Source organism: Streptomyces sp. BHT-5-2, assembly GCF_019774615.1.
Lineage (GTDB): Bacteria > Actinomycetota > Actinomycetes > Streptomycetales > Streptomycetaceae > Streptomyces.
In genome coordinates this window covers 973,373-1,029,744 of sequence record NZ_CP081496.1, presented here as the reverse complement: position 1 = coordinate 1,029,744, position 56,372 = coordinate 973,373, and the positions used below count along the sequence as shown (strand labels likewise).

Annotated in this window: 48 protein-coding genes and 1 pseudogene (2 of these 49 running past the window's edge); 28 read left to right on the top strand and 21 right to left on the bottom strand. The window is 73.7% G+C overall.

Annotation, left to right across the window (positions count from 1 at the left end):
* The 4 genes from tsaB to K2224_RS04330 form a co-directional block, all read left to right on the top strand.
* Positions 1-241, top strand: the end of a protein-coding gene (gene tsaB / locus K2224_RS04345) for a tRNA (adenosine(37)-N6)-threonylcarbamoyltransferase complex dimerization subunit type 1 TsaB (RefSeq protein ID WP_221905342.1). It extends 419 nt beyond the left edge of the window; only the last 241 of its 660 coding nucleotides appear in the window; the start codon falls outside the window, past its left edge; the stop codon is at positions 239-241.
* 47 nt (positions 242-288) lie between these two features.
* The gene (rimI, locus tag K2224_RS04340; protein WP_221909427.1) at positions 289-765 is read left to right on the top strand and encodes a ribosomal protein S18-alanine N-acetyltransferase; all 477 of its coding nucleotides are present in this window, start codon (positions 289-291) and stop codon (positions 763-765) included.
* A 2-nt stretch (positions 766-767) separates the two neighbouring features.
* Entirely contained in the window at positions 768-1,907 is a 1,140-nt protein-coding gene (gene tsaD / locus K2224_RS04335; protein WP_221905341.1) for a tRNA (adenosine(37)-N6)-threonylcarbamoyltransferase complex transferase subunit TsaD, read from the top strand.
* Between the two features lie 114 nt (positions 1,908-2,021).
* Positions 2,022-2,393, top strand: coding sequence for a hypothetical protein (locus K2224_RS04330; RefSeq protein ID WP_221905340.1), 372 nt, complete (start codon positions 2,022-2,024; stop codon positions 2,391-2,393).
* 7 nt (positions 2,394-2,400) lie between these two features.
* Here the strand turns inward: K2224_RS04330 and K2224_RS04325 are convergent, their stop codons facing one another.
* Together K2224_RS04325 and K2224_RS04320 are read right to left on the bottom strand one after the other, a co-directional pair.
* Complete coding sequence (locus K2224_RS04325; protein WP_221905339.1) at positions 2,401-3,675, bottom strand: class I SAM-dependent methyltransferase; 1,275 nt, start codon at positions 3,673-3,675, stop codon at positions 2,401-2,403.
* Positions 3,676-3,726: 51 nt separating this feature from the next.
* Positions 3,727-5,160 (bottom strand): FtsW/RodA/SpoVE family cell cycle protein, encoded by a 1,434-nt coding sequence (locus K2224_RS04320; RefSeq protein ID WP_221909426.1) that lies wholly within the window; start codon positions 5,158-5,160, stop codon positions 3,727-3,729.
* Positions 5,161-5,635: 475 nt separating this feature from the next.
* Between K2224_RS04320 and groES the strand changes: the two genes are divergently transcribed.
* Both groES and groL read left to right on the top strand, forming a co-directional pair.
* Positions 5,636-5,944: a co-chaperone GroES gene (groES, locus tag K2224_RS04315; RefSeq protein ID WP_221905338.1), complete on the top strand. Its 309-nt coding sequence runs from the start codon at positions 5,636-5,638 to the stop codon at positions 5,942-5,944.
* 134 nt (positions 5,945-6,078) lie between these two features.
* On the top strand, positions 6,079-7,704 hold the full coding sequence (groL, locus tag K2224_RS04310) for a chaperonin GroEL (protein ID WP_221905337.1): 1,626 nt from the start codon (positions 6,079-6,081) through the stop codon (positions 7,702-7,704).
* Between the two features lie 418 nt (positions 7,705-8,122).
* On the opposite strand, the gene K2224_RS04305 is transcribed toward groL, so the two are convergent.
* Both K2224_RS04305 and K2224_RS04300 read right to left on the bottom strand, forming a co-directional pair.
* Positions 8,123-9,169, bottom strand: coding sequence for a hydroxyacid dehydrogenase (locus K2224_RS04305; RefSeq protein WP_221905336.1), 1,047 nt, complete (start codon positions 9,167-9,169; stop codon positions 8,123-8,125).
* Positions 9,170-9,595: 426 nt separating this feature from the next.
* Positions 9,596-9,997: pseudogene (locus K2224_RS04300) on the bottom strand (hydroxyacid dehydrogenase); the annotation flags it as partial.
* Positions 9,998-10,473: 476 nt separating this feature from the next.
* Between K2224_RS04300 and K2224_RS04295 the strand changes: the two are divergent.
* Positions 10,474-11,247, top strand: coding sequence for an SDR family oxidoreductase (locus K2224_RS04295; RefSeq protein ID WP_221905335.1), 774 nt, complete (start codon positions 10,474-10,476; stop codon positions 11,245-11,247).
* 187 nt (positions 11,248-11,434) lie between these two features.
* Here K2224_RS04295 and K2224_RS04290 read toward each other — a convergent pair whose 3' ends face one another.
* A complete protein-coding gene (locus K2224_RS04290; RefSeq protein ID WP_221905334.1) occupies positions 11,435-12,106 on the bottom strand; it encodes an MOSC domain-containing protein in 672 nt (223 codons plus the stop codon).
* A 78-nt stretch (positions 12,107-12,184) separates the two neighbouring features.
* Here K2224_RS04290 and K2224_RS04285 point away from each other — a divergent pair, with 78 nt between their 5' ends.
* Entirely contained in the window at positions 12,185-13,096 is a 912-nt protein-coding gene (locus K2224_RS04285) for a LysR family transcriptional regulator (RefSeq protein WP_221905333.1), read from the top strand.
* 160 nt (positions 13,097-13,256) lie between these two features.
* Here K2224_RS04285 and K2224_RS04280 read toward each other — a convergent pair whose 3' ends face one another.
* A complete protein-coding gene (locus tag K2224_RS04280) occupies positions 13,257-13,589 on the bottom strand; it encodes a WhiB family transcriptional regulator (RefSeq protein ID WP_221905332.1) in 333 nt (110 codons plus the stop codon).
* A gap of 382 nt (positions 13,590-13,971) precedes the next feature.
* On the opposite strand from K2224_RS04280, the gene K2224_RS04275 reads away from it, so the two are divergent.
* The 4 genes from K2224_RS04275 to K2224_RS04260 all read left to right on the top strand — a co-directional run bounded on the left by K2224_RS04275 (position 13,972) and on the right by K2224_RS04260 (position 18,347).
* A complete protein-coding gene (locus K2224_RS04275; RefSeq protein WP_003948568.1) occupies positions 13,972-14,583 on the top strand; it encodes a response regulator transcription factor in 612 nt (203 codons plus the stop codon).
* A 279-nt stretch (positions 14,584-14,862) separates the two neighbouring features.
* Positions 14,863-15,438: a sigma-70 family RNA polymerase sigma factor gene (locus K2224_RS04270; RefSeq protein WP_018538709.1), complete on the top strand. Its 576-nt coding sequence runs from the start codon at positions 14,863-14,865 to the stop codon at positions 15,436-15,438.
* Between the two features lie 191 nt (positions 15,439-15,629).
* A complete protein-coding gene (gene guaB, locus K2224_RS04265) occupies positions 15,630-17,132 on the top strand; it encodes an IMP dehydrogenase (RefSeq protein ID WP_221905331.1) in 1,503 nt (500 codons plus the stop codon).
* A 99-nt stretch (positions 17,133-17,231) separates the two neighbouring features.
* The gene (locus K2224_RS04260) at positions 17,232-18,347 is read left to right on the top strand and encodes a GuaB3 family IMP dehydrogenase-related protein (protein WP_221905330.1); all 1,116 of its coding nucleotides are present in this window, start codon (positions 17,232-17,234) and stop codon (positions 18,345-18,347) included.
* Positions 18,348-18,555: 208 nt separating this feature from the next.
* Here the strand turns inward: K2224_RS04260 and K2224_RS04255 are convergent, their stop codons facing one another.
* Positions 18,556-19,803 (bottom strand): nucleotide sugar dehydrogenase, encoded by a 1,248-nt coding sequence (locus tag K2224_RS04255; protein ID WP_221905329.1) that lies wholly within the window; start codon positions 19,801-19,803, stop codon positions 18,556-18,558.
* A 248-nt stretch (positions 19,804-20,051) separates the two neighbouring features.
* Between K2224_RS04255 and K2224_RS04250 the strand changes: the two genes are divergently transcribed.
* Positions 20,052-21,761, top strand: coding sequence for a glycerol-3-phosphate dehydrogenase/oxidase (locus K2224_RS04250; protein WP_221905328.1), 1,710 nt, complete (start codon positions 20,052-20,054; stop codon positions 21,759-21,761).
* 34 nt (positions 21,762-21,795) lie between these two features.
* Here K2224_RS04250 and K2224_RS04245 read toward each other — a convergent pair whose 3' ends face one another.
* Positions 21,796-22,995, bottom strand: coding sequence for a serine hydrolase (locus K2224_RS04245; RefSeq protein ID WP_221905327.1), 1,200 nt, complete (start codon positions 22,993-22,995; stop codon positions 21,796-21,798).
* 188 nt (positions 22,996-23,183) lie between these two features.
* Here K2224_RS04245 and K2224_RS04240 point away from each other — a divergent pair, with 188 nt between their 5' ends.
* Complete coding sequence (locus tag K2224_RS04240; RefSeq protein WP_221905326.1) at positions 23,184-25,286, top strand: serine/threonine-protein kinase; 2,103 nt, start codon at positions 23,184-23,186, stop codon at positions 25,284-25,286.
* Positions 25,287-25,522: 236 nt separating this feature from the next.
* Positions 25,523-27,676 carry a hypothetical protein gene (locus K2224_RS04235; RefSeq protein ID WP_221909425.1) on the top strand — a complete coding sequence of 718 codons (2,154 nt, stop codon included), beginning with the start codon at positions 25,523-25,525 and terminating at the stop codon, positions 27,674-27,676.
* On the opposite strand, the gene K2224_RS04230 is transcribed toward K2224_RS04235, so the two are convergent.
* Complete coding sequence (locus K2224_RS04230; protein WP_221905325.1) at positions 27,658-27,948, bottom strand: DUF397 domain-containing protein; 291 nt, start codon at positions 27,946-27,948, stop codon at positions 27,658-27,660. The genes K2224_RS04235 and K2224_RS04230 overlap by 19 nt on opposite strands.
* Positions 27,930-28,772 carry a helix-turn-helix transcriptional regulator gene (locus K2224_RS04225; RefSeq protein WP_221905324.1) on the bottom strand — a complete coding sequence of 281 codons (843 nt, stop codon included), beginning with the start codon at positions 28,770-28,772 and terminating at the stop codon, positions 27,930-27,932. The genes K2224_RS04230 and K2224_RS04225 overlap by 19 nt, the downstream gene beginning before the upstream one ends.
* A 157-nt stretch (positions 28,773-28,929) precedes the next feature.
* On the opposite strand from K2224_RS04225, the gene K2224_RS04220 reads away from it, so the two are divergent.
* From K2224_RS04220 to K2224_RS04210, 3 genes are all read left to right on the top strand, one after another.
* The gene (locus K2224_RS04220; RefSeq protein WP_221905323.1) at positions 28,930-30,159 is read left to right on the top strand and encodes an acyl-CoA dehydrogenase; all 1,230 of its coding nucleotides are present in this window, start codon (positions 28,930-28,932) and stop codon (positions 30,157-30,159) included.
* An 8-nt stretch (positions 30,160-30,167) separates the two neighbouring features.
* Positions 30,168-31,127 (top strand): acyl-CoA dehydrogenase family protein, encoded by a 960-nt coding sequence (locus K2224_RS04215; RefSeq protein ID WP_221909424.1) that lies wholly within the window; start codon positions 30,168-30,170, stop codon positions 31,125-31,127.
* Positions 31,128-31,608: 481 nt separating this feature from the next.
* A complete protein-coding gene (locus tag K2224_RS04210) occupies positions 31,609-32,094 on the top strand; it encodes an ATP-binding protein (protein ID WP_221905322.1) in 486 nt (161 codons plus the stop codon).
* Between the two features lie 264 nt (positions 32,095-32,358).
* Here the strand turns inward: K2224_RS04210 and K2224_RS04205 are convergent, their stop codons facing one another.
* A complete protein-coding gene (locus K2224_RS04205; protein ID WP_221905321.1) occupies positions 32,359-33,285 on the bottom strand; it encodes a cyclase family protein in 927 nt (308 codons plus the stop codon).
* A gap of 226 nt (positions 33,286-33,511) precedes the next feature.
* Here K2224_RS04205 and K2224_RS04200 point away from each other — a divergent pair, with 226 nt between their 5' ends.
* Both K2224_RS04200 and K2224_RS04195 read left to right on the top strand, forming a co-directional pair.
* Entirely contained in the window at positions 33,512-34,456 is a 945-nt protein-coding gene (locus K2224_RS04200) for an SDR family NAD(P)-dependent oxidoreductase (protein ID WP_221905320.1), read from the top strand.
* Between the two features lie 322 nt (positions 34,457-34,778).
* Positions 34,779-35,852, top strand: a complete 1,074-nt coding sequence (locus K2224_RS04195) for a Zn-dependent alcohol dehydrogenase (RefSeq protein WP_221905319.1) — start codon at positions 34,779-34,781, stop codon at positions 35,850-35,852.
* An 86-nt stretch (positions 35,853-35,938) separates the two neighbouring features.
* Here K2224_RS04195 and K2224_RS04190 read toward each other — a convergent pair whose 3' ends face one another.
* Positions 35,939-36,580, bottom strand: a complete 642-nt coding sequence (locus K2224_RS04190) for a flavin reductase family protein (RefSeq protein ID WP_260692332.1) — start codon at positions 36,578-36,580, stop codon at positions 35,939-35,941.
* Between the two features lie 188 nt (positions 36,581-36,768).
* On the opposite strand from K2224_RS04190, the gene K2224_RS04185 reads away from it, so the two are divergent.
* Both K2224_RS04185 and K2224_RS04180 read left to right on the top strand, forming a co-directional pair.
* Positions 36,769-37,440: an RNA polymerase sigma factor gene (locus tag K2224_RS04185; RefSeq protein ID WP_221905318.1), complete on the top strand. Its 672-nt coding sequence runs from the start codon at positions 36,769-36,771 to the stop codon at positions 37,438-37,440.
* Positions 37,437-38,072, top strand: coding sequence for a hypothetical protein (locus K2224_RS04180; RefSeq protein WP_221905317.1), 636 nt, complete (start codon positions 37,437-37,439; stop codon positions 38,070-38,072). The genes K2224_RS04185 and K2224_RS04180 overlap by 4 nt, the downstream gene beginning before the upstream one ends.
* A gap of 33 nt (positions 38,073-38,105) precedes the next feature.
* Here the strand turns inward: K2224_RS04180 and K2224_RS04175 are convergent, their stop codons facing one another.
* Together K2224_RS04175 and K2224_RS04170 are read right to left on the bottom strand one after the other, a co-directional pair.
* A complete protein-coding gene (locus K2224_RS04175) occupies positions 38,106-38,999 on the bottom strand; it encodes an enoyl-CoA hydratase/isomerase family protein (RefSeq protein ID WP_260692331.1) in 894 nt (297 codons plus the stop codon).
* Positions 39,000-39,072: 73 nt separating this feature from the next.
* Positions 39,073-41,352: an acetate--CoA ligase family protein gene (locus K2224_RS04170; RefSeq protein WP_221905315.1), complete on the bottom strand. Its 2,280-nt coding sequence runs from the start codon at positions 41,350-41,352 to the stop codon at positions 39,073-39,075.
* Between the two features lie 291 nt (positions 41,353-41,643).
* Here K2224_RS04170 and K2224_RS04165 point away from each other — a divergent pair, with 291 nt between their 5' ends.
* The gene (locus K2224_RS04165) at positions 41,644-42,174 is read left to right on the top strand and encodes a Zn-ribbon domain-containing OB-fold protein (RefSeq protein ID WP_221905314.1); all 531 of its coding nucleotides are present in this window, start codon (positions 41,644-41,646) and stop codon (positions 42,172-42,174) included.
* Positions 42,175-42,338: 164 nt separating this feature from the next.
* Here the strand turns inward: K2224_RS04165 and K2224_RS04160 are convergent, their stop codons facing one another.
* Complete coding sequence (locus K2224_RS04160; protein ID WP_221905313.1) at positions 42,339-43,118, bottom strand: pyridoxal 5'-phosphate synthase; 780 nt, start codon at positions 43,116-43,118, stop codon at positions 42,339-42,341.
* A gap of 170 nt (positions 43,119-43,288) precedes the next feature.
* Complete coding sequence (locus tag K2224_RS04155; RefSeq protein WP_221905312.1) at positions 43,289-44,479, bottom strand: thiolase C-terminal domain-containing protein; 1,191 nt, start codon at positions 44,477-44,479, stop codon at positions 43,289-43,291.
* Positions 44,480-44,700: 221 nt separating this feature from the next.
* Between K2224_RS04155 and K2224_RS04150 the strand changes: the two genes are divergently transcribed.
* Together K2224_RS04150 and K2224_RS04145 are read left to right on the top strand one after the other, a co-directional pair.
* Entirely contained in the window at positions 44,701-45,987 is a 1,287-nt protein-coding gene (locus K2224_RS04150) for an acyl-CoA dehydrogenase family protein (RefSeq protein WP_221905311.1), read from the top strand.
* Complete coding sequence (locus tag K2224_RS04145; protein ID WP_221905310.1) at positions 45,987-46,499, top strand: nitroreductase family deazaflavin-dependent oxidoreductase; 513 nt, start codon at positions 45,987-45,989, stop codon at positions 46,497-46,499. Before K2224_RS04150 ends, K2224_RS04145 begins: the two co-directional genes overlap by 1 nt.
* Before the next feature lie 410 nt (positions 46,500-46,909).
* On the opposite strand, the gene K2224_RS04140 is transcribed toward K2224_RS04145, so the two are convergent.
* A complete protein-coding gene (locus K2224_RS04140) occupies positions 46,910-47,557 on the bottom strand; it encodes a TetR family transcriptional regulator (RefSeq protein ID WP_221905309.1) in 648 nt (215 codons plus the stop codon).
* Between the two features lie 823 nt (positions 47,558-48,380).
* Here K2224_RS04140 and K2224_RS04135 point away from each other — a divergent pair.
* Positions 48,381-50,900 carry a serine/threonine-protein kinase gene (locus K2224_RS04135; protein ID WP_221905308.1) on the top strand — a complete coding sequence of 840 codons (2,520 nt, stop codon included), beginning with the start codon at positions 48,381-48,383 and terminating at the stop codon, positions 50,898-50,900.
* Positions 50,901-50,915: 15 nt separating this feature from the next.
* Here the strand turns inward: K2224_RS04135 and K2224_RS04130 are convergent, their stop codons facing one another.
* The gene (locus K2224_RS04130; RefSeq protein ID WP_221905307.1) at positions 50,916-51,791 is read right to left on the bottom strand and encodes a hypothetical protein; all 876 of its coding nucleotides are present in this window, start codon (positions 51,789-51,791) and stop codon (positions 50,916-50,918) included.
* Between the two features lie 212 nt (positions 51,792-52,003).
* Between K2224_RS04130 and K2224_RS04125 the strand changes: the two genes are divergently transcribed.
* Positions 52,004-52,591, top strand: coding sequence for a hypothetical protein (locus K2224_RS04125; RefSeq protein ID WP_221905306.1), 588 nt, complete (start codon positions 52,004-52,006; stop codon positions 52,589-52,591).
* A 39-nt stretch (positions 52,592-52,630) separates the two neighbouring features.
* Here K2224_RS04125 and K2224_RS04120 read toward each other — a convergent pair whose 3' ends face one another.
* The 3 genes from K2224_RS04120 to K2224_RS04110 all read right to left on the bottom strand — a co-directional run bounded on the left by K2224_RS04120 (position 52,631) and on the right by K2224_RS04110 (position 55,170).
* Positions 52,631-53,419 carry an enoyl-CoA hydratase/isomerase family protein gene (locus tag K2224_RS04120; protein WP_221905305.1) on the bottom strand — a complete coding sequence of 263 codons (789 nt, stop codon included), beginning with the start codon at positions 53,417-53,419 and terminating at the stop codon, positions 52,631-52,633.
* A complete protein-coding gene (locus tag K2224_RS04115; RefSeq protein ID WP_221909422.1) occupies positions 53,416-53,898 on the bottom strand; it encodes a Zn-ribbon domain-containing OB-fold protein in 483 nt (160 codons plus the stop codon). Before K2224_RS04115 ends, K2224_RS04120 begins: the two co-directional genes overlap by 4 nt.
* Before the next feature lie 120 nt (positions 53,899-54,018).
* Positions 54,019-55,170 (bottom strand): lipid-transfer protein, encoded by a 1,152-nt coding sequence (locus K2224_RS04110; RefSeq protein ID WP_221905304.1) that lies wholly within the window; start codon positions 55,168-55,170, stop codon positions 54,019-54,021.
* Positions 55,171-55,281: 111 nt separating this feature from the next.
* Here K2224_RS04110 and K2224_RS04105 point away from each other — a divergent pair, with 111 nt between their 5' ends.
* Positions 55,282-56,372: the 5' portion of a FadD3 family acyl-CoA ligase gene (locus K2224_RS04105; RefSeq protein WP_221905303.1), read on the top strand. It continues 559 nt past the right edge of the window; the window shows 1,091 of its 1,650 coding nt (coding positions 1-1,091); its start codon is at positions 55,282-55,284; its stop codon lies off the right edge, out of view.

Below are 56,372 nucleotides of genomic sequence, written 5' to 3'. Positions count from 1 at the left end.
CGCCGACATCGCCGACGAGGTCGCCGGCGTCCCGGCCGTGGGCGCCGGCGCACTGCTCTACGACACCGTCTTCACCGGCGTCCGCCGGGACGGGCCCGCGCACCAGTCGGCCGCCGCACTGGCCGGCCTGGCCGCCGCGAAGCTGGCCGCCGGCGAGGAGCTGCTGCCGCCGCGGCCGCTGTACCTGCGCCGTCCCGACGCCCAGGTGCCGGCCAACTACAAGGTGGTCACCCCGAAGTGAACGGGCCCGACGCGACCGGCCCCTCCCCGCTCGCCGAGCTGCGGGAGATGCGCTGGTGGGACGTGGACCCGGTGCTGGAGCTGGAGCGCGCCCTCTTCCCCGAGGACGCCTGGTCGCCGGGGATGTTCTGGTCCGAACTCGCGCACGCCCGCGGCCCGCTGGCCACCCGCCGCTACCTCGTCGCCGAGGCCCCGGGGGGCCGGATCGTCGGCTACGGCGGGCTCGCCGCGATCGACGGCACCGGCGACGTCCAGACCATCGCCACCGCCCAAGACCACTGGGGCACCGGCCTCGGCGCCCGGCTGCTGACCGCCCTGCTCGCCGCCGCCACCGACTTCGAATGCCACGAGGTGCTGCTGGAGGTGCGGGTCGACAACGCCCGCGCCCAGCGCCTCTACGAACGCTTCGGCTTCGAGCCGATCGGCTTCCGCCGCGGCTACTACCAGCCCGGAAACGTCGACGCGCTGGTGATGCGCCGCCCCTCCCAGACCACCTCCGAAGCACCCTCCGTACAAGGAACGTGAACATGGCTGACTCCCGCGGCGGACCGCTCGTCCTCGGCATCGAGACCTCCTGCGACGAGACCGGCGTCGGCATCGTGCGCGGCCACACCCTCCTCGCCGACGCGGTCGCCTCCAGCGTCGACGAGCACGCCCGCTTCGGCGGGGTGGTGCCCGAGGTGGCCTCCCGCGCCCACCTGGAGGCGATGGTCCCCACCATCCAGCGCGCCCTGAAGGACGCCGGGGTCGCCGCCTCCGACCTGGACGGCATCGCGGTCACCGCCGGCCCCGGCCTGGCCGGCGCCCTGCTGGTGGGCGTCTCGGCCGCCAAGGCGTACGCCTACGCCCTCGGCAAGCCCCTCTACGGTGTCAACCACCTCGCCTCGCACATCTGCGTCGACCAGCTGGAGCACGGCCCGCTGCCGGAGCCGACCATGGCGCTGCTGGTCTCCGGAGGCCATTCCTCCCTCCTGCTGGCCCCGGACATCACCTCCGACGTCCGGCCGCTGGGCTCGACGATCGACGACGCGGCCGGCGAGGCGTTCGACAAGGTGGCGCGGGTGCTGCACCTCGGCTTCCCCGGCGGCCCGGTCATCGACCGGATGGCCCGCGAGGGCGACCCGGAGGCGATCCGCTTCCCGCGCGGCCTGACCGGCCCCCGCGACGCCGCCTACGACTTCTCCTTCTCCGGCCTGAAGACCGCGGTGGCCCGCTGGATCGAGGCGAAGCGGGCGGCCGGCGAGGACGTCCCGGTCGCGGACGTCTCGGCGTCCTTCCAGGAGGCGGTCGTCGACGTCCTGACCCGCAAGGCCGTCCGGGCCTGCAAGGACAACGGCGTGGACCACCTGATGATCGGCGGCGGGGTGGCCGCCAACTCCCGGCTGCGGGCGATGGCCGAGCGCCGCTGCGAGGACGCCGGCATCCGGCTGCGGGTGCCGCGCCCCAAGCTGTGCACCGACAACGGCGCGATGGTCGCGGCCCTCGGCGCCGAGATGGTGGCCCGCAACCGCCCGGCGTCCGCCTGGGACCTCTCCGCCGACTCCTCGCTGCCGGTCACCGAGCCCCACGTCCCGGCCGCCGACGCGCACCTCCACGGGTCCGGCCACGGCCATGCGCACGACCACGACCACTTCCACGAGCTGAGCAAGGACAACCTCTACTCGTAGGCGTTCCGGCTGCCGGGGGCGTCCCGCCGCCGGTCGCCCCCGTCCTATCCTTGTGCTCCGAGCAGCGCAGACGCTCCTGCTCGCGTACAGGGGCCAACGGGGGAGTCAGCCGCAGTGGACTGGATCTGGTACGTCTTCATGCTCACCGGCCCGGCCGTCTACGCCGGGTCCACGGTGAGCAAAACCGTCCGCAGAGGACTGAAGACGCGTCACAAGCGCAAGCTGGCGCTCATCGAGGCCCGCCGCGACGAGCGGCTGGCCCTGGAGGCCGCCGACCGGCCGCCCGCCCCGGTGTGCGGCTGCGAGCACCACCTCGCCAAACACGACAGGCAGGGCGGTTGCCACGAGACGGTGGAGACGGCCGTGGCCTGGGACGCGGACAAGAAACCCGTCCGCTACGAGGCCCGGCAGTGCGCCTGCCAGCAGTACGTGGGCCCGCAACCGCTCTCCCAGGTCTACGCCGACGAACTCACCGACCTGGCCTGAGCCACCGTCAGGAGCGTTCCCCCGCGGGGTGCCCCAGCAGCATCGTGGGCGCCCCCGCGACCCGGGTGAGGAAGACCGTGCAGGAGTGCGGCCCGGCGAGCCGGAGCTTCTTCCGCAGCTCCTCGGGCTCCACCGCGGACCCCCGCTTCTTGATCACCGCGACGCCCACCCCGCGCTCCCGCAGCAGCGCCCGCAGCTTCTTGACGTTGAACGGCAGCACGTCGGTGAGCGCGTAGGCGGTGGCATACGGCGTCGGCACCAGCCGATCCGCCGTCACATAGGCGATCGTCGGGTCGATCAGCCGCCCGCCGACCTGCTCCGCGACGTCGGCGACCAGATGCGCGCGGATCACCGCGCCGTCCGGCTCGTAGAGCCAGTCGCCCACCGGACCCGGCTCGGGGTCGGGAAGGCCGGCGCCGAGCAGGGAGTCGCCGGCCGGCAGCAGGGTGGCCCGGCGGGCGCCGCCCCGGCCGGTGCCGAACCACAGCACGGCCTCCTTCACATCCCCGGCGTCGGAGATCCACTCCGTCTCGGCGTCCTCGGGCAGCGCCTCGTGCGGCACCCCCGGCGCGATCTTCAACGCCGCGTACCGCGCCGAACGGGCCGCCCCGACCGCCCAGGACAGCGGCGGCGCATACGCCTCCGGATCGAAGATCCGCCCACCCGTCGCCCGGCCACCGCCCCTGCCCGAGGCTCCCCCAGACTCCGTCCGGGGGGACCCCCCTCGCGCCGCCCCTCTCGTCGGGACCCCCTTGCGCCGCGCCGGATCCACGAACACCGCGTCGTGGCCGGCGGTGTCCACCTCCGTGACGTCCGCGCACCGCACCTCGATCAGCTCCGCCAGACCCAGCGCCTCGGCGTTCGCCCGGGCCGCCGCGCAGGCCAGCGGATCGCGGTCCACGGCCAGCACCCGGATCCCGGCCCGGGCCAGCGCCAGCGCGTCGCCCCCGATCCCGCAGCACAGGTCGGCCAGGGTCCGCACGCCGAGCGCCGCGAGCCGGGCGGCGCGGTGGGCGGCGACCGTGGCACGGGTGGACTGCTCGACGCCGTTGGGGGTGAAGTACATCCGCGCGGCGTCCGCGCCGAACTTCGCGGCCGCCCGCTGCCGCAGCCGGGCCTGCCCGAGCGCCGCGGAGACCAGCGGCGCGGGATGGTCGCGGCGCAGCCGGGTGGCGGCCGCCAGCTCGTCCGCCGGATCGTGGTCCCGCAGGACGGCCAGCAGTTCCTGCCCCTCGGGGGCGAGCAGCGCGGAGAAGGTGTCGAGGTCGGTCACCCGCACCATTGTGGGCCAGCGGGCGGACCGGCCCGCGGACGGTCCCGCGGCCGGTCGCCGTCAGGCCTCGGACGACGGCCCGGAGACCCGCGGCACCCGCTGCGTCGCGTCCGCGTCCGGCCGCGGCGGGGCCGGCCGGACCGGCTCCCGCCGCTGCTGGGCGCTGTCGCTGATCCGCAGCAGCACCGCCACCATCACCCAGTTCGCGACCATCGACGAGCCGCCCTTCGCGAGGAACGGCAGCGCCTTGCCGGTGAGCGGGATCAGGCCGGTGACGCCGCCGGTGACGACGAAGACCTGGAGCAGCAGCGCCCCGGAGAGCCCGACCGCCACCAGTTTGCCGAACGGGTCGCGGGCGGTCAGCCCCACCCGCAGCCCGCGCTGCCCCAGCAGCGCGTACACCACCAGGATGGCCATCACCCCGGCCAGTCCCAGCTCCTCGCCGACGGTGGTGAGGATGAAGTCGCTGTTGCCGGCGAAGCCGATCAGCTCGGGGTGGCCCTGGCCGAGCCCGGAGCCGCCTATCCCGCCGCTGCCGAAGCTGAACAGCGCCTGCGCCGCCTGGTCGGAGATCAGGCCCGGCGGCCGCTGGTTCGGCGGCAGGAAGATGTCCATCGGGTGCAGCCAGGCCATCACCCGGCCCTTGACGTGCGGCTCGATGGAGCCGACGACGCCGGCGCCGACCACCGCCATGAGCAGACCGCAGACCACCCAACTGGTCCGCTCGGTCGCCATGTAGAGCATGATCACGAAGACGCCGAAGAAGATCAGCGAGGTGCCCAGGTCGCGCTCGAAGACCAGCACCAGCAGGCTGATCACCCAGATCGTGAAGATCGGCCCGAGCTGCCGGCCCGGCGGCAGCTGCATGCCCATCACCCGGCGCCCGGACAGCGCCAGCGCATCGCGGTTGACCGTGAGATAGCCCGCGAAGAACACCACGATCATGATCTTCACGAACTCGCCGGGCTGCAGCGACAGCGGCCCGAGCAGGATCCAGCGCTTGGCGCCGAACTGGTCCGCGGGGGAGAACGCCGGCGCCATCAGCATCACCAGCGCGACCGCCATCGTCAGGTAGATGTACCGCTGTAGCAGCCGGTGGTTGCGCAGCACCATCAGGATCACGATGCAGACCGCGACCCCGATGACCGTCCACACCAGCTGCCCGGTCGCCGCCTGGGCCTGTTGGAGCCGGGGCTTCGCCGCGTAGGTGATGTCCAGCCGGTGCAGCAGCACCAGCCCGATCCCGGTGAGCAGCGTCGCCAACGGCAGGATCAGCGGATCGGCACGCGGTGCGAACCGCCGGACGACCAGGTGCGGCACCAGCGCGATGAAGAAGACGCTCAGTGCGAAGCCGGCCAGCCCGCCCGGGAGCCGCCCGTTCATCGACAGCTCGGTGTAGGCGTAGCCGAAGACGGTGATGAGCACGACGAAGCCGAGCAGCCATGCCTCGGTGCGCCGGCGGTTCGGGGCATGGGCCAGCGCGGTGAACGTCATGGTGCGCTCGGCATCGCTCTCCGGCCCCCCGGAGCCCAGGGGGGCGCTGGTCAGTCCACGCACGGTTCCTCCGCCATAGATGGTCAGGGCCGCGGGGCGGCCGGGTCGTGGCCCGGTGGTCAGCGGTCCCTGGGGGGAGACGGGGGTGGCCGCGGGCGCGGTTGCCGCCGGGCGGGAGGATGTGTCGGAATCCACGCCCGGCCACCGGCAGCAGACACGGTACGCGTCTCCGGCGCGTCAGGGCCTGCCGCCGGCGTCCCGCCCGCCCTCCGGGCGAACACCGGCCGCCCCGGACGACAGGCCCTAGCACTCCGCTTGACCGAGTGCTAACCGCGTCATAGTCTCAGCGTTGGCACTCTCCGTTGGGGAGTGCCAACACAGCGACGGGCAGGTCCGGCACCCGCGACGACGGATCCACCTGGTCGCCACCTCAGACAGTTAACCCCGTGAGATCTCCGAAGGGGGAGGTCGGATCGTGACGACCGCCAGCTCCAAGGTTGCCATCAAGCCGCTCGAGGACCGCATCGTGGTCCAGCCGCTCGACGCCGAGCAGACCACGGCCTCGGGCCTGGTCATCCCGGACACCGCGAAGGAGAAGCCCCAGGAGGGCGTCGTCCTGGCGACCGGTCCGGGCCGCTTCGAGGACGGCAAGCGCGTCGAGCTCGACGTCCAGGTCGGCGACGTCGTGCTCTACAGCAAGTACGGCGGCACCGAGGTGAAGTACAGCGGCGAGGAGTACCTCGTCCTCTCGGCTCGCGACGTGCTCGCGATCGTCGAGAAGTAAGTCACCCGGATTTGCCCTGATCTGCGCCCCTGGTTCCCGCGTTCTCACCGACCGGGGCAGGGGCGCAGTTCGTTTGAGCGAAAGCGGTCACGGCGGCGAGGCCGACGATCGCAACGAGAGGACTTGAAGCACCCATGGCGAAGATCCTGAAGTTCGACGAGGACGCCCGTCGCGCCCTTGAGCGCGGCGTCAACAAGCTGGCCGACACCGTCAAGGTCACCATCGGCCCCAAGGGCCGCAACGTGGTCATCGACAAGAAGTTCGGCGCCCCGACCATCACCAACGACGGTGTCACCATCGCCCGCGAGGTCGAGGTCGAGGACCCGTACGAGAACCTCGGCGCCCAGCTCGTCAAGGAGGTGGCGACCAAGACCAACGACATCGCGGGTGACGGCACCACCACCGCCACCGTGCTGGCCCAGGCGCTGGTCCGCGAGGGCCTGCGCAACGTCGCCGCGGGTGCTTCCCCGGCCGCCCTGAAGAAGGGCATCGACGCCGCCGTCAAGGCCGTCTCCGACGACCTGCTGGCGACCGCCCGTCCGATCGACGACAAGGCCGACATCGCCGCCGTCGCCGCGCTGTCCGCCCAGGACCCGCAGGTCGGCGAGCTCATCGCCGAGGCGATGGACAAGGTCGGCAAGGACGGTGTGATCACCGTCGAGGAGTCCAACACCTTCGGCCTGGAGCTGGACTTCACCGAGGGCATGGCCTTCGACAAGGGCTACCTCTCGCCCTACATGGTCACCGACCAGGAGCGCATGGAGGCCGTCCTCGACGACCCCTACATCCTGATCCACCAGGGCAAGATCTCCTCGATCCAGGACCTCCTGCCGCTGCTCGAGAAGATCATCCAGGCCAACGCCTCCAAGCCGCTGCTGATCATCGCCGAGGACGTCGAGGGCGAGGCCCTCTCCACCCTCGTCGTCAACAAGATCCGCGGCACCTTCAACGCGGTGGCCGTCAAGGCCCCCGGCTTCGGCGACCGCCGCAAGGCGATGCTCGGCGACATGGCCACCCTCACCGGCGGCACCGTCGTCGCCGAGGAGGTCGGCCTCAAGCTCGACCAGGTCGGCCTGGACGTGCTGGGCACCGCCCGCCGCGTGACCGTCACCAAGGACGACACCACCATCGTCGACGGCGGCGGCAACTCCGGGGACGTCCAGGGCCGCGTCGCCCAGATCAAGTCCGAGATCGAGACCACCGACTCCGACTGGGACCGCGAGAAGCTCCAGGAGCGCCTGGCCAAGCTCGCCGGCGGCGTCTGCGTGATCCGCGTCGGCGCGGCCACCGAGGTCGAGCTCAAGGAGAAGAAGCACCGCCTGGAGGACGCCATCTCCGCGACCCGCGCCGCGGTCGAGGAGGGCATCGTCTCCGGTGGTGGCTCCGCGCTGGTCCACGCCGTCAAGGTCCTGGACGGCAACCTCGGCAAGGACGGCGACGAGGCCACCGGTGTCGCCGTGGTCCGCCGCGCCGCCGTCGAGCCGCTGCGCTGGATCGCCGAGAACGCCGGCCTGGAGGGCTACGTGATCACCGCCAAGGTGGCCGAGCTCGACAAGGGCAACGGCTTCAACGCCGCCACCGGCGAGTACGGCGACCTGGTCAAGGCCGGCGTCATCGACCCGGTCAAGGTCACCCGCTCCGCCCTGGAGAACGCCGCCTCCATCGCCTCCCTCCTGCTCACGACCGAGACCCTGGTCGTCGAGAAGAAGGAAGAGGAGGAGCCCGCCGCGGCCGGCCACGGTCACGGCCACGCGCACTGACCCGCGCTTCCCGCCGGCCGCACCCCGCGCCGGCACCCGACGAGGCCCGGCCCGCTCCCCAGCGGCCCGGGCCTCGCCCGTTTCCTGAATCCCCGCCCGCCCACCGTTTCCGACGGCCCGCTTTCCGCCCCCCCCGCCGGCCGCCGTTCTCCTGGTTCTTCTGGTTCTTCCTGTCGGCGGGCCCGCGCCCAGGCGTCCCGCCCGGCACGGACGTCCCGTCAAGCGCAGGCGTCCTGCCGTCAAGCGCAGGCATCCTGCCCGTCGCAGCCGTCGCACCCAGCACAGACGTCCAGTCAGGCTCAGGAATACTGTCAGGCTCAGACACCCCGTCAGATACAGGTGTCCCGCCAAGCACAGGTGTCCCGCCAAGCACAGGTGACCTGCCAAGCGCAGACGTTCCCCAAGCGCAGACGTTCCCTCAGGCCGAGTGCCCCAGCCCCTCCCGCCGCACCGGATCCGCGAACGGCAGCCCGCGCGCGTACCGCTCCAGCTCGTCGAGCGCATGGTCGGCCATCCGGTGCAGCTCGGTCCCCAGCGACCCGGCGACATGCGGGGTGAGCAGCACGTTCGGCAGGTCGTACAGCGGCGAGTCCGCGGCCGGGAGCGCGGGCTCGGTGACGTCGAGCACCGCGGCGAGTCGCCCGCCGCGCAACTCGGCGACCAGCGCCGCCTCGTCCACCAGCGAGCCGCGGGAGGTGTTGACCAGCGTCGCCCCGTCCGGCATCAGTGCCAGCTCGCGCCGGCCGATCAGATGCCGGGTGGCCGGCACCTCCGGCGCGTGCACGCTCACGACGTCGCTCCCCGCGCACAGCTCCGCCAGCGGAACCCGCTCCACGCCCAGCCGCCCCGCCTCCTCCTCGTCCACATACGGGTCGTACAGCAACACCCGCAGCGCGAACGGGCGCAGCAGCTCGACGACCCGGCGGCCGATCCGGGAGGCGCCGACGATGCCGACGGTGCGGCCGTGGTTGCCGGCGCCGTCCAGCTCGCGCAGCCAGTCGTGCGGCGCGCGCAGGGCGCGGTAGCGGTGGGCGGCGTGCAGCACGCGCTTGTTGGCGAAGAGGATCGCGGCCAGGGTGTACTCCGCGACCGGCAGCGCGTTGGCCCCGGCGGCCGAGCTGACCGCGATGCCCCGCTCCCAGCAGGCGGCGGTGACATGCTGTTTGACGGACCCGGCCGCGTGCACGACGGCCCGCAGCCGCGGGGCCGCGGCCAGCACCTCCGCCGTCAGCGTCGGCGCGCCCCAGCAGGTGAACAGCACCTCAGCCTCGGCGAGCGCGGCGGCCACCCCGGGTCCCGGTGCGTCCCAGCGGTGGGCGACGACCTGCGGGTCCGTGCGGGCCAGCCGCTCCAGCCGGTCCCGCTGCGGCTGCCCGAGCAACCGCTCGGCGATCCCCGGGCCCATGGCCAGGAGCACCGCCGGGCGTGACCGCGCGGGGCGCGGCGGCGCCGCCGGTGGGTGCATCTCTCGACCCCCTCCTCCCGGCTGTACGGCCCGTATCTCGTCCCGTTCCGCCGGTTCCTCCCCCTGCTCCTTCCCCGGTCCCCCTGGTTCCTCTCGTGCTTGTTCCCGTTCCCGTTCCCCAGCGCTCCCAGTTGCGCCCGCCGTGCCTCTGTCCGTTCCTTTCATGCTCCCCACATGTTTCCCGCATGCTGCATGTCGCTCGCCTTCGCATGCTTCTGCTTCGGGTGGCTCGCATGCCTTGCGCCGCTCGTGTGCCCGCTGCCTGTGCGCCGCCGCCTCCTCTTGTTCCGGCAACGAATCACGGTGCGTGAGGAGTTCCCCAATCCGTTACTGAGTGTAGTTGGGTGTGTGCGTTGGCGGATGGCGCTGTGGACGGTCGAGCGGGCCCGGTGGGGGAAGGGGCCGGGGCGGGCGGAAGGGCCAACCCACCGCTCGCGGGGTGTACTCCGCGACCGGCAGCGCGTTGGCCCCGGCGGCCGAGCTGACCGCGATGCCCCGCTCCCAGCAGGCGGCGGTGACATGCTGTTTGACGGACCCGGCCGCGTGCACGACGGCCCGCAGCCGCGGGGCCGCGGCCAGCACCTCCGCCGTCAGCGTCGGCGCGCCCCAGCAGGTGAACAGCACCTCAGCCTCGGCGAGCGCGGCGGCCACCCCGGGTCCCGGTGCGTCCCAGCGGTGGGCGACGACCTGCGGGTCCGTGCGGGCCAGCCGCTCCAGCCGGTCCCGCTGCGGCTGCCCGAGCAACCGCTCGGCGATCCCCGGGCCCATGGCCAGGAGCACCGCCGGGCGTGACCGCGCGGGGCGCGGCGGCGCCGCCGGTGGGTGCATCTCTCGACCCCCTCCTCCCGGCTGTACGGCCCGTATCTCGTCCCGTTCCGCCGGTTCCTCCCCCTGCTCCTTCCCCGGTCCCCCTGGTTCCTCTCGTGCTTGTTCCCGTTCCCGTTCCCCAGCGCTCCCAGTTGCGCCCGCCGTGCCTCTGTCCGTTCCTTTCATGCTCCCCACATGTTTCCCGCATGCTGCATGTCGCTCGCCTTCGCATGCTTCTGCTTCGGGTGGCTCGCATGCCTTGCGCCGCTCGTGTGCCCGCTGCCTGTGCGCCGCCGCCTCCTCTTGTTCCGGCAACGAATCACGGTGCGTGAGGAGTTCCCCAATCCGTTACTGAGTGTAGTTGGGTGTGTGCGTTGGCGGATGGCGCTGTGGACGGTCGAGCGGGCCCGGTGGGGGAAGGGGCCGGGGCGGGCGGAAGGGCCAACCCACCGCCACCACAACGCGGCAAGTCCCAGGCCCCCCGCTACGGTTCCGGTATGACGACTGCACTGATCACAGGAGCAACCGCCGGCATCGGCGCCGCGTTCGCCCGTCGACTCGCGGGCAACGGCCACAGCGTGGTGCTGGTGGCCCGCGACGAGAAGCGTCTTCGGGCGCAGGCCACCGAACTGCACGACCGCCACGGGATCGAGGCGGAGGTGCTGAGTGCCGACCTGGCGACCGACGAGGGGATCGCCGCTGTCGAGGCGCGCCTGACGGACGCCAGGCACCCGGTGGACCTGCTGGTCAACAATGCCGGCTTCGGCAACAAGGGCGAGTACCTCGAGGTTCCGATGGCCGACGAGCTGGCGATGCTCAAGGTGCACTGCGAGGCGGTGTTGCGGCTGACCACGGCCGGGGTGCGCGGGATGCGCGAGCGCCGGCGCGGTGCGGTGGTCAACGTGGCGTCGGTCGCGGCGTTCGTCCCGCGCGGCACCTACGGCGCGAGCAAGGCGTGGGTCGTGCAGTTCACCCAGGGTGCCGCCCGCGACCTGGCGGGTAGTGGGGTGCGGCTGATGGCGCTGTGCCCCGGCTTCGTACGGACCGAGTTCCACCAGCGCGCCGGTATGGGCACCGACAACATCCCCGGCTGGATGTGGCTGGACGCGGACAACCTCGTGGACGCGGCGATGAAGGACCTGGCCCGCGGCAAGTCGCTGTCCATTCCGGACCCGCGCTACAAGGCCCTTATGGGCGCTGTGAAGTTGGCGCCGCGCGGGATGCTCGGCGGTCTCACCTCGCGCACGGGCCGGAAGTACGGCCCCAGGTAGCGTCTCCTGCGGTCGACGTGGTGTCCATGTGTCCATGGACACTGCGGCCGACCGCGGACGGCGGTCGGCCGCGGTCCGCTGAGGTCGGTTGTCGATTGCGGTCCGCTGCGATCAACTGGGGCTCAGGGGCGGCAAGTTGGGGTCGGAGTCCGGTGGCGCCCGCTACCGTCCCGCCCCCTCCGCCCCGTCAGCCCGCCGCCCGCTCCGTGTACTTCGCCACCATCGTGCGGGCCTCCTGGTGCAGCGCGTCGCCCGCCTCCAGCAGTCGTGGCAGCAGTTCGCGGCGGGTGGTCAGGGCGCGGAACATCAGCCCGACCGTGATGTCGTGGTCGGGCCGGTGCTCGACCCGTACGGTGTCGCCGGCCCGGATCTCGCCGGCCTCCAGTACGCGCAGATACGCGCCGGGCGCCCCCGCCGCGGTGAACCGCTTGATCCAGCCGCGCTCGTCCAGCCAGCCCTGGAACGTTCGGCAGGGGATCCGCGGCGAGGTGACCTCCAGCAGTACCTCCGGGCCGATCCGCCAGCGCTCGCCGACCCGGGCGTCGGTGACGTCCAGGCCGGCGGTGGTGAGGTTCTCGCCGAAGACGCCGTTGGCCAGTTCGCGGTCCAGCTCCTGCTGCCAGGCGTCGAGGTCCTCGCGCGCGTAGGCGTAGACGGCCTGGTCGTCGCCGCCGTGGTGGCGCAGGTCGACCACGGCGTCGCCCGCGAGGCCGCTGCCGGCGGTGCCCTTGGGGCCGGGGGCGGCCACCGTGACGGGGCCGTCCACGGGCCGCTTGTCGATGCCCGTTCCGCGCTCCGCGGAGGTGTGGGCGGAGGGGGTGGCCCGCCCGATGTTCACGGTCAGCAGCTTTGCGTCCATGAGCGCACGCTAGGACATAGATCAAAAGTCGGCGCACCATTTTTCACGATCTATCCAAGAATCGCTTATGCTCAGAGGGTGATCGAAGCTCGTCATCTCCGCGTGCTGCGCGCCGTCGCCCGGACCGGTTCCTTCTCCGCCGCGGCGCGGGAGCTGGGCTGCACCCAGCCCGCGGTCAGCCAGCAGATGAAGGCCCTGGAGCTGTCCGCCGGCACCCCGCTGCTGGTGCGCGCCGGCCGCGAGATGCGGCTGACGCAGGCCGGCGAGGCGCTGGTCCGGCACGCGGCCGGCATCCTGGCCGGGCTCACCGCCGCCGAGGACGAGGTCGCGGCCATCGCGGGGCTGCGCGCGGGGCGGGTGCGGCTGGTGTCGTTCCCGTCGGGCAGCTCGACGCTGGTGCCGACGGCGCTGGCCAGGATGCGGGCCGCCCACCCCGGCGTCCGGGTGTCGCTGGACGAGGCCGAGCCGCCGCGCTCCATCGACCTGCTGCGCAACGGCGAGTGCGAGATCGCGCTGGCCTTCCGTTATCCGGAGGTGCGCGGCGCGGACCCGTCGGCCGGGGCGGAGTGGGAGGACCTGGTGGTCCGGCCGGTGCTGGCGGACCGGCTGGTCGGCCTGGTGCCGGAGGGGCACCGGCTGGCGCGGGCCGGCACCGCGTGCTTCGCGGACCTGGCCGACGAGCCGTGGATCGCGGGCTGCCCGCGGTGCCGCACCCATCTCGTCGAGGTCTGCGAACGCGCCGGCTTCACTCCGCGGATCGACTTCGCGACCGACGACTATCCGGCGGTGATCGGTCTGGTCGGCGCGGGCATGGGGGTCGCGGCGCTGCCCCAGCTGACCCTGGAGTCGGTACGGCCCAAGGGCGCGGCGACGGTGCGGATGGAGCCCGCCGTGCACCGCGAGATCGTCGCGCTCACCCTGCCGGATCTGGCGCATGTGCCGGCGGTCGGCGCGATGCTCGACCAGCTCGCGGACGCCGCGGGTCGCTGACCCTGACCGCCCGCCGGCCCGGAGGGGCGGGCGCCGCGGCGGGGTACGGGCCGCGGGCGTGTGGGTCGTTTCGAGAGGGGCGGTTGGTTGCGCGCGTGTGGGCAGCCGCGCCCGCCCGAATTGCAGGAACGTTTCTGCGGACGGTGACCGGGGCGGTCGGTCAGGCGCCCGGCATGGCCGCGTGCCCGGGCAGGGAACTCGCCGGGACCATCCGGTGGCGGGCCCGTCCCATGAGTTCCTCGCGCTCGTCCTCGGTGAGGCCGCCCCATACGCCGTAGGGCTCGCGGACGGCCAGCGCGTGCGCCGCGCACTGGGCCCGCACCGGGCAGCGCATGCAGACCTCCTTCGCCGATGCCTCCCGCGCACTGCGGGCCGCCCCCCGCTCGCCCTCGGGGTGGAAGAAGAGCGAGCTGTCCACGCCGCGGCAGGCGGCGAGCAACTGCCAGTCCCAGAGGTCTGCGTTCGGGCCCGGGAGGCGGGAGAAATCTGCCATTGCTTGTCCCCTCGGAAGCGATGCGTTTCCGGCTCGGTCCTCACGACGTTACATCTACTGTCTAAGTAGATGTAAATATGACTCATTGCGAATCTAGCCGCAGTCCACGCGAAAATGGAAGAAACAGAGCCAAATAGGGCATAGGGTGCACGCGCGGATGCCGGCTGCTCAGCGAGACGTTTGCGTATCCGGCTCCTCACGGAGCGTGCTGAACTCGGTCGCCGAAGCCGTAACTCTTTCGAGTGACCGTCGTTGAGTGTGCGGAGGCGGTTGGCAGAGGTAGCCCTCGGGCAGGTGTCCGAGGCGTTCGTCAATCGCCCAGGTGACGATACGTACCAGCCTGGAGGCTCAAGGTGACGCGCATCAGCTGCGGAGGGCGGTCATGACTTCCGTCCTCGTCTGCGACGACTCCCCGCTTGCCCGAGAGGCGCTCCGACGGGCGGTAGCAACCGTGCCCGGCGTCGAGCGCGTGACCACCGCGGCCAATGGCGAGGAGGTCCTCCGCCGCTGGGGGGCCGACCGCTCGGACCTGATTCTGATGGACGTACGGATGCCCGGCCTCGGCGGTGTCGAGACCGTGCGCCGGCTGCTGTCCGCCGACCCCGGTGCCCGGATCATCATGCTGACGGTGGCCGAGGACCTGGACGGGGTGGCGCTGGCGGTGGCCGCCGGCGCCCGCGGTTATCTGCACAAGGACGCCTCGCGCGCCGAGCTGCGCGCGACGGTGACCCAGGCCCTGGCCGACCCGACGTGGCGGCTCGCCCCGCGCCGGCTGCGGTCCGCCGAGATGGGTGCCGCGCCGACCCTCACCGCCCGGGAGATCCAGGTGCTGGAGGGCATGAGTCACGGCCGCTCCAACGCCGAGATCGGACGTGAGCTGTTTCTCTCCGAGGACACGGTCAAGACGCACGCGCGCCGGCTGTTCAAGAAACTCGGCGCCTCCGACCGGGCGCACGCGGTGGCGCTCGGCTTCCGTTGGGGGCTGGTCCGCTGAACCGTCGTGACGTGCAGCGATGCGGGGGAATGAAGATCCCCGCCCGCCCTGTGGCGGGCGGGGCGGCATGAGGCCCCGCACGCCGCCCGGTGCCACGGCGACCCGATTCGCCGCGCGGTGCCGCATGCTTGAGGCATGGAGTTCCTCGGGGACGGGTCGGTCGGGCACGAGGGGAGGGCGCAGGAGATGACAGCCGGCGCACCTGCCGCGCACAACGCTTCAGCGCACAAGCGTGGACCTGATGCCGCGGATCGTTCGGCGTCAAGGCACCATGGACCGATGCGCGATGACGGGAAGCAGGAGATCGGCGCTCTCGTCGCACGCGCCGTCGAGGGCGACCGGCAGGCGACCCACGACCTGCTGGCGCACGTCCACCCGCTGGCCCTGCGCTACTGCCGCACCCGGCTCTCCCGGCTGCCCGGCGATGCCCGGCACTTCGTCGAGGACCTCGCGCAGGAGGTCTGTGTGGCGGTGCTGTGTGCGCTGCCCCGTTACCGCGACACCGGAAAGCCCTTCGAGGCGTTCGTGTTCGCCATCGCCGGTCACAAGGTCGCCGATCTCCAGCGGGCCGCGATGCGGCATCCGGGCAGTACGGCGGTGCCGTCGGACGAGATGCCCGAGCAGCCGGACGACTCGCTGGGGCCCGAGGAGCGGGCGCTGCTGAGCAGCGACGCCGAGTGGGCCAAGAAGCTGCTGGCCAATCTGCCGGAGAACCAGCGGGAGCTGGTCCTGCTGCGGGTGGCGGTGGGGCTGACGGCCGAGGAGACCGGGCAGATGCTGGGGATGTCGCCGGGTGCGGTGCGGGTCGCCCAGCACCGGGCCCTGAGCAGGCTGCGGGCGCTCGCCGAGCAGTAGGTCGCGGAGCGCGCGGAGTTCCGATGCGCCGCCGGTGTCGCCGTCCCGCCCGTCCCGAAGGTGTGTCCGCGGCGGGAAGTCGCCGTAGGAACGTACGAGTGATGAGGCCCTCATTGCTCGTGGATTGGGACACTCTACGAGGCCGTTAGCATGGGAGTCCGCGCTGAGGCAAGAGCATTGGGGAAGGTGTCATGAGTGACAACGTCGAGGGTATGCCCGCCAAATTCGCCATGCTCGGGCTGACGTACGACGACGTGCTGCTGCTGCCCGGCGCGTCCGAGGTGCTGCCCAACGCCGTGAACACCGCGTCCCGCGTCTCGCGGAATGTCCGGGTGAACATCCCGCTCCTCTCGGCCGCGATGGACAAGGTCACCGAGGCGCGGATGGCGATCGCCATGGCGCGTCAGGGCGGCGCGGGTGTGCTGCACCGCAACCTGTCGATCGAGGACCAGGCCAACCAGGTCGACCTGGTGAAGCGCTCCGAGTCCGGGATGGTCACCGACCCGATCACGGTCCGGCCGGACGCGCCGCTGACGGAGGCGGACGCGCTGTGCGCGAAGTTCCGGATCAGCGGGGTGCCGGTCACGGACGGCGCGGGCAAGCTGCTGGGCATCGTGACCAACCGCGACATGGCCTTCGAGATGGACCGCAGCCGTCAGGTGCGCGAGGTCATGACGCCGATGCCGCTGGTCACCGGCAAGGTCGGCATCTCCGGCGAGGACGCCATCGAGCTGCTGCGCCGCCACAAGATCGAGAAGCTGCCGCTGGTCGACGACGCGGGTGTGCTCAAGGGTCTGATCACGGTCAAGGACTTCGTCAAGGCGGAGAAGTACCCGAACGCCGCGAAGGACGCCGAGGGCCGGCTGATCGTCGGTGCCGCGGTGGGCGTCGGCGACGCCGCGTACGACCGGGCGCAGGCGTTGGTCGAGGCGGGCGCGGACTTCCTGGTCATCGACAGTGCGCACGGTCACAGCCGCGGCATCCTCGACATGATCGCCAAGGTCAAGTCCAACATCAGCGTCGATGTCGTCGGCGGCAACGTCGCCACCCGGGACGGCGCCCAGGCGCTGATCGACGCCGGTGTGGACGGTGTGAAGGTCGGCGTGGGCCCGGGCTCGATCTGCACCACGCGGGTGGTCGCCGGCATCGGCGTCCCGCAGGTCACCGCGATCTACGAGGCCGCGCAGGCGTGCCACGCGGCGGACGTGCCGCTGATCGGCGACGGTGGTCTGCAGTACTCCGGCGACATCGCCAAGGCGATCGCGGCCGGTGCGGACACCGTGATGCTGGGTTCGCTGCTGGCGGGTTGCGAGGAGTCGCCGGGCGAGATGGTCTTCGTCAACGGCAAGCAGTTCAAGTCGTACCGCGGCATGGGTTCGCTGGGTGCGATGCAGTCGCGCGGCCAGGCCCGGTCGTTCTCGAAGGACCGCTACTTCCAGGACAACGTCCTCTCCGAGGACAAGCTGGTGCCGGAGGGCATCGAGGGCCAGGTGCCCTACCGCGGCCCGCTGTCCTCGGTCGCGCACCAGCTCGTCGGCGGTCTGCGTGCCTCCATGGGCTACGTCGGCTCCGCCGACATCCCCGAGCTCAAGGAGAAGGGCCGGTTCGTGCGGATCACCGCGGCGGGCCTGAAGGAGAGCCACCCGCACGACGTCCAGATGGTCACCGAGGCGCCCAACTACGCGCGGAGCTGACGGCCTCGCCGAGGTCCGCTTCGCCGAGTGGCGGCCGGATGCGCCCCCAGTCTTCCCCGTCGGGGATACTGGGGGCGTATCCGTAGGAAGGCAGAACCAGTGACTGAGATCGAGATCGGGCGCGGCAAGCGCGGCCGCCGGGCATACGCGTTCGACGACATCGCCGTGGTACCCAGTCGGCGCACTCGCGACCCGAAGGAGGTCTCGATCGCCTGGCAGATCGATGCCTACCGCTTCGAGCTGCCGTTCCTGGCGGCCCCGATGGACTCGGTGGTCTCGCCGCGGACCGCGATCCGCATCGGCGAGCTGGGCGGCCTCGGGGTGCTGAACCTCGAAGGGCTGTGGACCCGCTACGAGGACCCGGAGCCGCTGCTGGCGGAGATCGCGGAGCTGGACGGCGCCGCGGCCACCAAGCGCCTCCAGGAGATCTACGCGGCGCCGATCAAGGAGGAGCTGATCGGGCAGCGGATCAAGGAGGTGCGGGACGCCGGTGTGGTCACCGCCGCCGCGCTCTCCCCGCAGCGCACCGCGCAGTTCTCCAAGGCGGTCGTGGACGCCGGCGTGGACATCTTCGTGATCCGCGGGACGACGGTGTCGGCGGAGCACGTCTCGTCCGCCGCCGAGCCGCTGAACCTCAAGCAGTTCATCTACGAGCTGGACGTGCCGGTGATCGTCGGCGGCTGCGCCACGTACACCGCGGCGCTGCACCTGATGCGGACGGGCGCGGCGGGTGTGCTCGTCGGGTTCGGTGGCGGTGCCGCCCACACGACGCGGAACGTCCTGGGCATCCAGGTGCCGATGGCGACCGCGGTGGCCGATGTGGCCGCCGCCCGCCGGGACTACATGGACGAGTCCGGTGGCCGGTATGTGCACGTCATCGCGGACGGCGGGGTCGGGTACTCCGGCGACCTGCCGAAGGCGGTGGCCTGCGGTGCGGACGCGGTGATGATGGGCTCGCCGCTGGCGCGGGCGACGGACGCGCCGGGCCGTGGTCACCACTGGGGCATGGAGGCGGTGCACGAGGACGTGCCGCGCGGCAAGCGGGTGGACCTCGGGGCGGTCGGCACGACGGAGGAGATCCTGTGCGGTCCGTCGACGACGCCGGACGGGACGATGAACTTCTTCGGGGCGCTGCGGCGGGCCATGGCCACGACGGGGTACTCGGAGTTGAAGGAGTTCCAGCGGGTCGAGGTGACGGTCGCTCCGCGGCGGTAAGTCGGCGGCGCCGGCTGTGGCCCTCCCACGTCGTCGGCTTTCCCGCCGTGTGTTGAATTCGCCTTCGGCGGAGGGGTGTTGTGGGGCGGGGCCCGCTGTCCGGAGGCCCCGCCCCCTCCCGTGCGTTGTGGGTCCCCGCCCCGGTGGGGGATGACGGGGGATGGCGAAAGCCCGGCCTGTGCTTTGGCGCGGCCGGGCTTTGGCGTTTTCACAGGCGGTGGGCGGCACCGGTGGGCGTCGCGCCGCGGGTGTCCAGGAGGAGTTGGGCTTTTACGGCCAGGCCCTGGAGGTCGTAGGTGCGGTGGGGTTGGAGGAGGACGGTCAGGTCGGCGGTGGCGGCGGACTCGTAGAGGGAGTCGGCGCGGGGGACGGGGTGGCCGTGGATCTCCCAGTGGGGGACGTAGGGGTCGTGGTAGGTGAGGTGGGCGCCCAGGTCGCGGAGGCGGGCGGCGACCTCGGCGGCGGGGGTGCCGGCGAGGTCGGCGAGGTCGGGCTTGTAGGTGATGCCGAGCAGCAGGATGCGGGCGCCGCGGGCGGACTTGCCGTGTTCGTTGAGGAGGGTGGTGCAGCGCTGGATGACGTAGGTCGGCATCCGGTCGTTGATCTCCCGGGCGAGTTCGACGAGGCGGAGCGGGGTGCCGGGTGAACTTCCGTGCGGGGTGCGGTGGTTGGGGTCGAGGGGGGCGGTGTGGCCGCCGACGCCGGGGCCGGGGCGGAAGGACTGGAAGCCGAACGGTTTGGTCTCGGCGCAGCGGATGACGTCCCACAGGTCGACGCCGATCTCGTGGCAGTAGACGGCCATCTCGTTCATCAGGGCGATGTTGATGTGCCGGTAGTTGGTCTCCAGGAGGTTGGCGGTCTCGGCCTCGCGGGGGCCGCGGGCGCGGACGACCTTGTCGGTGAGCCGGCCGTAGAAGGCGGCGGCGGCTTCGGTGCAGGCGGGGGTGAGGCCGCCGATGACCTTGGGGGTGTTGCGGTAGCGGTGGGTGCGGTTGCCGGGGTCGTGGCGGGTGGGGGAGCAGGCGAGGTGGAAGTCGCGGCCGGCGGTGAGTCCGGAGCCGGTTTCGAGGAGGGGGCGGAGGAAGTCCTCGGTGGTGCCCGGGCAGCCGGCGGATTCGAGGATGACGGTGGTGTGCGGGCGCAGGCGGGCGGCGAGGGTGCGGGCGGCGTCGGCGAGGGCGGACAGGTCCGGGGTGCGGTCGGTGCCGAGCGGGGTGGGGCTGCACAGGACGGCCGTACGGACCCGGCCCAGGGCGGCGGGGTCGGCGGTGGTGCGGAAGCCGGCGGCGAGCAGCCGGCGGACCTCGGTGGCGGACAGCGGGCCGCCGCTGCCGGGGAGCGCGGCCACCTGGGGATCGGGGTCGTAGCCGAGGGTGGTGAGGCCGGCGGCGGTGGCGGCCTGGGCGAGGGGGAGACCCAGGTGACCGAGTCCGATGACGGCGAGATCTGCGGGCATGCTGCGGCCGTCCTTCCCGAGCGAGTGTGTGGGCCCTGCGCGTGTCCTCGTGGGGGCCGGGCGCCGTGCGGGGGAGCCGGCCACCGAAAGGGCTTAAATAGACTAAGCGGATATTTGACCCAGAATGGGTATTGGTGGATCAAGGTGGCCGGGTGTTGCCGCCGCGGGCGGACAGTGGTTGCCGGCAGCGGCCGCGGACAAAATCGACGGACGGGGGGTCCGGTTCCGAATCACAGCGGGAGGCAGTGGTGAAGACAGCGACACTCGGACCGGCGCAGCGCGCCAAGGCGCTCACCCAGATGGCCGAGCGGGAACTGGACGTGCTGGTGGTCGGCGGCGGCGTGGTCGGTGCCGGTACGGCACTGGACGCCGTGACCCGCGGGCTGGACACCGGGCTGGTGGAGGCCCGTGACTGGGCGTCGGGCACCTCCAGCCGGTCGAGCAAGCTCATTCACGGCGGGCTGCGGTATCTGGAGATGCTGGACTTCGGGCTGGTGCGGGAGGCGTTGAAGGAGCGCGGGCTGCTGCTCCAGCGGCTGGCGCCCCATCTGGTCAAGCCGGTGCCGTTCCTCTATCCGCTGCAGCACCGGGGTTGGGAGCGCCTCTACGCGGGCTCCGGGGTGGCGCTCTACGACGGGATGTCGGTCTCCTCCGGGCACGGCCGGGGGCTGCCCGTCCACCGGCACCTCTCGCACCGGCGGGCGCTGCGGGTGGCGCCCTGTCTGCGGCGGGACGCGCTGGTCGGCGCGTTGCAGTACTACGACGCGCAGATGGATGACGCGCGGTACGTCATGACCCTGGTGCGCACCGCGGCCGCGTACGGCGCGCAGGTCGCCAACCGGGCGCGGGTGGTGGGTTTCCTGCGCGAGGGCGAGCGGGTGGTCGGGGCGCGGGTGCAGGACGTCGAGGGCGGTGTGGAGCACGAGATCCGGGCCCGGCAGATCGTCAACGCGACGGGGGTGTGGACGGACGACACCCAGGCGCTGATCGGGGAGCGCGGCCAGTTCCACGTCCGTGCGTCGAAGGGGATTCACCTGGTCGTCCCCAAGGACCGGATCCATTCGACGACCGGGCTGATCCTGCGGACCGAGAAGAGCGTGCTGTTCGTCATCCCGTGGGGGCGGCACTGGATCATCGGGACGACGGATACCGACTGGGACCTGGACAAGGCGCACCCGGCGGCCTCCAGCGCCGACATCGACTACCTGCTGGAGCATGTGAACTCGGTGCTGGCCACCCCGCTCACCCGGGACGACGTGGAGGGCGTCTACGCCGGTCTGCGGCCACTGCTGGCCGGCGAGTCGGACGCCACCAGCAAGCTGTCGCGGGAGCACACGGTGGCCCACCCGGTGCCGGGTCTGGTGGTCGTCGCGGGCGGCAAGTACACCACGTACCGGGTGATGGCCAAGGACGCGGTGGACGAGGCGGTGCACGCGCTGGACGCCCGGGTCGCCGAGTGCGTCACCGAGGACGTGCCGCTGGCGGGCGCCGAGGGCTATCGGGCGCTGTGGAACGCGCGGGCCCGGATCGCCGCCCGGACCGGACTGCACGTGGCCCGTACGGAGCATCTGCTGAACCGTTACGGCTCGTTGACCGAGGAGCTGCTGGAACTGGTGGTGGCCGACCCCTCGCTGGGCCGGCCGCTGGCCGCCGCGGACGACTACCTGCGCGCCGAGGTCGTCTACGCCTGTACGCACGAGGGCGCCCGGCACCTCGACGACGTGCTGACCCGGCGCACCCGGATCTCCATCGAGACCTTCGACCGCGGCACCCGCAGTGCCCGGGAGGCCGCCGAGCTGATGGCGCCGGCGCTGGGCTGGGACAGCGCGCAGATCGAGAAGGAGATCGCGCACTACGAGAAGCGGGTGGAGGCCGAGCGCGAGTCGCAGCGGCAGCCGGACGACCTGACGGCGGACGCGGCCCGGCTGGGTGCGCCGGACATCGTGCCGCTGACGTAGCGGCGGCCGCCCGTCCGCCGGCGCCCCGTCCCGGTCAGGCGCGCCGGTTGCGGTGGGGTGCGCAGAACTCGGCGGCCAGGACGGCGGTGCCGGCGGCCCGGCCGGCCGGGGCGTCGGTGTTGACCCGGAAGCTGACCAGGTGCCGGCCGTCGGCGGTGCCGGCGGTCTGCGCGTACGAGCCGTTGATGTCGCCGTTGTGGCCCCACACCGTCACCCCGCAGGGCAGCCGGGTGGCGTAGACGCCCAGGCCGTACGCGCCGTGGGTGGCCTGTTCGCCGCGGAGTTCGGACATCTGGCGGGGTGCCAGGAGCCGGCCGCCGAGCAGCGCGGCGAAGAACCGGTTGAGGTCGCCGAGGGTGGTGATCATCTCGCCGGCCGCGCCGGCCCGGCTGGGATCGAGGGCGGTGCTGTCCACCTCGTGGCCGTCGATCCGGGAGTAGCCGCGGCCGTGCGGCGCGGGCAGCGCGGGGCTGTCGCCGGGGAACGAGGTGCCGCGCAGGCCGAACGGGGCCAGGATGCGGCGGCGCAGCTCCTCGGCGTACGGGTGCCCGGTGACGGCCCGGATGACCAGGCCGAGGACCAGGTAGTTGGTGTTGGAGTAGGCGTAGTGGGCGCCGGGGGCGGCGGTGGGCCGGTGGCCGAGCGCGATCCGCAGCAGTGCGGTCGGGGTGTAGCGGTCGTAGCGGTGGGCCGGGAAGCCCGTGCCGTACAGCCGTTCGGCGAGGTGGGGGTCGTCGGTGTAGTTGAACAGCCCGCTCGTGTGGTCGAGGAGTTGGCGTACCGTCACCCGGTGCAGATCGCTGGCGCCGTGCGCGCCGGTGAGCGGCACTCCGGGCGGGAGGCGGTCCGCGGCGCGGTCGTCGAGGGAGAGCCGGCCCTCGCCGACGAGTTGCAGAACGACCGTGGCGACGAGGGTCTTGGTGAGGCTGCCCGCCCGGAAGTGGTCCAGGCGGCCCATCTTCCGGCCGTTGCGCAGATCGGCGACGCCGGCCGCGGTGAAGTGCGAGGAGGTCAGTCGGCCGTCCCGGGTGACCAGCGAGGCCGCGCCGGGCGCGCCGTCGGCGACCATGCGGTGCAGCGCGGCCGCCCCGGCGGCCGTCGCCGGCGGCGCGACGGAGTCGGGCGGGGTGCTCGTACACGCCGTCAGGGACAGGGCGGCCAGCACGGCCGGGAGCGCGCGGACGGTCCGGCGCGGTCGGCCCGGTGGAACCGGGCGGGGTGGGCGCAGCGGCAAAAAGAACTCCCGTCGTCGGGGCCATCATGACGGGTGCGCGGCACCCTCGGGCACCCACCCGGCCTTCCGCACGGCCGTGGATGAGGGAGAATGAAGGCCCTGCCAGGGTGGGTTGTCCGAGTTGGGTCAGTTTGGCGGTCGATGGAGCATCGGGGCTGCCAACTCGGCTGGAATGCAGAGGGGATTCCGTGGGCGACGAGGTCGAGATGGACGGCAAGGAGGGCAGGCTGCTCGCCGGCCGGTACCGGCTCGCCGGTGTTCTCGGCCGGGGTGGGATGGGCACCGTCTGGCGGGCCGACGACGAGGTCCTGGGCCGCACGGTCGCGGTCAAGGAACTCCGCTTCCCCGGCGGCATCGAGGAGGACGAGAAGCGGCGCCTGATCACCCGCACCCTGCGCGAGGCCAAGGCCATCGCCCGGATCCGCAACAACGGCGCGGTGACGGTCTACGACGTGGTCGACGAGGACGACCGGCCGTGGATCGTGATGGAACTGGTCGAGGGCCGCTCGCTGGCCGAGGTCGTCCGCGACGACGGCCCGCTCACCCCGCGCCGCGCCGCCGAGGTCGGCCTTGCGGTGCTCGACGTCCTGCGTGCCGCCCACGGCCAGGGCATCCTGCACCGCGACGTGAAGCCGTCCAACGTCCTGATCTCCGACGACGGCCGGGTCGTGCTCACCGACTTCGGCATCGCCCAGGTCGAGGGCGACCCCTCGGTGACCTCCACCGGCATGCTCGTCGGCGCGCCCTCGTACATCTCGCCGGAGCGGGCCCGCGGCCAGAAGCCGGGCCCACCGGCCGACCTGTGGTCGCTCGGCGGCCTGCTGTACGCCTGCGTCGAGGGCGTCCCCCCGTACGACAAGGGCTCGGCGATCGCCACCCTCACCGCCGTGATGACCGAGCCGGTCGAGCCGCCCAAGAGCGCCGGGCCGCTGGAGGACGTCATCTACGGCCTGTTGGTGAAGGACCCGCAGGGCCGGCTGGACGAGGCCGGGGCGCGGGCCCTGCTGCTGGACGTCATCCACGCCCCGGAGCCCGAGCCGGAGCCCCCGATGGACGCGACCCGGGCGATGACGCTGCCCACCGCGCCCGTGGAGCGGCCGGAGCGGGGCGGTGGCAGGCCCGCCAAGGCAGCCAAGCCGGCCAAGGCCACCGGGTCCGCCGGTGCCGCGGTCGGGCCGCGGGTGCCGAAGAAGCCGAAGGCGAAGCCGTCGGCCGGGGCGGCGGCCGGGGCGGCGGCCGTCGGCGCCGGGGCGGCGCAGGACGCGCCGAACGCCCCGCGCACGGACGGCGGTTCGGCGAAGCCGAAGCCGAAGCCGGCGCCGGTGCGGGAGCCCGGCAAGGACAGCGCGGTGGCACGGCCGGCCGCGGCGAAGACGGGCGCCGGCACCCCGGCCCGCGCCGGATTCGACGCCGACGCCGCCAAGGAGCGGGTGCGTGCGGCGCTGACGTCCGTGCGGAACGCCGCCGCGGCGGTCCGGTCGGACTCCAGACCCGGTGGCGGCGACGGCCGTCCCGCCCCGCCGCGTGCCTCGGTGACCGACGTCGTCCCGCGCCGCACCCTGATCATCGGGGCCGTCGTGGTCGTCGTCGTCCTCGGGACGCTGCTGGCCCTGCTGTTCGGCAACGGCGACAGTGCCGGCTCCGCGGCCAAGGGCGCCAAGGGCACGGCCGCGAGCCGGGACGTGACGGAGTCGGCCGGCGCGAGCAGTGCCGCCACGGACGGCGCGGGCACCCCGGGCGGGGGGAAGCCGGGCGGCGCCGGGAACGGCGGCGCCGGGGGCGGCGGCAAGGACGGCGGCAAGGGCGGCGGCGGGAAGAAGGGCGGGGCGGCGCTCCCAGAGGGCTTCGCGCAGGTCACCAACGGCGCCTTCCACTTCGCCATGGCGATGCCCCAGGGGTTCCACCAGACCGCCACGGCCGGGTCGAACTCCGGCGCCATATACAGCGCCTCCGGGGGCTTCCCGCGCATACAGGTCGACTACAACGACTCGCCGGGCAAGGACGCCGCGGCCTCCTGGCGCAGCCTGGAGCCCAGCGTGGCCGGCTCCAGCGACGACTACCACCTCCTGGGCATCAAGGCCATCGGCTGGCGCGGCTTCCCGACCGTCGCGGACTGGTCGTTCACCCGCCACCAGGGCGGCGAGGACGTGCGGGTGCTCAACCGCGGCTTCCGCGCCGACGACCACCACGGCTACGCCATCATGATCACCTGCGAGGCGGACGCCTGGGACGACGACGAGTGCCGGGAGCTGCGGGACACCGCCTTCCGGACCTTCACGGTGAAGGACTGACTCCTCGACGGTGCAGGACCGACTCCTGGGCGGCCTCCTCGGCCTCCTCGGTCGACGGGGCGCGCGGGCGGCGGGGGCCGGTCCGCGGACGGCGGGGACGGGCACGACGCGGGACGCGGTCCGGCGGGCTCAACTGTCGGTGCTGCCACGTATCGTGAGAAGTCCAGAGTCGTACGCATCCGCCCGCGGCGGGCGCGGCGCCCGCTGAGGGGAGGCGCATCGTGGACGAGCACGCGATGGGGACGTCCCCGCGGCCGTTCGGGCACGGGGGGAGGGTGCTCGCCGACCGCTACCGCCTGGCGGCGCGGCCGGCCGCCGACCCCGGCCCGTTCACCGCTGTCCCGGCCTTCGACACCTACAGCGGCCAGGAGGTGCTGATCCGTCAGGTGCCGCTGCCGGAGGTGGTGGAGGCCGAGGCGCTGGCGCCGGACGGCGGACCGGCGGACGGGCCCGCGGAGGACGGTTTCGGCGGCGGTCCGGCGGCCCATGGCTGGAGCGTCGGCGGGCGGGCCGAGCGCGCCCCCTCGGACCCGGTCGTCCGCCGCGCCGTCCAGGCCGCCACGACCGCCGGCCAGTTGCCCGACCACGCCCTGCTGGAGCAGGTCTTCGACGTCTTCGCGCAGGACGGCAGCGTGTGGATCGTCGGGGAGCTGCTGTCCGCCCGCCCGCTGGCCGAGCTGCTCGCCGGGCGGACGCTGAGCCCGCACCGCGCCGCGGAGATCGCCGGCGACCTGCTCACCGCCCTGCGCGTCCTGCACGCGCACGGCTGGCTGCACCGCAACATCACCGCCCGCACGGTCCTGGTCTGCGACGACGGCCGGGCGGTCCTCGCGGGCCTGGCGGCGGGCGCGGCGCAGGAGGCGCTGTGCGGGTACGACCCGATGCCGCGGGAGCCGGCCACGGCGTCGGTGCCGGCGTCGGTGCCCGTGTCGCTGGACAAGGAGGCGGCCGGGAGCGGCGGGGAGGCCGTGGGCACGGCGTCCGGCGCGGTGCTCACCGGGCTCGCCGCCGAACGGGCCCGGCAGGCACGGCTGCAGACGGTCGGCGCGGTCGCCGAGCGCTGGTCCCCGGAGCAGGCCGGGCCGGCGGACGGGAGCGCGTCAGGGGCGGAGCCGGTCGGGCCGGCCGCGGATCTGTGGGCGGTGGGCGTGCTGCTGTTCCGCGCGGTGCAGGGGTATCCGCCGTATCCCGAGGAGAGCGCCGCCGAGCTGGTGCGGCTGGTGCGGGCGCAGCGGCCCGCCGAGGCCGTGGAGGGCGGGGTGCTGCGTCCGGTCGTCGCCGCGCTGTTGTGCCGGGAGCCGGCGGCGCGGCCGTCGGTCGAGGAAGTCCACGGCCGGCTGCGGGCGTTGGTGCGCACGGCGCCGGAGCCGGAGCTGGGCCGCCGGACGGTGGCCCTGCCCGCGCCGGAGGGCCCCGCCGACCCGCGGCGGCTGCCGATCGTCCGGCGGCGGGGCGAGCTGGTCCGTCAGCGGCGGCCCGAGCGGGCCCGGGCCGGGCGGGCGGCGGCCGCGCGCCCGCCCCGCTCCGCCGAGCCGCCCGCCGCGCCCCGCCGGTCCAAGACGCCGCGCCCCGTCGGCCGTTCGGCGGGCCGGTGGCCGGAGCCGTCCGGGCATGAGCTGCTGGGGCAGGTCGGGGTCGGCCCGGTGCCGGCGCGGTCGCGGGGCGGCCGGGGTCCGCGCAGCCTGGGCCGGATGCTGCTCACCGTCATCCTGCTGCTGATGGTCGCCGGGATCGCCTGCGCCATGGTGTTCCTGCCGAAGTCCGGGGCGCGCGGCGGGTCCGGCACGGACGGCTCCGGCACCGCGGGCGAGGCGCCCGGTGCCAGCCCGGCCCCCTCGCCCGGCGGCGTCGGCGAGGGCAAGGGCAACGGCACGGGCTCGGGCGCCGACCGCCCACCGGGCACCGCCGTCCCGCAGACCACCGACCCCGGGACCGTCGCCCCCGGCTTCGCGCTGCGCACCGACCCCCTCGGGTTCCGGATCGCGGTGCGCGAGGGCTGGCAGCGCGCCGCCGGCGGCCCGCAGGGCCAGGCGCGCTACACCGGCGGCGGCTGCACCCTGCTGGTGGTGCCCGGCCGCGATGCCACCGCGCGGTTCGGGGCGGACCCGATGGCGTACCAGCAGGCCGGGGAGCCGGAGTTGGCGGCGTTCCGGGACGCGGGCTGGTCGTCGGCCTCCGGGCTGCGGCGGATCGACGTCGGGCAGACGGCGATGGCCGAGGGCACCTTCGCCTGGACGGACGGCGCCGGCCACCGGCTCTACGCCCGCAACCTCGCGATGATCCGGAACGGCCGCTACCACCTCGTCCTGGTCATCGGCCCGGACACCGGCCGCACCGAGGTGGACCGCCTGTACGCCCAGGCGAGCAGCTCCTACCGCCCGCCGGGCTGACCGCCCTTGACGGCGCCGACGAACGCCGACCAGGCGGCCGCCGAGAAGACGAGCGCGGGGCCGTGCGGGTCCTTGCTGTCACGGACGGGGACGAGGGCGGGGAGGTTGTCGGCTACCTCGATGCAGTTGCCGCCGTCCGTGTTGCTGTAGCTGGACTTGCGCCAAGCGGCGGTGGTGAGGAAGTCGTCGGCGACCTCGATGCACGCGCCACCTTCCGAGTTGCTGTAACTGCTCTTGCGCCAGGTCACGTTGGTCAGGTCGAGGGCTCGCACGGCACTTCCTCCAACATCCGCAAGATGAACGACAGCGACTCGGCGGGGTTCAGAGCCATGTCGCGAATCGCATCATATCTGCGCTGCAAGTCCTCAACCCGGCCTGCTTCCTGGATCATTTCACTGCCTACGACGTTCTCGACGTAGGTCACGGTACGGCCGTCCAGAAGCCGGAGGAATGTGACGGCGGTGTCCATCAGGCCGTGCAGCCCGCCACCGAAGGGCAACAGATAGAGGGTGACATTAGGGCGCCGCGACACCTCCACCAAGTACTTCAATTGCTGCTGCCACTCCCGCGAGTCCCGCAGCGAGTTCCGCAGTGCTGCCTCGGAGAGGATGGCGCGAAAAGGCGGCCCGTCGTCCCCCTCCAGCACCTTTTGGCGTCCGATACGCGCGTCGACCTGTTGATCCAGCTCTTGCGCCTTGAGGCCACCCATTGCGAGCAACTCGCGGGCGTACTCCCGAGTCTGGAGCAGACCATGCAGGACACTGCCGCAGTAGTGCCACAGACTGATCGCCTCGGCCTCCAGCTCCATGTACCGCCGAAACTGCTCCTTGAACTGCGACGGATCCGCCGCCGCCATCTCCCACATCGCGAGCAGCAGTCCCGGCGTCCCGTAATAGGTGTCCAGTGCCTGTGCCACTTCCGGGCCGCCCAGCGTCTGTCCGTTCTCCAACTTGCCGAAGAGAGAAGGGTCCCAGCCCACTACCTTCGCGAGGTCCCGCAGGCTCACCCCCCGCTCCCTCCGCAGTAACCGGAGCTCCTCCGCGAACCGCTTGCGCGGCTCCTGGCTCCGTCCGGTGACCACTCGTCTCGGCGGCATGGCGTTGCTCCGTTTCCTGCTTCGGGTTCATGCGCGTAACGCCCGGACCGCGCAAGGTAGTTCAGGTCCGTGACCCAGCACCGGGGGATCGGGCGGACTCCGCCCGATCGGCGACAGAGGGCTAGCCCGACCCAGAAATCTGATGCACCATCAGAAAATGGACCTCGCCTACACCGCCGAGGAAGAAGCCTTCCGGGACCGGCTGCGTACCTGGCTCGCCGAGGTGCTGCCGAAGCTGCCGCCGAAGCCCGTCGCCACCGACTGGCCCGGCCGGCGGGCCTACGACGCGGCCTGGCAGCGGATGCTGTACGACGCCGGGTACGCGGGCCTGCACTGGCCGGCCGACGCCGGCGGGCGGGGCGCCACCCCCACTCAGCACCTGATCTTCCTGGAGGAGAGCGAGAAGGCGGGCGCCCCGTACGTCGGCGCCAACTTCGTCGGGCTGCTGCACGCCGGCCCCACCATCGCCGCCGAGGGCACGCCCGCGCAGCGCGCCCGCTGGCTGCCGCCGATCCTGCGCGGCGACGAGATCTGGTGCCAGGGCTTCAGCGAACCGGACGCCGGCTCCGACCTGGCCGCGCTGCGCACCCGGGCGGTCCGGGACGGCGACGACTACGTCGTGACCGGCAGCAAGATCTGGACCTCGCACGCCGAGGTCGCCGACTGGTGCGAACTGCTCGTCCGCACCGACCCCGAGGCCCCCCGGCACCGCGGCATCAGCTGGCTGGCGATGCCGATGGACGCGCCCGGGGTGACCGTGCGGCCGCTGCGGACGCTGGCCGGCTCCACGGAGTTCGCCGAGCTGTTCCTCGACGAGGTCCGGGTCCCGGCCGGCAACCGCGTCGGCGCCGAGCACGACGGCTGGCGGGTGACGATGGTGACGCTCTCCTTCGAGCGCGGCACCGCCTTCGTCGGCGAGGTGGTGGCCTGCCGCCGGGTGCTCGGGGAACTCGCCCGCACCGCCCGCGCCAACGGCCGCTGGGACGACGCGGTGCTCCGCCGCCGGCTGGGCCGGCTGAACGCCGAGTTCGCCGCGCTGTGGCGGCTGACGCAGTGGAACGTCAGCGAGGCGATGGGGGTCCCCCCTGGTCATGGGGGTCCCCCCGCGCGAGCGAAGCCGAGCGTGGGGGAAGATTCGAGACCCAGGGGGAGATCCGGCGGTGTGCCCGGCACCGGCGGTTCGGTCTTCAAGCTGCGCTACTCGCACGCCCGCCAGGAGCTGTACGACGCGGCGGCCGAGGTGCTCGGCGGGCAGGCGCTGGACGCCGCGCACCCCTGGGTCGCCGACCGGCTCTCCGCCCTCGCCTACACCATCGCCGCGGGCACCTCGCAGATTCAGCGGAACATCGTCGCCGAGCGGATCCTCGGCCTGCCGAAGGGGCGGTGAGCGGGCCGGTGGACTTCCAACTCACCGACGACCAGCGGGCGTTGCGGGACGGGACCAGGGAGCTGCTCGCCGGCCGCTTCGGCCGGGACCGGCTGCGGGCAGCGGTCGACGACCCGGCACCGGACCGCGGGCTGTGGCGGGAACTGGCCACCGCCGGGTTCTTCGCGCTGCGGCTCCCGGAGGCGGACGGCGGGGTCGGGCTGGGACTGCCGGAGGCCGTGCTGGTCTTCGAGGAGGTGGGCCGGGCGCTGCTGCCGGGACCGCTGGTGGCCGGTCAGCTGCTGGCCGGGGCGGTGGACGGCGTGGCGACCGGCGAGCGGATCGTCGCCCTGTGTGATGGCGGGGCCGACCCGGTGCTGTGGGAACACCCGGACCACTGCGACGTGTTGATCTTCGTCGAAGGTGGTGCGCCGGAGCGGGACGGCGCGGTGTACCGGAGTGCGCCCGCCGAGGTGGCCCGCGCGCCCTTCGCCTCCGTCGACCCGCTCACCCCGCTCGTCCGCGTCACCGGCCGCCCGCGCACCACCCCGCTCCCCGGGGCGGACGCGTCCCGGCTGCGCCGCGAGGCGGCCCTGCTGACCGCCGCCGAGCAGCTGGGCAGCGCCGGCCGGACGGTCGAGACGGCGGTCGGGTACGCCCGGCAGCGCACCCAGTTCGGGGCGCCCATCGGCTCCTTCCAGGCGGTCAAGCACCTGTGTGCCGGGATGCTGGTCCGCGCCGAGCTGGCCCGCGCCGCGGTCTACGCGGCGGCGGTGACCGGGGACGCCCTCGACATCGCGGGCGCCAAGCTGCTGGCGGACGAGGCCGCGGTGGGCAACGCCCGGGACTGCCTCCAGGTGCACGGCGGGATGGGCTTCACCTGGGAGGCCGATGTGCATCTGCACCTCAAACGGGCCTGGCTGCGGGCCGAACGCTGGGGCGGCGCCCGGGAGGCGGAGGAGCGCCTGGCGCAGGCGCTCGCGGGGTGACGGCGCGCGCCGGTGCCCGATGAGGGGCAGGGGGCGCAGGGGCCGCGCCGTCGATGTCAGACTCTGGCAACCGGTTTGCGAAATGTCGGATCCCTCACGCATAAGCGGTCACGGAGGGTCGATATCGGGTTGTGTCCTGGGCGTGACTCGTCACAGGGGGGAGTCGGCGCCGTGCTCCGGTACGCTCCGTGGGGTGCGAGTGGTTCTGTGGCGCAAATGTCACGGTGCCGTCGGTAGGACGGCTCCGGGGCATCGGGTGCGCGCCGCTCGCCTCGGGCGAGGCCCCGAAGACCCCCCATGTTCGACTCCCCGCGCTGTGCGTCGCACAGTATGCCGCACGCATACTCCCTTGCGCTGGAATATGCCCGAAGCGGTTGTTGCGGTGACTGAACGTCAACCATGCTGTGCTTCGCCGGAGTCACGCACCGTGACTCCGTGGAGGCGCGAGGCGATGTTTCCGCCGGTTCGGATGGTGTGAGCGGTGCAGGTGCTTCAAGTGCAGTTGGAAGTGCGGCCCGACCCCGCGGAAGTGGGGCGGGCGCGGCGGTGGGCCCGGTCGAGGCTCGCGGGGTCGGGAATAGGGGCGGACGAACCGCTCGCCGAGACGCTGATCCTGCTGATCTCCGAGCTGGTCACCAACGCCGTGGTGCACACGGGCTCGGCGGCCCGGCTGCGGATGTGCTTCTCGGGCACGGGTGCCGTGGTGGGCACCGTGCGGGTCGAGGTGGTGGACGTCAGCGCCCGCCCGCCGCGCCCCCGGCACGCGGACGGCGAGGACACCAACGGCCGTGGTCTGGAGCTGGTCGACGGCCTCGCGGACCGCTGGGGCTGGCAGCGCGAGGGAGCCGGCAAGCGGATCTGGTGCGAAGTCGACCGCGGGCAGCCGCTGCTGATGGCGGCCGGTGCCGACTTGGGGGCGTATGACCCGGCTTGCGCCGTAACGAGTGCCACGACAAACCGGTCGTAAATCGCTGAATCGGTTCGCCTGACGCGGAATTAGTCCAGACCAGGTGTTGACGTGGCGTTCTCCGGTGATCACTCTTGGGGAAGCGATGCGCCGTGAGGGGACGGCAAGGGCGTGCAGGGCCGGTGGCCCGCGGCCTTGGCGAGTGCGGATCGCGGCCCGGAGCCAGGTGGCGGCCCGCGATGCCGTGCTCGGGGCGCGCAGCGCGCGCCGTCGCCTGGCCGGTCCGGAGCCGGTCGCGCACCGCGGACGGTGCGCCGCCCGGCCTCACAGCACCGCCACCGGCGCCACCGGGCTGCCCGTGCCGCCGACGAACGGCTCGGCCACCGCGGACAGCAGGAAGGCGTGCCGGCCCTCCTCCGCGCAGGCCGTCGACAGCTCCTCCAGGTTCCAGTTCTGGCCCTGGGGCATGCCCATCTCGACGAGGTGCAGGGCGTGCACCGGCATCCACAGACCGTCGACCTCCGGCGGGAAGATCTCGAAGGCCAGGGTGTCGTTGGCGACCGCGGCGACCCCGCGGGCGTGGAACCACTCCGGGGTGCGCAGCGACAGCCCGGGCGAGGGGAACGCGTACGCCTCGCGGTCGCCGGCCAGGTAGTGCCGGAGCTGGCCCGTCCGGACCAGGACCACGTCGCCGGGGCGGACCGCCGTCCCGGCCAACTCCTCGGCGGCGTCCAGGTCCTCCGGCGTGACCGCGTGCCCGCCCGGCAGCCGGTCGGTGCCGCGGGCCCGCGCCACGTCCAGCAGCACCCCGCGGGAGAGCAGCGGGGTGGCCTTCTCGATGCCCAGGGCGGTGGCGCCGCGGTGCGCGGTGACGGTGTCGGCCGGCCGGCCGTTGTAGAGCCGCCCCGAGTGCGAGACATGGGCCAGGCCGTCCCAGTGGGTGGCGGCCTGGAGGCCCATGGTGACGGTGTCGTCGGAGGTGCCCACGGTCCCCGGGCCGAAGATCTCCTGGTTGATGGCGACCATGGTGTGCAGCGGGTTGACCCGCCCCGGGATCACGCCGGTCTGCACGCCGTCCTGCCGGAGCGGCAGGGCGAGCGGGACGCGGCGGCCGCTGCGTACGGTCGCGGCGGCGGCGCGCACCACGTCCGGGGTGATCAGGTTCAGGGTGCCGATCTCGTCGTCCGGGCCCCAGCGGCCCCAGTTGTTCACGCGCCGGGCGATGTCGTGGAACTCCTCGGGCAGGGGCATGGGGCGGCTCCTTGGGTCGGGAGTGGGCGGGGTGGTTTCGGGGCGGCTCCGGGGCGGGGGTGAGCGGAGGGGCGGGGTTTCCGGTGCGGTCGGCGGTGGTGGGTGGCCGGGGGCGCCCGGCCGGTCCTGTCGCCCGGTGGGCCGGGGGCGGTCCGGGGGCTTGTGCTCGTACCGCGTCTGCTCAAAAATCTAACGGTCCGTCAGAAAACGTGGGAAGGGGCGCGGCATGGGGAACTTCTTGGCCGGCAAGGTGGTCGCCGTCACGGGCGCCGGCCGCGGCATCGGGCGGGCCGTCGCCCTGGCCGCCGCCGCGGAGGGCGCGAAGGTGGTGGTCAACGACTACGGCGTCGCCGTCGACGGCGACGAGCCGAGCAGCGAGGTGGCGACGGCCGTCGTCAAGGAGATCGAGGCGGCGGGCGGCACCGCCACTGCCGTCGCCGACGACGTCTCCACGATGGCGGGCGGGCAGCGGATCGTGGACACCGCGCTCGCCGAGTACGGGCGGATCGACGGCGCGGTGTGCGTGGCCGGCATCCTGCGCGAGCGGATGCTCTTCAACATGTCCGAGGAGGAGTGGGACCCGGTCGTCGCCACGCACCTCAAGGGCACCTTCACGGTCTTCCGGGCCGCCGCGGCGGTGATGCGCAAGCAGAAGTCCGGCACCCTGATCGGCTTCACCAGCGGCAACCACCAGGGCAGCGTCGCCCAGGCCAACTACGCCTCGGCCAAGGGCGGGATCATCTCGCTGGTCCGCAGCGCGGCGCTGGGCCTGCACAAGTACGGGGTGACCGCCAACGCGGTGGCGCCGGTCGCCCGGACGCGGATGTCGGCCAATGTGCCGATGGAGCTGACGGAGATCGGCGAACCGGAGGACGTGGCGGCGTTCGTGGTCTACCTGCTCGGCGATCGGGCACGGGCCGACGGGGTCACCGGCCAGGTGTACACGGTGGCGGGGCCGAAGATCGCGGTGTGGGCCCAGCCGGCGGAACTGCGTTCCGTCCGCGCCGACGAGAGGTGGCCGGACGCCGGCGGGGGGCCCTGGTGGACGCCGGAGCGGGTCGCCGAGGCGGTCGCCGGGCCGGTCGGCGTCGGCGTCGATCCGATGCCGATGCTGGCGCAGTTGGCGGAGATGGCCAGGGCAGCGGCGGCGGGGGAGCGGCCCAACGGATAGCTGCGCTCGGCTTGTTTCCCACGTCGTCGGCTTTCCCGTCGTAGGGGTTCGCCTTGTGCGCCTGCGGCGCGGTGCCGCTGCGCGGGGCTGTTGGGTGCGGTGCCGGGCCTGCGGGGCAGGGGTGTGCCGGACTGCTGCGCTTTACGTCCGGCACACCCCTGCCCCTCCGGCCCGTCCCCTTCCGTGGGTGGGGGGATTTCCGGGTGGGTGGGGGTGTGCGTGGGTGGGAGGGAGCGGGGGGAGTGTGCGAACCGGGGGCGCTTTCGAGTGCGGTGCGACGTCGTTGCCGGGCGGGGCTCGGCCTGCCAAGACTGGAGCGGGGATGAAGGGTGTTGTGTTCGACGGGGAGCAGGTCCGGGTCGTGGACGACCTGGAGGTGCGGGACCCGGGGCCCGGCGAGGTGCTGGTGGGCATACGGGCGGCCGGGTTGTGCCACAGCGATCTGTCGGTGATCGACGGGACGATTCCGTTTCCGGTGCCGGTGGTGCTGGGACACGAGGGCGCGGGGGTGGTCGAGGCCGTCGGGGCGGGAGTTGCCCATGTGGTGCCCGGGGACCATGTGGCGCTGTCGACGCTGGCGAACTGCGGGGCGTGCGCGGAGTGCGACCGCGGCCGGCCGACGATGTGCCGCAAGGCGATCGGAATGCCGGCGAAGCCGTTCCGGCGGGGCGGTGCGGAGCTGTTCAACTTCGCCTCGAACTCGGCGTTCGCGGAGCGTACGGTCGTCAAGGCGGTGCAGGCGGTGAAGATCCCGAAGGAGATCCCGCCGGCCTCCGCCGCGCTCATCGGGTGCGGGGTGCTGACCGGTGTGGGGGCGGTGCTGAACCGGGCGCGGGTGGACCGCGGGGACTCGGTGGTGGTGATCGGGGCCGGCGGGATCGGGCTCAATGTGCTCCAGGGCGCCCGGATCGCGGGCGCGTCGGTGATCGTGGCGGTGGACGCCAACCCCGCGAAGGAGGCGATGGCGCGGCAGTTCGGGGCCACCCACTTCGTGGACGCGTCGGCGGTGCCGGACAGCGTCCGGGCGGTGAAGGGGATCCTGCCGACCGGGGCCGACCACACCTTCGAGTGCGTGGGCAGCACGCGGCTGATCCGGCAGGCGATCGACCTGCTGGACCGGCACGGGCAGGCGGTGCTGCTGGGCGTCCCGCCGGCCACCGCGGAGGCGTCCTTCCTGGTCTCCGCCATGTATCTGGACAAGTCCATCCTCGGCTGCCGCTACGGCTCCGCCCGTCCCCAGCGGGACATCGCCCTCTACGCCCGGCTCTACCGCGAAGGGCGGCTGCTGCTGGACGAGTTGGTGACCCGGACGTACGAAGTGGACGACTTCGCCAAGGCCGCGGACGACACCCACGGCGGGCGGGTGGCACGGGCGGTGCTGGTCTTCGGGGGCTAGGAGCCCGACCCCTGTGCCCCGCGGTCCTTCGGCCGCTCACCCGGTTCCGCCGCGTGGCCCCGTAGGGCGCCCGGAGCGCGGCGCTCCTACGGGGCGAGTCGGCCGAACGCTCCCCGGTGGAAGAGGAGCGGGCCCCGCTCCGCGGCGGCCGGGTCGGTGCCCAGGGCCTCGACGCGGCCGACGACGACGAGGTGGTCGCCGCCGGTGTGGACGGCGTGGATCGTGCAGTCGATCCAGGCGGGGACGTCCGCGAGGCGGGGCGAACCGGTGACCGGGGCCGGGGTGTGGCGGACGCCGGCGAACTTGTCGGCGCCGCTGACCGCGAACGCGCGGCAGAGGCCGCCCTGCTCGGCACCGAGGACGTTGACGCAGAAGACGCCGGCCCGCGCCAGACGCGGCCAGGTCGCCGAGGTGCGGCCCACCATGAACGCCACCAGGGGCGGGTCCAGGGAGAGCGAGGCGAAGGACTGGCAGGCGAAGCCGGCCGGACCCGGCTCGCCGGGGGCCGTGATGATCGTGACGCCGCTCGCGAAGTGTCCCAGGACGGAGCGGAATTCGGCCGCGTCCAGGGGGGCGCGCTCGTCGTCGCGGACGGCGCGCAGCGAGGGGCGCGCGGCAGCGGTGCGGGCGGGCGGGGCCGTCGGGGTCGCGGCGGTGGGGGCGCCGACGGAGCGGAGGTAGCGGATGGCCGTGGCCGCCATTCCGGCGTGTCCCATCATGCCGCCCATTGAAACTGATGGCCCGTCAGATAGGAAGGGGCGGGTGCCACTCACACGGGTGGTTCGGCGGCGACCCGCGGGCCGGATCACGGTGGTTCGGGGGAGATTGGGGGACGCGTTCCTGATTGGCTGCCGAGCGCTCGGGTACCTTCCACCTCGGCCGCGCCGTAGCCAAGCACGGGGGAGTGTTCCGGTACATGGCCGATGCGACACCGCCGACCTCCCGGTCGGCCGCCGGTTCCCAGGGGGCCCGTCCGGGCGGCCCCGCCAGTTCGTCCCGGCCGCAGCAGCCGACCGCGTCCGGGGCCCCGCCGGGCTCCGGGGCCACCCCGTCGGCGGCGTTCGACGAGGTCTTCTGCGGGCTGCTGCCGCGGCTCTACCGCCGGGCCGTGATGCTGGCCGGCACGCGCCAGTCCGCGGAGGACGTGGTGCACGAGGCGTACCTCAAGCTCGCCGCCCGTCCACAGCGCTTCCTCGCCCACCCGGAGCCGTACGCCTACGCCTTCACCGCCGTCCTCAGCGTCGCCCGGGACGCGTACCGCAAGGAGCGGCGGCAGGTGCTGGTGGAGGAGGTCGACGAGGTGGAGGGGGTCGGCGGCGGCGCGGGGCCGGCCGGCGGCGGGTTCGGCGAGTGGGACGGCGGGGTCGCGCGGCGGCACGCGGAGCTGGAGGCGGTGCGGCTGCTGGGGCGGCTCTCGCACCGGCAGGCGGGGATCGTCATCCTCGTCGACCTGGACGGGTACACGATCGATCAGGCCGCGAAGATCATGAAGGTGCACCGCGGCACCGCCGCCCGGCACCGGGCGCGGGCCCTGGACAGGCTGCGCGCGTACCTCGTTGAATCGGAGCACGGGCAGGCCGGGAGGTGAGCGGCACGGTGGGCGCGGGGCCACGGGACGGCGCGGGCGGGCAGGACGAGGCCGAGGCGCTGCTGCGGGCGAGACTGCGGGCGGCCGACGAGGCGATCGAGACGCCCGGCGGCCTCTGGGAGCGGATCAGGGAGCCCGCGGGGGACGGGCGGGCGGCGGGCCCGGCGCCCCGGGGCGGCGCCGCCGTGGTCGGGCTGCCGCGGCGGCGCCCGTATGCCGTCGCGCTGGCGGTCGCGGCAGCCGTGGCGGCGGTGGTCCTCGGGGTGTGGTGGGTGCTGCTGCGGCCGGGAGCCGTGGACGTCAGACCGGCCGGGCCGCCGCCCACGGTGCCGCTCACGGTCTACAACAGCGAGACGGCCTGCCGCGCCCCGCACACCCTGGAGTGCGCGCTGCGGCTGGCCCGGGACCCGCACCGGGCGTACGCGGCGCGCGGGAACTTTACGGGCCGGGTGTGGCACGGGGAGGTGGTGACGGCCCGGTGCGTGGTGTCGGACGGACAACTGGTGCGGGACGAAGAGGGCGTCACCTCCACCCGGTGGTATCTGGTGCGCACCGGGCAGGGGGCGGAGGGCTGGCTGCCCGGGGTGCGCACCCGTAATACCCGGGAGGTTCCGGAGTGCCCGGGGGAGTGAGCGAGCCGGACCGGGTGGCCGGGGGCGCGGGCTTCACCTCCCCCGGAACGTGGGGCGGCGGCGTTCGACGAAGGACGCGACGCCTTCCCGGGCGTCCGCCGTCGCCATGTTGACCTCCTGGGCGGTGGCCTCGGCCGCGAAGGCCGCACCGCGGTCGGCGTCCAGGGAGGCGTTGACCAGCGCTTTGGTGAGGGCGAGGGCGCGGGTGGGGCCGGCGGCGAGGCGCTCGGCCCACTCCCGGGCGGTCCGCGCCAACTCCCCGTCGGGCACGACCCGGTTGACCAGGCCCAGCCGGGCGGCGTCGGCGGCCGGTACGGCGTCACCGAAGAACATCAGCTCCTTGGCGCGCTGCGGGCCGACGAGCCGCGGCAGCAGATAGCCGCCGCCGCCGTCCGGGACCAGGCCGCGGCGGACGAACACCTCGATGAAGCGCGCCGATTCGGCGGCCAGCACCAGGTCGCAGGCGAACGCGAGATGCGCGCCGATCCCGGCGGCGGTGCCGTTGACGGCGGCGATCACCGGCTTCTCGCAGTCCAGCACGGCGGCGATGAAACGCTGGGCGCCGTTCCGGATCAGCCGCGCCACGTCGCCCGCGACCCGGTCGCCGGCGGCCGGCGCGCCGCGCAGGTCGGCGCCGGCGCAGAAGCCCTTGCCGGTCGCGGTGAGCACCACGGCGCGCACGCCCGGGTCGGCGGAGGCGTCGGCGAGCAGGCCGACGAGGCGTTCGCGCATCTCCGGGGTGAGGGCGTTGAGGGCGTCCGGGCGGTTGAGGGTGAGCTGGGTGACGCCGTTGTCAGTGGTGTGCCGTATCAATGAATCGACGGGATCGGCGAGTTCGGCCGGACGGGCGGCAGTGGAGGGATCGGCAGGGCCGGATGGGCCGGATGGGCCGGCGGCAGCGGGACGGGGGGAAGGTGTGGACGTCATGGGGGAGCGGCTCCAGGGAAGCGGGCGGAGTGCGGCGGGCGGATGGTCGGCCGGGCGGTCGGCGCGGTGGCGGTCAGTGGCAGATCGCCAGGGCGTCCAGGGCCACCGCGCCCTGGCCGCGTTCCAGGACGACCAGCGGATTGATGTCCAACTCCGCCAGTTCGCCGTCGAGTTCCATCGCCATCCGCTGCACCCGCAGCACCGTCTCGACCAGTGCGTCGGTGTCCGCGGGCGGCATGCCGCGGACGCCCTCCAGGAGGGCGTGGCCGCGCAGCCGGCGGAGCATGGCGCGGGCGTGCTGCTCCCCGAAGGGCGGGACGCCCACCGCGAGGTCCTGGAGGACCTCCACCAGCACTCCGCCGAGGCCGACGGAGACGGTCGGCCCGAAGAGCGGGTCGGGGGTGACGCCGACGACCATCTCGACGCCGCGTTCGACCATCTGGCAGACGAGGACGCCGTCCAGCGGCAGGTCCTCGTAGCGGGCGATCTCGGTCAGCTCGCGGTATGCCTCGCGGACCTGGCTGGCCGAGGTCAACCCGACCTTGACGAGCCCGAGTTCGGTCTTGTGGGCCAGTTCCGGACCGGAGCCCTTCAGCACCACCGGATAGCCGACCAGGCTCGCCGCCCGGACGGCCGCCGCCGCGCTGGTCACCAGCTGTTCCCGCGGTACGCGGATGCCGTAGGCGCGCAGCAGCTGCTTCGCCGCGTGCTCGCTGAGCTGCCGGCCGGGGCGCAGCAGGGCCTGGGCCTTGCGGGCGGAGGGGGAGAGCGTGCGGGGGGCGTCGTCGAAGGGGGAGCGGTAGTGGGCGGTGAAGCGGTGGTGGTCCAGATAGGCGCGGACGGCGGTGATGCAGTTGGCGAAGGTGCGGAAGGTCGCCACCCGGGAGGAGCCGAGGAGGGTGCGGCGATAGGCGTCCTCGGTGCCGACCGGCGAGCCCCAGACGACGCACACCGGCTTGTCCGTGCGCTCCGCCGCGTCGACGAGGTCCTGTGCCAGCTTGTCGCTCATGGGCGGGAAGGGGCCGGTGATCGGGCAGATCAGGACGCCCACGGACGGGTCGGCGAGGATCGCGTCGATGATCCTGCGGCCGCGCCGGTCGCCGACCGGGTGCCCGCCGTTGTCGATCGGGTTGGCGACGTTGAGGTAGCCCGGTATCCACTGGTGGAGTTCGGTCTGCTTGGCGTCGGACAGCGTGGGGAGGGTCAGGCCCGCCGCGGCCGCCAGGTCGGCGAAGTGCGCGCCGGTGCCGCCGGAGATCGAATACACCGCGACGCCCTCGGCGGTGGGTTTCCTGGCCCGCGCCAGCAGCGCCGCGGTGTCCTGGAGTTCGTCGAGGCCGTCCACCCGGATCACGCCGAACTGCCGCATCGCGGCGTCCACCACCTCGTCCGCGCCGGTGAGTTTGCCGGTGTGCGAGGCGGCGGTCCGGGCGCCGGTCTCGGTGCGGCCGACCTTGACGACGACCACCGGCACCCTGTTGCGGGCGGCGCGGTCGGCGGCCAGCAGGAAGCTGCGGCCGTCCTTGAGCCCTTCCACATACGCGGCGATCGCGCCGACCTCGGGACGGGAGGCGAAGTAGGAGAGGAAGTCGGCGGTCTCCAGATCGGCCTCGTTGCCGGTCGGGGCCCAGTGTGAGAGGCGGATGCCCAGCTCCTGGAGGGTGAAGACCGGCCGGCCCTGGTGGCCCGACTGCGTGATCAGGGCGATGGCGGGCCCGTCGAGGTCGTCGCGGAACCTCTCGAAGGCGTTGAGGTTGGTGTTGGGACCGAGCAGCCGCAGGCCCGAGCGGGCGACGGCCTCGGCCAGCCGGGCCTGGGCGGCCGCGCCGTCCTCGCCGGTCTCGGCGAAACCGGAGGCGAAGGCGACCGCGAACTTCACCTTGGCCTCGGCCAGTTGCCCGATGACCGGCAGGGGGTCGCCGACCAGCAGCACCGCGAGGTCGACGGTCTCCGGCAGGTCGGCGACGCCGGTGTGGCAGGGCAGGCCGAAGACCTGCTCGCGCCCGGGGTTGACGGGGTGGAGCCGGGCGCCGACCCGTTCCGCCCAGGCGATCAGCTGCCGGGTGATGCCGGTGTTGGGGCGGCCCTCGCTGTCCGAGGCGCCGATCACGGCCACCGACGCGGGCCGGAAGAAGCGGTCCAGGTCCGGCACGGGTGCGTACAGCGGGCGGCCGCTGACGTCTCGGTCGGCGACGGCCCGGACGGCCGCGGAGTCGCCGCCGGCGGCCCCCGGGCCGTCGGCCCCGCCGGGGTCGCTGACGCCGTGGACGGTGTGGGGTGAGCGCTCCCCGCAGGCCACGACGCGGGCCGGCCGGGAGTGCGTGGTGAGGGTGCCGTGAGTCGATCCAAGCATCGCAGACGCCCGCTCCTGTGTGACGGCTCTCGTGGACTGCGCGCCGTACCGCGCTCAGCCGTAGCTGACATTTAGTCAGATTACTGAACTGACGACGCGTCAGGAATGGGTGTGCGCGGTAAAGGTTGGGGGTGACTGGGGGCGCTTCTCGGGGAGGTCCCTTGGAGCGCTTCTCGTGGTGTCCCTGGGGGTACCCCGAGAAGCGCCCCTCTTGCGGTCGGGTCGGGGATGAGCTGAACTGACGTACCGTCAGGCCGAGATGGTGAGAGCGAGCGTGGGGCGGGTGGTCCGATGACGGCGCGGGAGGCGACACAGGCCGGGGGTGCGGGGCGGGCCCGGGATACGAGCGGGGCCGGTGGCGCGGGTGGGTCGGGGCGCGCGGTGGTGCGGTTCGATCTGCCGGAGGTGGATGCCTTCACCCGGCTCTACTGGGAGGCCGCGGTCGAGGGGCGGCTGCTGCTGCGCCGGTGCCGGGCCGAGGGGTGCGGGGTGGCGCACCACTACCCGCGCGAGTTCTGCCCGTACTGCTGGAGCGAGGACGTCGTCTGGGAGCCGGCCGGCGGCCGGGCCACCCTCTACACCTGGTCCGTGGTGCACCGCAACGACCTTCCGCCCTTCGGGGGTCGCGTCCCGTACGTGGCGGCCGTCGTCGAACTGGCCGAAGGGCCCCGGATGATGACCGAGGTGATCGACTGCGCGGAGTCGGACCTGCGGATCGGGATGCCGCTCGTGGTCCACTTCCGCCCCGAGTCGGCGGAGGGGGTCGGCGGCGGTCCGGCGACGGGCGGTGGATACGCCGTCCCGGTCTTCCGGCCGGAGTGAACCCTCCGTGGCCTCAGTGCCCCCGTGACCCCCGTGCCCCCATGCCCCCGTGCCCCCGTGACTCCCGTGATCCCCGGGGCCGTCGTGATCCCCAGGGCTGCCGTGGCCTCCGGGGTCGTCGTGGCGTCCATGGCCTCTGCGCCTCGGCGGCCGGCGCGCCTGCCTCATGGCCAGAGCAGTTCCCGCTCCCAACCACCCTCCACTCGGCGGTAGTTGAGTCTTACGTGCTGACGCCGACGCTGATCGCCCTGGAAGAACTCGACCTCGTCGGCGCGCAGTACGTACAGCGTCCAGCTCGGGACCGGCGCGTCCGGTTCGCGGCGGGCACGCTCCCAGGCGGCGTCCGCGGCGCGGGCCAGCTCGGCGGACGAGCCCAGCACCTCGCTCTGGTGGCCCACCAGGGCGGCGGCCAGCGCGCCCGTGGAGCGGCGGTGCAGATCGGCCGCGCTCTCCTGCGGGCTCGCCGCGGTCACCGTGCCCCGCACCCGCACCTGGCGGCCGACCGCCGCCCAGTAGAAGGCCAGCGCGGCCCGCGGACGGGCGGCCAGCTCGCGGCCCTTGCGGCTGTCGCGGTGGGTGCCGAAGTGCCAGCCGCGCTCGTCCGCGTCGTGCAGCATCACGATGCGCACGGACGGGTCGCCGGTCGCGTCCGCCGTGGCCAGCGACATGGTGTGCGGCTCGGGGACGCCGGCCTCGGCGGCCTCCCGCAGCCACTGCCGGAACAGCGGCAGTGGCTCGCCCGGCGCCTGCTCCGGCTCGAAGGACGGCAGCTCCGCCTCCCAGACCCGCAGACCGCGCAGCAGCTCATGGAAGGAGCGGGCGTCGTCACCTGCGCCGCTGTCGGTGTCGGTGCCTGTGCCGGTCTCGGTCTCGGTGTCGGTCTCCGGGGACGGTTCGGGGGCGGGCGCGGCCCCGTCGGCGCGGTGATCCGTGTGCTCGGGCATGTCGGGCAGCGTACGCGGGGCACGCGCGGCGCGCGCTGGGGGCGGCGTGGGGCGCGGTGACCACGCGTCGGCCACCCGCGCCGCGCGCCGCGGCCAAGGCGCACCGGCCCCAGACGGAAACCCCTCCCCCCCCGGTAGTAACCCGCCCCGACCGGGTCACCCCGCCCCCGTCACCCCGCCCCCAGCACCACCGTCCCCGACGAGCAGAACCAGCCGCCGGTGCCGGACGCCACGGCGAGCCGTGGCAGGGCGCCGCCCGGCTTGTGGACCTGGCGGCCCGGGCCGGCCTCACCGCGGAGCTGGCGGACCGCCTCGACCAGCAGGAACAGCCCCCGCATACCGGGATGGCAGGCGGCCAGCCCGCCGCCGTCGGTGTTGACCGGCAGCGCGCCGTCCCGCAGCAGCCGCCCCTTCTCGACGAACGCGCCGCCCTCCCCCTTGGCGCAGAAGCCCAGGTCCTCCAGTGTCACCAGGGTCATGTAGGTGAAGGCGTCGTAGATCTCGGCGAGGTCGATCTCGGCGGGGCGGACGCCGGCGCGTTCGAAGGCGAGTCGGCCGGAGACGGCGGCGGGGGAGACGGTGAAGTCGTCCCACTCCGCCATGGACGTGTGCGAGACGGCGGTGCCCGAACCGAGCACCCAGACCGGGCGCTTGGCCAGGTCGGGCACGTGGTCCTCGGCGACCAGCAGCACCGCGCAGCCGCCGTCGGAGCGGATGCAGCAGTGCAGCTTGGTGAACGGGTCGGCGATCACCGGCCCGGACAGCACCTCGTCCACGGTGATCGGTTCGCGATACATGGCGTCGGGGTTGGCGGCCGCGTTGGCGCGCGCCTGGACGGCTATCTCGGCCAGCTGTTCCAGGGTGGTCCCGTACTGGTGCTGATGGCGGCGCGCGGCCATCGCGTACTTGGCGATCAGGGTGTGCCCGTAGGGGACCTCGAACTGGAGCGGGCCCCGGGAGCCGAAGGAGAGGTTGGCGGTGCGGCGCCCGGCCTTGAGGTCGGCGCGCGCGGTGGAGCCGTAGACCAGGAGGACGGCGTTGGCGTGGCCGGCCGCGATCGCGTCGGCGGCGTGCGCGGCCATCACCTCCCAGGTGGCGCCGCCGACCGCGGTGGAGTCCACCCAGGTGGGGCGCAGTCCCAGGTATTCGGCGACTTCGACGGGGGCGAGGGTGCCGAGGCCGGCCGAGGCGAAGCCGTCGATCGCCGACCGGTCGAGCCCGGAGTCGGCGAGCGCCCGGCGGGCGGCCTGGGCGTGCAGGGCGTACGGGGTGGCCTCGTCCACCCGTCCGCAGTCGGAGAGCGCGACTCCGGCGACGGCAACCTTGCGTTTCCGGAAGAGGGTCCCTGACGTCAGCGTCATGGATCTGACGGTACATCAGATCCATCCCTCCCGCCCTACGGGATGCACCGTCGCCTCTCTAGGAAAGTGCCGCCCCCGTACCTACCATGACGCTCCGTCAGATTTGGATCCTGTCGGTTCCGATCCCTGTTGGACCGGGGCCCTGGCGGGTCCGGACGCTGTCAGCTTCGGATCCCGGCCGAGCGGGCGGGATCCGCCGCACGGTCGGGAGGAGCCCGCCGATGGATGCCGCGTTCACCGAGGAGCAGGTCGAGATCCGCCGCACGCTGCGCGAGCTGCTGGGCAAGCGCCGCGGCCCGGAGGGGGGCAGGGCCGCGGCCCGCAACCCGACGGGCCACGACCCGGAGTTGTGGCGGCGGCTCGCCCGGGAGGCCGGCCTGCCCGGTCTGGCCCTGCCCACCGCGTACGGCGGCCGCGGCCGCGGGCCCACCGAACTCGCCCTGGCCTGCGAGGAGACCGGCCGCGCCGTCCTCCCCGCGCCGCTGCTCGCCACCACCGTGCTGGCCGCCCCGCTGATCCTGGCGCTGGGTGGCGAGCGCCTCCGTGCCGAGCTGCTGCCGGGCCTGGCCACCGGGGAGCTGACCGCCACCCTCGTCGTACCGGGCGGGCAACTGGCCACCGCGCTCGCGCTGACCGGGCCCAACGGCGGCGACTGGGCCGGCGGCGGCCGGGCCGGCGGAATCCAGGCGCGGACCGTCGACAACGGCTGGCGGCTCTACGGGGAGGCGGGTCACGTCCTCGACGGGCACACCGCGGACGTGCTGGTCGTCGCCGCGCACACCGGCGGGTTCGCGCGCAGCCGCACCCTGCTCTTCGCCGTACGGGCCAAGGGCGCGGACGGTGCGGCGGTGCCGGGGCTGCTGCGGGCCCGGCAGACGGCACCGGACGGCGCCCGGCCGCAGGCGCGCGTCGAACTCCGCGAGGTGGAAGCCGAGTTGCTGGGAGACGCCCCGACAGGACACGGGAGCGGGGACGCCGTCGCCGCGGAGGCGGCGGCCGCGGCGCTGGCCGTCACCGGGGCGACGGCGGCCGCGTGCCTGGCGGCCGAGGCGGTCGGAGCGGCCGACGCGACGCTGTCCCGGACGGTCGGCTGGGTCAGGGAGCGCGACCGGGGCGGGCGGTCGGACGGTGCCTTCCAGGCGGTGCAGCGCCGGCTGGTCGAGCTGTACGTGGCGGTGCGGGCGGCGCGCTCGGCGGCGTACCACGCGGCCTGGGCGGCGGGCGGCGGCCGCGCCGAGCCCGGAGTGGGCGCGTTGGCGCTGGCCCAGGGGCTGGAGGCGCTGCGTGCGGTGGCCGCGGAGGCGGTGCGGCTGCCCGGCGGCGTCGGCTCCGCCGGGGAGGACGCGGCGCACCTCTGCTTCCAGCGGGCGGCCGGCGACGAGCTGCTGCTGGGCCCGGTGCACCGGCTACGGGCCCGGGCGGCCGAGCAGGCGGGCCTGTTCGGGGCCGGGGAGGGGGGTGCGGGCGCCGTCGCGGATCCGGCGGCGCGAGAGGCGGTCGGCGCCTGATGGGCCGGCGTGCGCGACTGGTGCAGAAGATCTCCGCGACCCGGACGTTCGCGCGGATCGCACCGCACGTCATCCCCGTGCTCGACCGCGCCGTCCACCGGCTGTCCGGCGGCCGGAAGCTGCTCAGTGCGCGGATGTTGCCCGGCGTCGTGCTCACCGCGACCGGCGCGCGGAGCGGGCTGCCGCGGCGCACTCCGCTGGCCTGTATGCCGCAGGACGACGGCGGCTGGCTGCTGGTCGGCAGCAACTTCGGGCGCCCGGGGCATCCGGCCTGGACGGGAAATCTCCTGAAGAACCCGGAGGCGGAGGTGAGTTGGCGGGGCCGGGACATCCCGGTGCGGGCCCGGCTGCTGACCGGGGAGGAGCGCGAACGGGCCTGGCGGGCGGCGCTGGCGTTCTGGCCGCCGTACGCGGCCTATCAGGCGCGGGTGGAACGGGAGATCCGACTGTTCCGGCTGGATCGGTCGGACCGGATGGACCGAAAGGGCCGGAAGGACCGCATGGATCGGTGAACGGGGCGGATCGGTTGAACGGGGGTGGACCGCGCGGGTCGGTGCTGAAGCGGGCACCGAACGGGCCCTGGGCGAAAGCCGGATGGGGACGCGTACGCGGGACGGCCCGAACCGGCCCCGTACACGCAGCGGGTGCCGTACGGCCCCCTGGGGGACGGTCGGCACCCGGCTGCGTGTGGTGTACAGCTATGGCAGGACGGTTACAGGACGGGGATCGAACTGCCCCGGAAATCACGGGACATCGGGGAAGCTCCGGCTTCCCCGGCGGCAGAGCTGCTGCCGAGGCGCGGCGTGGTCGCGCGGCGCTCCCGGAGCGGTGGCACCGGCGGTACGGCCGTACGGCGACGCGGCGTTCCCGGTGGAGCGGCGGCCCGACGCGGACTTCTGGGGCCGGCGCTTCGGGAGGCCGGCTACTTGGTCGGCTTCTTGCCGGTGATGCCGAAGTGGACCAGCAGCGCCAGGTTGGGCTTGAGTTCGGCCTGCTTGACGCCCCAGCTCTGGAAGCCCTTCTGGTGGCCGGCGACCGCCGCCAGCATCGCGACCAGGGAACCGGCCATGGCCGCCGCGCTGACGTCCTTGTCGACCTTGTTCTTGGCCTGGAGCTCCTGGATCGACTCCGTAAGGGAGTTGGTGACCGCGTTGAGGATCTTCATGCGGATCTTGTAGAACCGCTTGTCGCCCTCGGCGGCGCCCAGGTCGACGACGCGCAGGATCGCGTCGTGCTTGCGCCAGAAGGAGAGGAAGCCCTCGACCAGTTCTTCCGCGGACTGCCAACCGGACTTGCCCACCCAGGAGCGTTCGGCGACCAGATCCGTCAGGCTCGCGCCCTCTTTCGCCATCTCTTCGGCGATTTCGAGGACCGCGCCTTCGACGTCGGGGAAGTACTGATAGAACGTCGCGGGTGAAGTGCCCGCTTTTCGGGCCACATCGATGACTTTGACGTCCCGATAGGGGGACGAACTGAGCATTTCACTGAGGCAGTCGAGAAGCTTTTGCCGCGTCGCCTGTCCGCGGCGACCGGCAACTCTGCCGTCGACGGTTCGAACTTGTCCTGTCATGCCGTCAGCTTACCGAGGGGTGATCGGAGCGCGATTTGGCTGCCTGCAAATGGGGACCGGGGAGTTCGGGCCGTCGGACGTCCGCTGCCGCCATGGTTGCGGGCCCGGTCGCGGCCCGAGCCGGGCGGACGGCCATTGGTCCGATCCAGTGAATGCTGTTATCAACAGCCTGTGGACAACTTTGGTGGACAAGGGTCCACCGCGGGACCGGCGACGCCGGGCGGGGCCGGCGCCGGAATCCGTGCGCCACGCGCGGCGCCCTGGCGCCGAAATCGCCCCGGGCGAAGCAGAATTGATCCGCTGACGCGGAATGGGCCACGGGGGAGGGCATGCGTACGGACACGGGTGGGCGACGGGGGTGGAGGAATGGGCGATTTTCGGCCACGGGGACCGGCCGCGGATCCGGGCGTCCACCGGGCGCCGACGGGTCGCGCGGGGCTTCGTCGTCGGCCGGTCCGCGCGGAACCCTTCCGTCCGGATGGGGCGAAGCGCGGCGGAAAATCCGCGCACGGCGCCTCCGGGCGGCCCGCAACCGGCCGGTAACCCCTCGGCAATCGCCCGACCCCGGACGTATCGGCGCACGTCAGGGCGGGGTGGAATACGCCAGGTAATGGCCTTGTTGCGTATCGCAGGGGGTGAGTCGTGACACGGCCGACAGGCCCCGGGTTCGCAACCATCGGCCCGGCCAGGAAGAATCAGGGCGCGTACGGCCGTTTCGACGGTCCTTGCCACAGGCGGGGAGACGCTGCGCGGGGCAGTGGCTCTCGGCGGCCCGTGGCTATGGAGAGTCTCGTTCTATGCCCCACGGGGAGGTGGCAGGCAAGTGGTGGAGCAGCTGACGCAGCACGATCCTCGGCGGATCGGCCCGTTCGAGGTGCTGGGCCGTCTCGGGGCCGGCGGCATGGGCCTGGTCTATCTGGCGCGCTCGGCATCCGGCCGGCGCGTGGCGATCAAGACGGTCCGGTCCGAACTCGCCGAGGACCAGCTGTTCCGGGTCCGGTTCACCCGCGAGGTGGAGGCGGCCCGCGCGGTCAGCGGCTTCTACACCGCGGCGGTGGTCGACGCCGACCCGCGCGCCGCGGTGCCCTGGCTGGCGACGGCGTACGTCCCCGCGCCCTCCCTGGAGGAGATAGTCAATGAGTGCGGGCCGCTGCCCGTCCAGGCGGTGCGCTGGCTGGCCGCCGGGATCGCGGAGGCGCTCCAGTCCATCCACGGCGCCGGGCTCGTCCACCGCGACCTGAAGCCGTCCAACGTCCTGGTGGTCGAGGACGGCCCCCGGGTGATCGACTTCGGCATCGCCTCCGGGGTGTCCAACACCCGGCTGACGATGACCAACGTCGCCGTCGGCACCCCGGCCTACATGTCACCGGAGCAGGCCCGCGACTCCCGCAGCGTCACCGGCGCCAGCGATGTCTTCTCGCTGGGCTCCACCCTGGTCTTCGCCGCCACCGGGCACGCCCCGTTCCACGGCGCCAACCCCGTCGAGACGGTCTTCATGCTGCTCCGGGAGGGGCCGGACCTCGCCGGGCTGCCGGACGAGCTGCGGCCGCTGATGGAGTCCTGTATGCAGATGGAGGCGGCCCACCGGCCGTCCCCGGCCGACCTCCAGTCCCAGCTCGCACCACACCTGTTCAGCTCCGGCAGCGACGACAGCGGCACGGCGTCGGCCTGGCTGCCGCCCGGTGCCGTGGCGCTCATCGAGCGGCGGCGCGGCGGCGGCCGGGGCGCCGTCGCCCCGAGCGTCATGCGGTCCCCCGCCGCGCCCCGCGACACCGGCCGCCAGGAGCCGGTGGCCGCACCGCCCGTGCCGCAGGCCCCGCCGCCGCCCGCCCCGCGGCCCGAGAGCGCGCGGCCGGCCGCCGACGGCTGGCCCGGCCGGATCGGCGCCGGCCCCGGTGCGCACCGCGCCGCCGACCCCCGCGGCGCGCCGGCCCCGGTGGCCTCCGCCGCCCCGCCATCCGCTCCGCCGGCCCCCGAGGGCGCCGGCGGTCCCGTGCGGCTGGGCGGTTCGCACGCCCCGATAGGGCCCGGGCCGCGCGCCGCCGACGCCCCGCAGCACCACGGCGCGGCCGCCCCCGCGACGAACTGGGTCCGCCCGCCGGCCGGCGCCCCCGTGGCCGGTGTGCCGCAGCAGGGCGCCACGGGCAGCGGAGGTCACGAGCCCGCGCCGGCCCCGCCGACCACGTCGCCGGAGGCGCCGCCGGCCGAGCCGGGCCGCTGGCGCCCCTGGCGCTTCCGGATGTCCAACGACGTCTGGGGCACCCCCGTGGTCGCCGACGAGCTGCTCTACGTCACGTCGTTCGAGGTGCACGCCCTCGATGTGGCCAGCGGGCGGCGGAAGTTCAAGACCCGCGACGTCGCCTGGGCGATGGCGGTGTCCGAGGGCCGGATCCACGCCTCCGACGGCCCCACGCTCTACGCCCTGGATTCCGACGACGGCGGCGAGCGCTGGCGGCTGAACAGCGAGGGCTGGATCTACGCCCTCACCGCCGACCGCGGCACCGTCGTCACCGCCACCCGGGGCGGCGGCGTCCAGGCGTGGGACGCCGCCACCGGCGAGCTGCGCTGGGAGCTCACCGGCGCCCAGACCGACTTCGAGAACCCGGAGTCCGCGCCCGTGCAGCAGGACGGCACGGTCTACGTCTGGGCCGACGGCCGGCTCAGGGCACTGGAGGAGCGCACCGGCGCCGAGCGCTGGTCGTACCCGGTCGGCGACGCGGCGTCCTGCGGCGGCGTCCCGATGCGGCTGCTGCCCGCGCCGGACGGCGCGGTGTACGTCGTCGCCGGCACCCGGGTGCTGGCCCTGGACGCCGCCCGCGGCGAGCTGCGCTGGCACTTCGAGGCGCCCGCGGTCTTCCTGAGCCCGCCCGCCTTCGCGCCCGGCCCGGCCGTCACCGGCGGCGGCCTCTACCTCGCCGACTATCTGGGCACGGTCTACGCCCTCGACGCGGCGGACGGCCGGGACCGCTGGCGGATCGCCACCGAGGCCCGCCAGTCCACCGAGCCGGTGCTGGTCGCGCACGGCGCCGTCCACCTGGGCAGCGGCAAGGCGCTCTACACCCTCGACGCGGTGACCGGCACCCCGCGCTGGCGCTTCCAGGCGGGCGCCGAGGTCGTCGGCTCCCCGGTCGTCGCCGAGGGACGGGTGCACTTCGGGTCCGCCGACCACTGCCTCTACACCCTCGACGCGATGGGCGGTCAGCTGCGCTGGAAGCTGGCCACCGGCGGGGAGATCACCGGCTCGCCGGTGGCGGTCGCCGGCGTGGTCTACGCCTGTAGCAAGGACCGCTGTGTGTACGCCCTGGACGCGGCGAAGGGGACGGGACTGGCGCGGCGCCCGTAGGCGGGCGGTGCGGTCCTAGCGGCGCTCACCGGGCCCGTCCGGTGCCTCCGGTTCGTCCGGCCTGTGCGGCGCCTCGGTTCCGTCCGGTGCCTCGGTTCCGTCCGGCCGGTCCGGCCAGTTGGGCCGGTCCGGCAGGGTCGGGTGGTCCGGCGCGGCCTGCCGGTTCGGCAGGGTCGGCCGGTCGTCCTGTTCGTGGGCGGGCTCCACGTCCCGTTGCCGCAGTTCACGGCCCCACGACACGGGCGGCGTCGGCCGCTGGGACGGGGACGGGGGCGGGACCGGATGGCCCGGCAGGGGCGGGTCGGGGGCGCCGGGAGACGGGCCGTACGGTTCCGGGTGCCGCTCCTCGGCGGGACGGTGGACGGGGCCCCGGTACGCGGGCGGTGGCTCGTAACGCGGGTACGCGTCCCCGTAGGTGTCCTCGTAGGGGTCCCCGTAACCGGACCCGTACCCGGCATCCTCGTACTCGTGCCCGGCGACCCGGCGGGTGCGCCCGCGCATGATCAGGGCGCCCAGGATCAGCAGTGCGCCGCCGCCCAGGGCGTTGGCGACGCCGACGCCCATTCCGTGTGCGCCGGCGGTGAGTTCGCCGGAGCGCTGGGCCTGGCGGACCATCCACAGGACGGTGAAGCCCAGGACGACCAGCCCGGCGAGGGTGACGAGCAGCCGGGAGCGCAGTGCCACCCCGGCCAGCGTCAGCAGCCCGGCGAAGGCCATCGGCAGCACCAGCGAGCCGAAGAGCGTGGCGCCGCTGCCCGTGAGGCCGTTGAAGAGGTCCTCGATCCGGACGTCGCTGCCGTGACGGCCGTCGTACCAGGGACGGAAGGGGCTCCAGACGGCGGCCGTCGCTCCGGCGAGGGCGATCAGGGAGCCGAGAACGTTGCGCACCACGGGCGTCGCCTCGCTTCGACTCGTCCTGCCCGCCTCGTGACCGACGCTACGCCTGCCCGTCTGCCCCCGCTAGACAGGCACGGCCGGATGTGGACCGTCTCCGCCCAGGGGCCCGCACCGGCCCTCCACGGGGCTTGCTAGGGTGCCGTGCACGCGTCAACCCGCTGGGTGGGCGCGTCTTCGCACGGAGCAACGGGGGATGGTCGAAGGACATGGAGCAGCGCACGCGTACGCGCATGGGCACGCCCGCCGCAGGCATCACGGGACGCGTCCGGAAGGGACTCAGGGCGGGCGTCGCGGCGGGTCTGGCGGCACTGACCATCGCCACGGCCGCCGGCTGCGCGTTCGGCCGGCCCAAGGTCGTGGTGCCGCCGAGCTGGGCGACGGCCTCGCCTTCCGCCTCCACCAGCTACGACCCGTCCAACCCGACGCCGTCGTCGTCGTACACGCCCAGTTACGACACCTACTCGCCGTCGCCGACGCAGGAGACCTACGACCCGGACGGGCGGTCCGACGTCCGCGGCAGCGGCTGCGACTTCTCCGCCTCGCTGCGGCAGTTCACCTACACCGTCTCGATCACCAACCCGTCCACGACCAGCACGTTCTCCTACGACATGCGGATCGACTGGATGAAGGACAAGCCCGCGGACGGCTCGTCCTACGGGGAGCACCAGCGCAGCGTCGTGGTGGCGCCCGGCGCGACCGAGACCTACACCGCCAAGTACACGCTGAACCAGTCCTCCTGGCAGGCGTTCTGGTACACCTGCCAGGTCACGCGGGCGACCAAGTCCAAGATCTGAGCCGGGCCCGGCGGTCGACGTCCCCGGTGGCGGGCGGCGTCATCTGACGGGCGGCGGGGGCGCCCCGGTGCTGCGCGGGCGGGCGGCGAACAGGGCCGCCTGGCGGTCCGGCGGCAGGTTGCCGAGCGCGATCAGCTGCGGGGCGTGCGCCAGTGCCTGGGCCCGGGTGGCCTCCTTGGCGGCCCACAGCGCGCGGACGGTGCCCTGGACGGCTTCGGTGGGCTGTGCGGCCAGTACCGCGGCGCGGCGCAGCGCGGTCCCGGCCGCGGCGCCGGGCGGCGTCAGTTCGGAGACCAGGCCGATCTCGTGGGCGCGGCGGGCGCCGAGCCGCTCCGCGGTGCCCATCAGGGCGAGCCGGGCGATCTCGCCGTGCGGCATCCGCTGGGCCATGAGGATGGACTCGTAGGCGCTGACCATCCCGTAGGTGGTGTGCGGGTCGAAGAAGGTGGCGGTCTCGGCGGCGACGATGAACTCCGCCTCGCCGAGCAGGTAGAAGGCGCCGCCGCAGGCCATCCCCTCGACCGCGGCGAGCACCGGTTTCCACAGGTCGTTGGCCTTGGGGCCGATCCGCAACAGCGGGTCGTCGAGGGAGAACGGGGAGGCCGGCTGGGGCACGTCGGCGGAGCGGTCGAGGCCGGTGCAGAAGGCGCGGTCGCCGGCGCCGGTGAGCACCGCCGCGCGCACCGTGTCGTCGTAACGGAACTCCCGCCAGATGTCGGCGAGTTCGGCGGCGGTGGCCAGGTCGAGGGCGTTGTGACGGGCGGGGCGGTCCAGGGTGACCAGGGCGACCCCGTCGGTGGTCTCGGTGCGGACCCCGGGGGACGTCACGGCCGCTCCAGGACCCAGCGGGGGACGGTCAGGCCACCGGGCAGGGTGTGGAAGACCGCCTTCACCGGGGCGCCGATGCGCAGCCGGGCCGGGTCGACGGAGTTCAGGGCGGCGTCCGCGGCGGCGACGAGGTTGCCCACCAGGCGGATCCGCGGGGCCTCGGTCAGCTCCACGACGATCGCGTTGTAGGGGGCCTGGGCGGCGTAGGCGGGCAGCAGCGGCGGGTGCGGGACGACGTAGGACCAGATCCGGCCGCGGCCGCTCATCCGCTGCCAGTGGGCGGAGAACGACTGGCAGTGCGGGCAGCAGGGGCGGGGCGGGAAGCGCGGCTCGTCGCAGTCGGTGCAGGTCTGTACGCGGAGTTCGCCGCGGGCCGCGTGGTCCCAGAACGGCGCCCCGTCGTCGTCGGGGACGGGAAGCAGCAGGTCGGCGGCGGGGTCGGGGGGATTGTCAGTGGCGGGTGGCAGGCTTGTGGTCATGGAATCACGGACGGTTACGGAGTCGCGGGCGGTCATGGAGTCGCCGGCGGTCATGGAGTGGCGGGCGGTCGCGGAGTCGGGGGTGGTGTCGTGCGGGGCGCGGTCCGGGCGCATCGGTTCTCAACTCCTCAGCAGCAGTGCGGAGGTGGGCACTCCCTCGCCCGCGGTGACGAGGCAGGTGGCGGCGTCCGGGACCTGCGCGGTGCTGGTGCCGCGCAGCTGCCGGACGCCCTCGGTGATGAGGTTGAAGCCGTGCACATACGCCTCGGAGAGGCCGCCGCCACCGGTGTTGAGCGGGAGCCGGCCGCCGATCTCCAGGGCGCCGCCCTCGGTGAAGGCCGCGCCCTCGCCGCGTCCGCAGAAGCCGTAGCCCTCCAGGGAGAGGGGTATCAGGGGGGTGAACGCGTCATAGATCTGCGCCACGTCGACGTCCTGCGGGCCGAGGTCGGCGCCCTTCCAGAGATGGCGGGCGGCGGTCCAGGCCGGGCCGGTGAGCGGGTCGTCGTTCCAGTAGTTGACCATGCCGTGGTGCTGGGCGGGCAGGCCCTGGGCGGCGGCGTGGACGTAGACGGGTGGCCGGCGGCAGTCGCGGGCGCGCTCGGCGGACACCACCACACAGGCCAGTGCGCCGTCCGTCTCCAGGCAGTTGTCGAAGAGGCAGAGCGGTTCGCTGATCCAGCGGGCGGTCATGTACATCTCGCGGGTCAGCGGGCGGTCGTACATCATCGCGGCCGGGTTCTGGTTGGCGCGGTTGCGGCAGGCGAGGGCGACGTTGAAGAAGTGGTCGCGGGTGGCGCCGTACTCGTGCATGTAGCGCCGGGCCAGCATGCCGATCTCGTCGGCGGGGCGGAGCAGGCCGAAGGGCCGGGTCCACTGCCCCGGGGTCGGCAGCTGGACGCGGGTGTCGGTCCACGGCCGGGGTCCGGAGCCGCGCTTGCGGGAGCGCCAGGCGACGCCGACGCTCGCCTGTCCGGTGGCGACGGCCGCGGCCAGGTGCCCCACCGTCGCGCAGGAACCGCCGCCGCCGTAGCCGACCTTGGAGAAGTGGGTGACGTCGCCGGCGCCGATGGACTTGGCGATCTCGACCTCGTCGGTCTCCTCCATGGTGTAGGAGGCGAAGGCGTCCACCTCCGAGGGGGCGATCCCGGCGTCGTCCAGGGCGGCGACGATCGCCCGGCACGCCAAGGTCTTCTCGGATTCCGGGAGCCGTTTGGCAAAGGGTGTCTGTCCGATACCGACGATCGCCGTAGCGTCCTTGAGGGTCGCCCCCATCGCCACCTCCGTGGTCGGCCGTCACTGCTGACAGCGGAGGAGGCTACCGCTAATCTGACGGACAGTCAGCTAGTGCGGTGCGGGGCCTTTGCCGGGAGCGGGAGGCATGCGATGGGCGAACATCTCGATGCGCGGGCGGACTTGACCCACGGGTCGCTGGCCCGCCTGGTGCGCACGGCCGCCGCGCGGTACGGCCCCCGGGAGGCCGTCGTCGAGGGCCGCACCCGGGTGTCCTACGCCGAGCTTGGCGCGCGGGTGGAGCGGGCCGCCGCGGCCTGCGTCGCGGCCGGCGTCGCCCCCGGCGACCGGATCGCGGTCTGGGCGCCCAACACCCTCGACTGGATCGTCTCCGCCCTCGGCGCGGTCACCGCCGGCGCGGTCCTCGTCCCGGTCAACACCCGCTTCAAGGGCACCGAGGCGGCCGACGTCCTGCGCCGCACCCGCGCCAAGGTCCTCTTCGTCACCGGCACCTTCCTCGGCACGTCCTACGTCGCCTCGCTGCGCCGCGCCGCCGAGCGGGGCGACGGCCGCGGCCCACTGCCCGGACTCCCGCACCTGGAACGGGTCGTGGTGCTCGCCGACGACGCCCCCGCCGACTTCACCGCCTGGCGCGACTTCCTCGCCGGCGGCGCCGCGGTGTCGCCCGCCACGGTCCGCGCCCGCGCCGACGCCCTCGGCCCCGAGGACCCCTCGGACATCATCTTCACCTCCGGCACCACCGGTCACCCCAAGGGTGCCGTGATCACCCACGGCCAGACCCTGCGCGCCTATGACGTCTGGAGCGAACTGGCCGGCCTCCAGGAGGGCGACCGCTATCTCGTCGTCAACCCCTTCTTCCACACCTTCGGCTACAAGGCCGGCATCGTCGCCTGTCTGCTGCGCGGCGCCACGATGGTCCCGCAGCCGGTCTTCAGCGTGGAGACCGCGCTCGCCAACATCGCCGCCGAGGCGATCTCCGTCCTCCCCGGCCCGCCCACCCTCCACCAGCAGCTCCTCGACCACCCCGACCGCGGACTGCACGACCTCTCGGCGCTCCGCCTGGTCGTCACCGGCGCCGCCGTCGTCCCGCTGGAGCTGGTCGAACGGCTGCGCGGCGAGCTGAAGGTGGCCACCGTCCTGACCGCCTACGGCCTGTCGGAGAGCACCGGCGTGGTCACCATGTGCCGCCGCGGCGACCCACCCGAGGTGATCGCGTCGACCTC

Coding starts and splice junctions, on each gene's coding strand:
- K2224_RS04220 (WP_221905323.1), top strand. CDS start 28,930: ATGGACCTCGCCTACACCGCCGAGGAAGAAGCCTTCCGGGACCGGCTG.
- guaB (WP_221905331.1), top strand. CDS start 15,630: ATGAGTGACAACGTCGAGGGTATGCCCGCCAAATTCGCCATGCTCGGG.
- K2224_RS04150 (WP_221905311.1), top strand. CDS start 44,701: ATGGATGCCGCGTTCACCGAGGAGCAGGTCGAGATCCGCCGCACGCTG.
- K2224_RS04320 (WP_221909426.1), bottom strand. CDS start 5,160: ATGACGTTCACCGCGCTGGCCCATGCCCCGAACCGCCGGCGCACCGAG.
- K2224_RS04195 (WP_221905319.1), top strand. CDS start 34,779: ATGAAGGGTGTTGTGTTCGACGGGGAGCAGGTCCGGGTCGTGGACGAC.
- K2224_RS04170 (WP_221905315.1), bottom strand. CDS start 41,352: ATGCTTGGATCGACTCACGGCACCCTCACCACGCACTCCCGGCCGGCC.
- K2224_RS04110 (WP_221905304.1), bottom strand. CDS start 55,170: ATGGGGGCGACCCTCAAGGACGCTACGGCGATCGTCGGTATCGGACAG.
- K2224_RS04270 (WP_018538709.1), top strand. CDS start 14,863: ATGCGCGATGACGGGAAGCAGGAGATCGGCGCTCTCGTCGCACGCGCC.
- K2224_RS04165 (WP_221905314.1), top strand. CDS start 41,644: ATGACGGCGCGGGAGGCGACACAGGCCGGGGGTGCGGGGCGGGCCCGG.
- K2224_RS04235 (WP_221909425.1), top strand. CDS start 25,523: ATGGGGACGTCCCCGCGGCCGTTCGGGCACGGGGGGAGGGTGCTCGCC.
- rimI (WP_221909427.1), top strand. CDS start 289: ATGCGCTGGTGGGACGTGGACCCGGTGCTGGAGCTGGAGCGCGCCCTC.
- tsaD (WP_221905341.1), top strand. CDS start 768: ATGGCTGACTCCCGCGGCGGACCGCTCGTCCTCGGCATCGAGACCTCC.
- K2224_RS04295 (WP_221905335.1), top strand. CDS start 10,474: ATGACGACTGCACTGATCACAGGAGCAACCGCCGGCATCGGCGCCGCG.
- K2224_RS04125 (WP_221905306.1), top strand. CDS start 52,004: ATGGAGCAGCGCACGCGTACGCGCATGGGCACGCCCGCCGCAGGCATC.
- K2224_RS04140 (WP_221905309.1), bottom strand. CDS start 47,557: ATGACAGGACAAGTTCGAACCGTCGACGGCAGAGTTGCCGGTCGCCGC.
- K2224_RS04190 (WP_260692332.1), bottom strand. CDS start 36,580: ATGGGCGGCATGATGGGACACGCCGGAATGGCGGCCACGGCCATCCGC.
- K2224_RS04325 (WP_221905339.1), bottom strand. CDS start 3,675: ATGGTGCGGGTGACCGACCTCGACACCTTCTCCGCGCTGCTCGCCCCC.
- K2224_RS04145 (WP_221905310.1), top strand. CDS start 45,987: ATGGGCCGGCGTGCGCGACTGGTGCAGAAGATCTCCGCGACCCGGACG.
- K2224_RS04275 (WP_003948568.1), top strand. CDS start 13,972: ATGACTTCCGTCCTCGTCTGCGACGACTCCCCGCTTGCCCGAGAGGCG.
- K2224_RS04115 (WP_221909422.1), bottom strand. CDS start 53,898: ATGACCACAAGCCTGCCACCCGCCACTGACAATCCCCCCGACCCCGCC.
- K2224_RS04160 (WP_221905313.1), bottom strand. CDS start 43,118: ATGCCCGAGCACACGGATCACCGCGCCGACGGGGCCGCGCCCGCCCCC.
- K2224_RS04305 (WP_221905336.1), bottom strand. CDS start 9,169: ATGCACCCACCGGCGGCGCCGCCGCGCCCCGCGCGGTCACGCCCGGCG.
- K2224_RS04280 (WP_221905332.1), bottom strand. CDS start 13,589: ATGGCAGATTTCTCCCGCCTCCCGGGCCCGAACGCAGACCTCTGGGAC.
- K2224_RS04200 (WP_221905320.1), top strand. CDS start 33,512: ATGGGGAACTTCTTGGCCGGCAAGGTGGTCGCCGTCACGGGCGCCGGC.
- K2224_RS04205 (WP_221905321.1), bottom strand. CDS start 33,285: ATGCCCCTGCCCGAGGAGTTCCACGACATCGCCCGGCGCGTGAACAAC.
- K2224_RS04225 (WP_221905324.1), bottom strand. CDS start 28,772: ATGCCGCCGAGACGAGTGGTCACCGGACGGAGCCAGGAGCCGCGCAAG.
- K2224_RS04290 (WP_221905334.1), bottom strand. CDS start 12,106: ATGGACGCAAAGCTGCTGACCGTGAACATCGGGCGGGCCACCCCCTCC.
- K2224_RS04185 (WP_221905318.1), top strand. CDS start 36,769: ATGGCCGATGCGACACCGCCGACCTCCCGGTCGGCCGCCGGTTCCCAG.
- K2224_RS04255 (WP_221905329.1), bottom strand. CDS start 19,803: ATGCCCGCAGATCTCGCCGTCATCGGACTCGGTCACCTGGGTCTCCCC.
- K2224_RS04175 (WP_260692331.1), bottom strand. CDS start 38,999: ATGACGTCCACACCTTCCCCCCGTCCCGCTGCCGCCGGCCCATCCGGC.
- groL (WP_221905337.1), top strand. CDS start 6,079: ATGGCGAAGATCCTGAAGTTCGACGAGGACGCCCGTCGCGCCCTTGAG.
- K2224_RS04155 (WP_221905312.1), bottom strand. CDS start 44,479: ATGACGCTGACGTCAGGGACCCTCTTCCGGAAACGCAAGGTTGCCGTC.